Origin of the sequence: Pseudomonas monsensis (assembly GCF_014268495.2) — a bacterium.
GTDB classification, from domain to species: Bacteria; Pseudomonadota; Gammaproteobacteria; order Pseudomonadales; family Pseudomonadaceae; genus Aquipseudomonas; species Aquipseudomonas monsensis.
Genome location: NZ_CP077087.1, coordinates 4323228 through 4380126, shown reverse-complemented (window position 1 = coordinate 4380126; position 56899 = coordinate 4323228). Strand labels below are relative to the sequence as shown.

General features: G+C 61.0%; 51 protein-coding genes (1 of these 51 running past the window's edge). 24 read left to right on the top strand and 27 right to left on the bottom strand.

The annotated features are described in order from the left end of the window. The 3 genes from HV782_RS19250 to mnmH all read left to right on the top strand — a co-directional run. On the top strand, nucleotides 1-6229 hold the 3' portion of the coding sequence (locus HV782_RS19250) for an autotransporter-associated beta strand repeat-containing protein (RefSeq protein ID WP_186748140.1). Its footprint begins 4298 nt before the window's first position; 6229 of the gene's 10527 nt are visible here — the last part of the coding sequence; its start codon lies beyond the left edge, outside the window; it ends in the stop codon at nucleotides 6227-6229. Nucleotides 6230-6446: 217 nt separating this feature from the next. Then, nucleotides 6447-7481, top strand: a complete 1035-nt coding sequence (selD, locus tag HV782_RS19245) for a selenide, water dikinase SelD (RefSeq protein WP_123462230.1) — start codon at nucleotides 6447-6449, stop codon at nucleotides 7479-7481. Then, the gene (gene mnmH / locus HV782_RS19240) at nucleotides 7481-8587 is read left to right on the top strand and encodes a tRNA 2-selenouridine(34) synthase MnmH (protein ID WP_186748139.1); all 1107 of its coding nucleotides are present in this window, start codon (nucleotides 7481-7483) and stop codon (nucleotides 8585-8587) included. The genes selD and mnmH overlap by 1 nt, the downstream gene beginning before the upstream one ends. 131 nt (nucleotides 8588-8718) lie before the next feature. Here mnmH and HV782_RS19235 read toward each other — a convergent pair whose 3' ends face one another. Then, nucleotides 8719-9393 (bottom strand): histidine phosphatase family protein, encoded by a 675-nt coding sequence (locus HV782_RS19235; protein ID WP_123462233.1) that lies wholly within the window; start codon nucleotides 9391-9393, stop codon nucleotides 8719-8721. Nucleotides 9394-9688: 295 nt separating this feature from the next. Between HV782_RS19235 and HV782_RS19230 the strand changes: the two genes are divergently transcribed. Both HV782_RS19230 and hemB read left to right on the top strand, forming a co-directional pair. Next, entirely contained in the window at nucleotides 9689-10387 is a 699-nt protein-coding gene (locus HV782_RS19230; RefSeq protein ID WP_123462235.1) for a glutathione binding-like protein, read from the top strand. A gap of 184 nt (nucleotides 10388-10571) precedes the next feature. Then, nucleotides 10572-11546: a porphobilinogen synthase gene (gene hemB, locus HV782_RS19225; protein ID WP_186748138.1), complete on the top strand. Its 975-nt coding sequence runs from the start codon at nucleotides 10572-10574 to the stop codon at nucleotides 11544-11546. A gap of 128 nt (nucleotides 11547-11674) precedes the next feature. Here the strand turns inward: hemB and HV782_RS19220 are convergent, their stop codons facing one another. Next, on the bottom strand, nucleotides 11675-13210 hold the full coding sequence (locus HV782_RS19220) for an FAD-dependent oxidoreductase (protein ID WP_186748137.1): 1536 nt from the start codon (nucleotides 13208-13210) through the stop codon (nucleotides 11675-11677). A gap of 321 nt (nucleotides 13211-13531) precedes the next feature. Between HV782_RS19220 and HV782_RS19215 the strand changes: the two genes are divergently transcribed. Then, entirely contained in the window at nucleotides 13532-14623 is a 1092-nt protein-coding gene (locus HV782_RS19215) for a DUF1615 domain-containing protein (protein ID WP_186748136.1), read from the top strand. A gap of 7 nt (nucleotides 14624-14630) precedes the next feature. Here HV782_RS19215 and HV782_RS19210 read toward each other — a convergent pair whose 3' ends face one another. From HV782_RS19210 to HV782_RS19160, 11 genes are all read right to left on the bottom strand, one after another. Next, a complete protein-coding gene (locus HV782_RS19210; protein ID WP_186748135.1) occupies nucleotides 14631-15332 on the bottom strand; it encodes an anti-sigma factor in 702 nt (233 codons plus the stop codon). After that, a complete protein-coding gene (locus HV782_RS19205) occupies nucleotides 15329-15862 on the bottom strand; it encodes a sigma-70 family RNA polymerase sigma factor (RefSeq protein WP_123462244.1) in 534 nt (177 codons plus the stop codon). Before HV782_RS19205 ends, HV782_RS19210 begins: the two co-directional genes overlap by 4 nt. Nucleotides 15863-16027: 165 nt before the next feature. Continuing rightward, nucleotides 16028-16549: a DUF3455 domain-containing protein gene (locus HV782_RS19200; protein ID WP_123462246.1), complete on the bottom strand. Its 522-nt coding sequence runs from the start codon at nucleotides 16547-16549 to the stop codon at nucleotides 16028-16030. Between the two features lie 116 nt (nucleotides 16550-16665). Continuing rightward, the gene (locus HV782_RS19195) at nucleotides 16666-18351 is read right to left on the bottom strand and encodes an ABC transporter ATP-binding protein (RefSeq protein WP_186748134.1); all 1686 of its coding nucleotides are present in this window, start codon (nucleotides 18349-18351) and stop codon (nucleotides 16666-16668) included. Between the two features lies 1 nt (nucleotide 18352). Then, complete coding sequence (locus tag HV782_RS19190; protein ID WP_186748133.1) at nucleotides 18353-19375, bottom strand: ABC transporter permease; 1023 nt, start codon at nucleotides 19373-19375, stop codon at nucleotides 18353-18355. After that, nucleotides 19375-20439, bottom strand: a complete 1065-nt coding sequence (locus tag HV782_RS19185) for a microcin C ABC transporter permease YejB (RefSeq protein ID WP_123462253.1) — start codon at nucleotides 20437-20439, stop codon at nucleotides 19375-19377. Before HV782_RS19185 ends, HV782_RS19190 begins: the two co-directional genes overlap by 1 nt. Nucleotide 20440: 1 nt before the next feature. Then, a complete protein-coding gene (locus tag HV782_RS19180) occupies nucleotides 20441-22306 on the bottom strand; it encodes an extracellular solute-binding protein (RefSeq protein ID WP_186748132.1) in 1866 nt (621 codons plus the stop codon). Nucleotides 22307-22456: 150 nt separating this feature from the next. Next, nucleotides 22457-25168 (bottom strand): TonB-dependent receptor, encoded by a 2712-nt coding sequence (locus tag HV782_RS19175; protein ID WP_186748131.1) that lies wholly within the window; start codon nucleotides 25166-25168, stop codon nucleotides 22457-22459. A 207-nt stretch (nucleotides 25169-25375) separates the two neighbouring features. Then, nucleotides 25376-25777 (bottom strand): ExbD/TolR family protein, encoded by a 402-nt coding sequence (locus HV782_RS19170; protein WP_093433931.1) that lies wholly within the window; start codon nucleotides 25775-25777, stop codon nucleotides 25376-25378. After that, nucleotides 25777-26484, bottom strand: coding sequence for a MotA/TolQ/ExbB proton channel family protein (locus tag HV782_RS19165; protein WP_123462257.1), 708 nt, complete (start codon nucleotides 26482-26484; stop codon nucleotides 25777-25779). The genes HV782_RS19170 and HV782_RS19165 overlap by 1 nt, the downstream gene beginning before the upstream one ends. Before the next feature lie 51 nt (nucleotides 26485-26535). After that, nucleotides 26536-27354 (bottom strand): energy transducer TonB, encoded by an 819-nt coding sequence (locus HV782_RS19160; protein ID WP_186748130.1) that lies wholly within the window; start codon nucleotides 27352-27354, stop codon nucleotides 26536-26538. Nucleotides 27355-28477: 1123 nt separating this feature from the next. Between HV782_RS19160 and HV782_RS19155 the strand changes: the two genes are divergently transcribed. Further along, entirely contained in the window at nucleotides 28478-29101 is a 624-nt protein-coding gene (locus HV782_RS19155; protein WP_186748129.1) for a glutathione S-transferase N-terminal domain-containing protein, read from the top strand. A 60-nt stretch (nucleotides 29102-29161) separates the two neighbouring features. Here the strand turns inward: HV782_RS19155 and HV782_RS19150 are convergent, their stop codons facing one another. Then, complete coding sequence (locus HV782_RS19150; protein WP_123462262.1) at nucleotides 29162-29602, bottom strand: CBS domain-containing protein; 441 nt, start codon at nucleotides 29600-29602, stop codon at nucleotides 29162-29164. 178 nt (nucleotides 29603-29780) lie between these two features. Here HV782_RS19150 and HV782_RS19145 point away from each other — a divergent pair, with 178 nt between their 5' ends. After that, complete coding sequence (locus tag HV782_RS19145) at nucleotides 29781-32141, top strand: DNA polymerase II (RefSeq protein ID WP_186748128.1); 2361 nt, start codon at nucleotides 29781-29783, stop codon at nucleotides 32139-32141. On the opposite strand, the gene HV782_RS19140 is transcribed toward HV782_RS19145, so the two are convergent. After that, nucleotides 32106-32576, bottom strand: a complete 471-nt coding sequence (locus HV782_RS19140) for a DUF1810 domain-containing protein (protein ID WP_186748127.1) — start codon at nucleotides 32574-32576, stop codon at nucleotides 32106-32108. The genes HV782_RS19145 and HV782_RS19140 overlap by 36 nt on opposite strands. Nucleotides 32577-32604: 28 nt before the next feature. Further along, nucleotides 32605-33426, bottom strand: a complete 822-nt coding sequence (locus tag HV782_RS19135; protein WP_186748126.1) for an aldo/keto reductase — start codon at nucleotides 33424-33426, stop codon at nucleotides 32605-32607. A gap of 218 nt (nucleotides 33427-33644) precedes the next feature. Between HV782_RS19135 and HV782_RS28825 the strand changes: the two genes are divergently transcribed. The 4 genes from HV782_RS28825 to HV782_RS19115 all read left to right on the top strand — a co-directional run bounded on the left by HV782_RS28825 (nucleotide 33645) and on the right by HV782_RS19115 (nucleotide 35552). After that, nucleotides 33645-33983 carry an AHH domain-containing protein gene (locus HV782_RS28825; RefSeq protein ID WP_186748125.1) on the top strand — a complete coding sequence of 113 codons (339 nt, stop codon included), beginning with the start codon at nucleotides 33645-33647 and terminating at the stop codon, nucleotides 33981-33983. 16 nt (nucleotides 33984-33999) lie between these two features. Further along, complete coding sequence (locus HV782_RS19125) at nucleotides 34000-34614, top strand: Imm43 family immunity protein (protein WP_186748124.1); 615 nt, start codon at nucleotides 34000-34002, stop codon at nucleotides 34612-34614. A 198-nt stretch (nucleotides 34615-34812) separates the two neighbouring features. After that, nucleotides 34813-35076, top strand: a complete 264-nt coding sequence (locus HV782_RS19120) for a PAAR domain-containing protein (protein ID WP_128615138.1) — start codon at nucleotides 34813-34815, stop codon at nucleotides 35074-35076. A gap of 80 nt (nucleotides 35077-35156) precedes the next feature. Then, nucleotides 35157-35552, top strand: coding sequence for a hypothetical protein (locus HV782_RS19115; RefSeq protein ID WP_123462278.1), 396 nt, complete (start codon nucleotides 35157-35159; stop codon nucleotides 35550-35552). 48 nt (nucleotides 35553-35600) lie between these two features. On the opposite strand, the gene HV782_RS19110 is transcribed toward HV782_RS19115, so the two are convergent. Continuing rightward, the gene (locus tag HV782_RS19110) at nucleotides 35601-36749 is read right to left on the bottom strand and encodes an aldose epimerase family protein (protein WP_186748123.1); all 1149 of its coding nucleotides are present in this window, start codon (nucleotides 36747-36749) and stop codon (nucleotides 35601-35603) included. Nucleotides 36750-37020: 271 nt separating this feature from the next. On the opposite strand from HV782_RS19110, the gene HV782_RS19105 reads away from it, so the two are divergent. The 4 genes from HV782_RS19105 (at nucleotide 37021) to HV782_RS19090 (ending at nucleotide 40548) form a co-directional block, all read left to right on the top strand. Further along, nucleotides 37021-37770, top strand: a complete 750-nt coding sequence (locus HV782_RS19105) for a hypothetical protein (RefSeq protein WP_123462282.1) — start codon at nucleotides 37021-37023, stop codon at nucleotides 37768-37770. 215 nt (nucleotides 37771-37985) lie between these two features. Continuing rightward, the gene (locus HV782_RS19100) at nucleotides 37986-39200 is read left to right on the top strand and encodes an MFS transporter (protein ID WP_186748122.1); all 1215 of its coding nucleotides are present in this window, start codon (nucleotides 37986-37988) and stop codon (nucleotides 39198-39200) included. Between the two features lie 228 nt (nucleotides 39201-39428). Next, nucleotides 39429-40214 carry a sulfite exporter TauE/SafE family protein gene (locus HV782_RS19095; RefSeq protein WP_186748121.1) on the top strand — a complete coding sequence of 262 codons (786 nt, stop codon included), beginning with the start codon at nucleotides 39429-39431 and terminating at the stop codon, nucleotides 40212-40214. A 7-nt stretch (nucleotides 40215-40221) separates the two neighbouring features. Then, the gene (locus HV782_RS19090) at nucleotides 40222-40548 is read left to right on the top strand and encodes a hypothetical protein (protein WP_186748120.1); all 327 of its coding nucleotides are present in this window, start codon (nucleotides 40222-40224) and stop codon (nucleotides 40546-40548) included. A gap of 32 nt (nucleotides 40549-40580) precedes the next feature. Here HV782_RS19090 and HV782_RS19085 read toward each other — a convergent pair whose 3' ends face one another. Continuing rightward, complete coding sequence (locus HV782_RS19085; RefSeq protein WP_186748119.1) at nucleotides 40581-41045, bottom strand: GNAT family N-acetyltransferase; 465 nt, start codon at nucleotides 41043-41045, stop codon at nucleotides 40581-40583. A gap of 206 nt (nucleotides 41046-41251) precedes the next feature. Between HV782_RS19085 and HV782_RS19080 the strand changes: the two genes are divergently transcribed. Continuing rightward, nucleotides 41252-41812 carry a DUF4174 domain-containing protein gene (locus HV782_RS19080; RefSeq protein ID WP_123462288.1) on the top strand — a complete coding sequence of 187 codons (561 nt, stop codon included), beginning with the start codon at nucleotides 41252-41254 and terminating at the stop codon, nucleotides 41810-41812. A gap of 155 nt (nucleotides 41813-41967) precedes the next feature. On the opposite strand, the gene ampC is transcribed toward HV782_RS19080, so the two are convergent. Next, a complete protein-coding gene (gene ampC / locus HV782_RS19075) occupies nucleotides 41968-43062 on the bottom strand; it encodes a class C beta-lactamase (protein WP_437180134.1) in 1095 nt (364 codons plus the stop codon). 232 nt (nucleotides 43063-43294) lie between these two features. On the opposite strand from ampC, the gene HV782_RS19070 reads away from it, so the two are divergent. Further along, entirely contained in the window at nucleotides 43295-44167 is an 873-nt protein-coding gene (locus tag HV782_RS19070) for a LysR family transcriptional regulator (protein WP_186748117.1), read from the top strand. Nucleotides 44168-44230: 63 nt separating this feature from the next. On the opposite strand, the gene gudD is transcribed toward HV782_RS19070, so the two are convergent. Further along, a complete protein-coding gene (gudD, locus tag HV782_RS19065) occupies nucleotides 44231-45574 on the bottom strand; it encodes a glucarate dehydratase (RefSeq protein WP_186748116.1) in 1344 nt (447 codons plus the stop codon). 24 nt (nucleotides 45575-45598) lie between these two features. Continuing rightward, nucleotides 45599-46945 (bottom strand): MFS transporter, encoded by a 1347-nt coding sequence (locus tag HV782_RS19060; protein ID WP_186748115.1) that lies wholly within the window; start codon nucleotides 46943-46945, stop codon nucleotides 45599-45601. 366 nt (nucleotides 46946-47311) lie between these two features. Between HV782_RS19060 and HV782_RS19055 the strand changes: the two genes are divergently transcribed. Both HV782_RS19055 and HV782_RS19050 read left to right on the top strand, forming a co-directional pair. Next, entirely contained in the window at nucleotides 47312-48025 is a 714-nt protein-coding gene (locus HV782_RS19055; protein ID WP_123462293.1) for a FadR/GntR family transcriptional regulator, read from the top strand. Nucleotides 48026-48117: 92 nt separating this feature from the next. Beyond that, on the top strand, nucleotides 48118-48348 hold the full coding sequence (locus tag HV782_RS19050; RefSeq protein ID WP_128615629.1) for a hypothetical protein: 231 nt from the start codon (nucleotides 48118-48120) through the stop codon (nucleotides 48346-48348). A gap of 210 nt (nucleotides 48349-48558) precedes the next feature. Here the strand turns inward: HV782_RS19050 and trhP are convergent, their stop codons facing one another. Continuing rightward, complete coding sequence (gene trhP, locus HV782_RS19045; protein ID WP_186748114.1) at nucleotides 48559-49902, bottom strand: prephenate-dependent tRNA uridine(34) hydroxylase TrhP; 1344 nt, start codon at nucleotides 49900-49902, stop codon at nucleotides 48559-48561. Nucleotides 49903-50093: 191 nt separating this feature from the next. Between trhP and HV782_RS19040 the strand changes: the two genes are divergently transcribed. After that, on the top strand, nucleotides 50094-50780 hold the full coding sequence (locus HV782_RS19040; RefSeq protein ID WP_186748113.1) for a cysteine hydrolase family protein: 687 nt from the start codon (nucleotides 50094-50096) through the stop codon (nucleotides 50778-50780). A 112-nt stretch (nucleotides 50781-50892) separates the two neighbouring features. Beyond that, entirely contained in the window at nucleotides 50893-51954 is a 1062-nt protein-coding gene (locus HV782_RS19035; protein ID WP_123462297.1) for an AI-2E family transporter, read from the top strand. Here the strand turns inward: HV782_RS19035 and HV782_RS19030 are convergent. The 3 genes from HV782_RS19030 to HV782_RS19020 form a co-directional block, all read right to left on the bottom strand. Beyond that, the gene (locus tag HV782_RS19030; RefSeq protein ID WP_123462298.1) at nucleotides 51951-52133 is read right to left on the bottom strand and encodes a hypothetical protein; all 183 of its coding nucleotides are present in this window, start codon (nucleotides 52131-52133) and stop codon (nucleotides 51951-51953) included. The genes HV782_RS19035 and HV782_RS19030 overlap by 4 nt on opposite strands. A 101-nt stretch (nucleotides 52134-52234) precedes the next feature. Next, entirely contained in the window at nucleotides 52235-52429 is a 195-nt protein-coding gene (locus HV782_RS19025) for a hypothetical protein (protein ID WP_123462299.1), read from the bottom strand. Between the two features lie 233 nt (nucleotides 52430-52662). Continuing rightward, nucleotides 52663-53013 (bottom strand): hypothetical protein, encoded by a 351-nt coding sequence (locus tag HV782_RS19020; RefSeq protein ID WP_093434008.1) that lies wholly within the window; start codon nucleotides 53011-53013, stop codon nucleotides 52663-52665. Nucleotides 53014-53269: 256 nt separating this feature from the next. On the opposite strand from HV782_RS19020, the gene HV782_RS19015 reads away from it, so the two are divergent. After that, on the top strand, nucleotides 53270-54088 hold the full coding sequence (locus HV782_RS19015; protein WP_186748112.1) for a shikimate 5-dehydrogenase: 819 nt from the start codon (nucleotides 53270-53272) through the stop codon (nucleotides 54086-54088). A 77-nt stretch (nucleotides 54089-54165) separates the two neighbouring features. Here HV782_RS19015 and HV782_RS19010 read toward each other — a convergent pair whose 3' ends face one another. Continuing rightward, nucleotides 54166-54810 (bottom strand): YceH family protein, encoded by a 645-nt coding sequence (locus tag HV782_RS19010; RefSeq protein WP_123462301.1) that lies wholly within the window; start codon nucleotides 54808-54810, stop codon nucleotides 54166-54168. A 125-nt stretch (nucleotides 54811-54935) separates the two neighbouring features. Between HV782_RS19010 and HV782_RS19005 the strand changes: the two genes are divergently transcribed. Then, entirely contained in the window at nucleotides 54936-55445 is a 510-nt protein-coding gene (locus tag HV782_RS19005) for a DUF1993 domain-containing protein (protein ID WP_123462302.1), read from the top strand. A gap of 99 nt (nucleotides 55446-55544) precedes the next feature. On the opposite strand, the gene sstT is transcribed toward HV782_RS19005, so the two are convergent. Continuing rightward, nucleotides 55545-56777, bottom strand: coding sequence for a serine/threonine transporter SstT (sstT, locus tag HV782_RS19000; protein ID WP_186748111.1), 1233 nt, complete (start codon nucleotides 56775-56777; stop codon nucleotides 55545-55547). Nucleotides 56778-56899 lie beyond the last annotated feature (122 nt).

The following is a 56899-nucleotide window of genomic DNA, read 5'->3' as shown; positions in this document are numbered from 1 at the left end:
CAACACCTTGTCGGCGAGTGCGCTGACCCTCGGGGCCGGCAGCAACGTCGATGTGGCGCTGGGTACACCGTCGACCGCCTCGCTGATGAACATCGGTGGCAACCTGACCCTCGACGGCAATCTCAACGTCACCGATGCCGGTGGGTTCGGCGTCGGCGTGTATCGCCTGTTCAACTACACCGGCAGCCTGAGCAACCTCGGTCTGGACGTGGCCAGCGTGCCGGTCGGTTATGCGCTGGGCGATCTGGTGGTGCAAACCGGGGTGGCCAATCAGATCAACATTCAGGTGTCGGCACCCAACAGCAACATCCGTTACTGGGACGGCAGCCAGACCATCGCCAACGGCCTGGTCGACGGTGGCAGCGGCACCTGGAACGCGGTCGGCACCAACTGGACCGATGCCAACGGGCTGGTCAACCAACCGTGGGCCAGTGACTTCGCGGTATTCCAGGGCACCGCCGGTACGGTGACGGTGAATGGCACGCAATCGTTCACCGGCCTGCAGTTCATCACGGATGGCTACAGCCTGGTCAACGGTGCGGCAGGGCAGCTGACCGCCGTCAACGGCACCGGCGGGACTACGGCGGTGCGCGTCGATCCGGGCGTGACCGCCACTGTCGGCGTCAATATTGATGGCAGCGGCATCCTCAATAAACTCGATGCCGGCACCCTGGTACTCAATGGCGCCAACACTTACAGCGGTGGCACGCAACTGGACGGCGGCAAGATCATCGTCGGCAGCAACACCGCGCTGGGCAGCGGTACGCTGACCGCCAACGCCGGTACCCAACTGGACAGCAACACCGCCGTGACCCTCGGCAATGCCGCGACGCTCAATGGCAATCTGACCGTGGTCGGCAGCAATGCACTGGCGCTCAACGGGGTGATTGGCGGCACTGGCGGATTGATCAAAAACGGCGCGGCCAACCTGACCCTCGGCGGCAACAACGCCTTTCTCGGCCCGGTAGCGTTGAACGCCGGCGGGTTGATTCTGGCGTCGAACTCGGCACTGGGCTCTGGCACGCTGAACGCCGCGGCGGGCACCAGCGTCGATGCGAGCACTGCGGTTTCGCTGAACAACGCGGTCAACCTCGCCGGCAACCTGGGCATCGGCGGCACGGCGGACCTGACGCTGGCGGGTACGGTCAACGGCGCCGGCAGCCTGACCAAGAACGGTGCGGCCAACCTGACCCTGAGTGGCAATAACAACTTCCTTGGCGGCATCGCGCTGAACGCCGGTACCCTGACTGCCGGCAGCAACTCGGCGCTGGGGCTGGGCAACCTGAGCGTGGCGGGCGCCTCGGCGCTCGACAGCAGCAGCGCCGTGAGTCTGGGCAACAACGTGGTGCTCAACGCCAACCTGAGCAACACCGGCAGCAACAACTTGAGCCTCGCTGGCGTGGTCAGCGGTGCGGGCGGGCTGATCAAGAACGGCGCGTCGAACCTGACGCTCAACGGCATCAACACTTACACCGGTGGCACCACGCTGAACGCCGGTACGCTGACCCTCGGCACAGGTGCTGCGCTCGGCAGCGGCGCACTGACCGTGGCCGGCGCCTCGAGCCTCGACAGCAGCGCGCCGCTGGTGCTGGCGAACAACGTCAACCTCAATGCCAACCTGAGCCTGGCCGGCAACAACAACCTGACCCTCGGCGGCGTGATTGCCGGGGCGGGCACCCTGACCAAGAACGGTCTGGCCGACGTGACCCTGTCCGGCAACAACACCTTCAGCGGCATTTTCGATGTGCTGTCCGGCAGCCTCACCACCCTCAGCGCCAATGCCTTGGGCAACAACGCTTCGGTCAATCTGGCTGGCGGCGCGGCGCTCAACCTCGGCGCTTCGGGCGGTCTCGCCAGCCTCACCGGCAGCGGCACGGCGCTGGTCGGCACCGGCAACACCTTGAGCCTTGGCGGCAACAACGTCAGCAGCACCTTCTCCGGTGTCCTCAGCGGCGACGGCGGGCTGAGCAAACTTGGCACTGGCACGCTGACCCTCAGCGGCATCAGCGACCTGACCGGCGACACCAACGTCAACGCCGGCACCTTGCAGGTCAACGGCTCACTGGCCAGCGGCAACGTGCTGGTCAACAACGGTGGCACCCTCGGCGGCAGCGGCACCTTGACCGGTGCGGTGACGGTAGCCGATGGCGGGCATCTGGCGGGCGCGACCGGCAGCACCTTGTCGGTGGATTCGCTGGTGTTCAGCGGCAACTCGAACTTCGACGTCGGCCTCGGCGCTCCGGTCGTCGGTGGCGGCAGCGCGCTGGTCAACGTCGGCGGCAACCTGACCCTGGACGGCACCCTCAACGTCAGCGACATCGGCGGTTTTGGCAGCGGCGTGTATCGCCTGATCAACTACACCGGTGGCCTGACCGACAACGGCCTGCTGATCGGCACGGTGCCGGGCAGCGTCACCCCCGGTGACCTGACTCTGCAGACCGCGCTGGCCAACCAGATCAACCTGCTGGTCACTGCGCCGGGCGTCACCGTGCAGCTCTGGGACGGCAACCAACTGGTGGCCAACGGCTCGGTGGAGGGCGGCAGCGGCACCTGGGGTTCCGGCACCACCAACTGGACTGACGTCAACGGCACCACCAATCAGGCCTGGACCAATAACTTCGCGGTATTCCAGGGCACGGCGGGCACGGTGACGGTCAACGGCGCGCAAACCATCACCGGCATGCAGTTCGTCACCGACGGCTACAGCCTGCAGAACGGCACGGCGGGTTCGCTGAACCTGGTCAACGGCTCGATGGGCAATGCTTCGGTGCGGGTCGATCCGAACGCCACCGCAACCCTCGGCGTGGCGCTCAACGGCACCGGCACCCTCGGCAAATACGACAGCGGCACGCTGGTGCTCAACGCCGCCAACGGGTACACCGGCGGTACTGCGCTGAATGGCGGCAAGATCGTTGTCGGCAACAACGCCGCGCTCGGCACGGGTGTGCTGACCGCAGCGGACGGCACCGCACTGGACAGCAATGCAGCGATCAGCCTCGCCAACAACGTGCTGCTCAATGGCGGCCTGACCGTCGCCGGCAGCAACGCCTTGACCCTCGACGGTGTCGTCAGCGGTGCCGGCAGCCTGATCAAGTCCGGCGCGTCGAGCCTGACCATCAACGGCAGCAACACCTACAGCGGCGGCACGCAACTGGCTGGCGGCACGCTGGTGCTGGGCAACAACAGCGCAATCAGCAGCGGCGCCCTGAGCGTGACCGGCAACGGCACCCTCGACAGCACCTCGGCGCTGCAACTGGCCAACGCGGTCAACCTCGGTGCGCAACTGACCCTGGCCGGCAACCAGAACACCACGCTGCTCGGCGCCATCACCGGCACCGGCAGCCTGGTGAAAAACGGCAGCGGCGACTTGCTGCTCAGCGGTGCCAACACCTACAGCGGCGGCACCACGCTGAACGGCGGCAGCACCACTGGCGACACCAGCAGCCTGCAAGGCGCGATCGTCAACAACGCGGCGCTGACCTTCGCGCAGAACGCCGACGGCAGCTACACCGGCAACCTCACCGGCAGCGGTACGCTGAACAAAACCGGCACTGGCCAGTTGCTGCTCAGCGGCAACAACACCTTCACCGGCGACACCTCGGTGCAGGCCGGCAACCTGATCGTCAACGGTGTGCTCAACAGCGCCAACGTCAACGTCGCCAGCGGCGCGAAAGTCGGCGGCAGCGGGCAACTGGGCGGTAACGTGCAACTGGCCAGCGGCGCAACGCTGACCGGTGGTGGTACCGCCACGCCGTTGTCGGTCGGCGCGCTGGCGTTGTCCTCGGGCAGCAATCTGGACTTCAGCCTTGGCTCGGCCAGCAGTTCGACCACCGTGGTCAACGTCGCCGGCAACCTGACCCTCGACGGCACGCTGAACATCAGCAACGCCGGCGGTTTCGGCACCGGGGTCTACCAACTCTTCAGCTACGGCGGCAGCCTGACCGACAACGGTCTGATCTACGGCAGCCTGCCGGTGTCGGCGGCCAACCTGACCCTGCAAACGGCGATTGCCAATCAGGTCAACCTGCTGGTGCAGGGCACGCCGGGTGAAGTGCAGTTCTGGAACGGCGGCACCACCAACCCTGACGGCAGCATCGGCGGCGGCAGTGGCGTGTGGGGCCCGGCGACCAACTGGACTGATCCGAGCGGCACGCAAGCGTTGGCTGCCAACGGTCAGTTCGCCGTATTCGGCGGGCAGGGCGGCACGGTCACGGTGCAGGGCAATCAGAACTTCACCGGCCTGCAGTTCCTCGTCGGTGGCTACAGCCTGGTTCCGGATGCCGGCGATACACTGACTCCGGTCAACGGCCCCGGTGGCACGCCAGCGCCGATCCGGGTAAATGCCGGCGGCAGTGCCGAAATCGACGTGCCGCTGATCGGCACCGGCGGCATCGAAAAACTCGACGCCGGCACATTGCTGCTGAGCGCTGCCAACACCTACAGCGGTGGTACCACGGTCAGTGGCGGTACGCTGGTCGGTAACACCACCAGCTTGCAAGGCAACATCACCAACAACGCCTCACTGGTGTTCCTGCAGAACACCGATGGCCGGTTCAATGGCGCCATCAAGGGCGCCGGAGCGCTGGCCAAACGTGGCGCCGGTACCTTGTTGTTGACCGGTGATCAACCGTTCACTGGCACGGTTGCGGTCGATCAGGGCGTGCTGCAAGTCGGCAACCGTGCGGCCCGGGCCTCGCTGGGCGGGCAGGTCACTGTCGCCAACGGTGCGGGCTTGAGCGGCAACGGCAGCGTTGGCTCGGTGGTCAACCACGGTGTAGTGGCTTCCGGTGGCGCCGACGGCACCTTGAGTGTGGCCGGTAACCTGAGCAACGCGGCGGATGGTGTCTTGGCGTTGACGGTCAGTTCGCCGACCGCCACGCCGCTGGCAGTAGGGGGCACGGCCACCCTCGGTGGCGGGCTGGTGGTCAACAGCCTCGCGCCGTTCACCGGTAACACCAGATACTCACTGATCACCGCAGGTGGCGGCGTGACCGGCACCTTCAGTACAGCCGATCTGCCGCAGTATGCGTTCCTCGACAGCTCGCTGATCTATGGTGCCGACTCGGTCACCCTGGCCGTCAGCCGCAACGGCAACTCGTTCGCCGACGTCGCCGCCACGGGTAACCAGCGCGCCACCGCCACGGCACTCACCCTTAACGGCCCGGCGGGGGCGGCCCTGCAGAATCAGATCGTCAACCTCAGCGTGGCCGGTGCGCGTAACGCGTTCGACAGTCTGTCCGGGGAAATCCACGCCAGCACGGCCAGCGCCATGCTCGAGGATTCGCGCTTCATCCGTGAGGCGGTCAATGACCGCATGCGCCAGCCGTCGTGCAGCGCCTCGGACGATCCACGCCGGACGCTGGCACCGAGCGACACCCAACTGAGCAGCAACGGCTGTCACGGGGAAATGGTCGGCTGGATCCGGGCCATCGGTGCCTGGGGTGACATGGGCGGCGACAGCAACACGGCGAAAGTCGATCGCAACCTTGGCGGTTTCATGCTCGGCACCGACAAGGCGCTGGACGACACCTGGCGTGCCGGGATGGCCGCCGGTTACACCCGCAGCAACCTCAATGCACATGATCGCAACTCCGATGCCAAGGTCGACAGCTACCACCTGGCCGGTTACCTGAACTCGCAATTCGATGCACTGGCCGTGCGCCTCGGCGCGGCATACAGCTGGCACAGCATCGAGAGCAAACGCGATGTCAGCGTCGGCAGCTACAACGACCGCCTGAAGGCGGATTACGACGCGCGCAGCGCGCAGGTGTTCGGTGAAGTGGGGTACGCGATCAGCGCGGCGGGAGTGGCCATCGAGCCGTTCGCCGGGCTGGCCTACGTCAACTACGACAGCGATACCGCCAAGGAAAAAGGCGGAGTGGGGCGCCTGAAGGCTGACGCCGATCAGGACATCACCTACTCGACCCTCGGGGTGCGCGTCGGCAAGCTGGTGACCCTGGCCAACGGCAGCCAGTTGACGCCCCGCGCAGCCATCGGCTGGCGCCATGCGTACGGCGACACCAAGTCTGACGCCGACCTGAGCTTCATCGACGGCGGCGCCTCGTTCAGCACCCAGGGCGTGCCGATTGCCAAGGACAGCGCGCTGCTCGAAGCCGGCATCGACTTCCAGGTCACCCCGACCGGCAAGCTGGGCATCGGCTACTCGGGCCAGGTGTCGAGCGACAACAACGACAGCGCCTTCAACATCAGCTTCAGTCAAAGCTTCTGATTCAGGTTTAGGGTCGAAGCACTTTCAGCCGCCCGCGAGGGCGGTTTTTTTTTGCTGGGCACAATGGCGAGGTTGTTTGCGTCCGGCCTTGAGTCGGCGGGGAGCGGTCGATAGCTGTTGCGAGCGAACTTGCGAAGAGGCCCTGTCATCCAGCGCAAAAATCTGCCCGCCCGCGCTCTGCTAGAATCCGCCCCATCCATTGCCAGAGACTCCCCTGATGAGCGAGCCGATTCGTCTGACCCAATACAGCCACGGCGCCGGTTGCGGCTGCAAGATTTCCCCGCAGGTGCTGGAGGTGATTCTGGCCGGCAGCGGGGCGCAGAACCTCGATCCGAAACTGTGGGTGGGCAATGCCTCGCGCGATGATGCGGCCGTGTACGAGATTGATGCCGAGCGCGGTGTGGTGTCGACCACTGACTTCTTTATGCCGATCGTCGACGACCCGTTCGATTTCGGCCGCATCGCGGCGACCAATGCAATCAGCGACATCTACGCGATGGGCGGTGATCCGTTGATGGCGATTGCGATCCTCGGCTGGCCGGTCAATGTGCTGGCCCCGGAAGTGGCGCGTGAAGTGATTCGTGGCGGCCGTGCGGTGTGCGACGCAGCGGGCATTCCACTGGCGGGCGGGCATTCGATTGATGCGCCGGAGCCGATCTTCGGCCTCGCCGTCACCGGTCTGGTGGAAAAGCGTCATATGAAACGCAACGACACCGCCACCGCCGGTTGCCTGCTGTACCTGACCAAACCCCTGGGCATCGGCATCCTTACCACCGCCGAGAAAAAGGGCAAGTTGCGTCCTGGCGATGTTGGCGTGGCCCGCGACTGGATGTGCACGCTGAACAAACCCGGCAGCCGCTTCGGCAAACTCGCCGGCGTGACGGCGATGACCGATGTCACCGGTTTCGGCCTGCTCGGCCACCTGGTGGAAATGGCCGACGGTAGCCAGCTTACCGCACGCATCGCCTACGACCGCGTGCCGCGTCTGGACAGCGTTGAGTATTACCTCGATCAGGGCTGCGTCCCCGGCGGTACGTTGCGCAACTTCGACAGCTATTCAAGCAAGGTCGGCCGCGTGCAAGAACTGCACAAACGGCTGTTGTGCGACCCGCAAACCAGCGGCGGTCTGTTGATTGCCGTCACGCCTGAGGGCAATAACGAGTTCCTCGCCGTCGCCGCCGAACTGGGCCTGAACCTTGAGCCAATCGGCGAACTGGTTGAGCGACAGACGAACGCAGTCGAGGTGATTTGATGCACCGCGATTGCACCGACTACCGTGACATTTTCCTCAACGACCGGCCGCTGATGGACGCCCGCGCGCCAGTCGAGTTTCACAAGGGCGCGTTCCCCGGCGTGATCAATCTGCCGCTGATGAATGACATCGAGCGGCAGAAGATCGGCACCTGTTACAAGCAGCATGGGCAACAGGCTGCTATCGAACTGGGCCATCAACTGGTGTCCGGTGCGGTCAAGGCCGAGCGTATTCAAGCCTGGGCCGATTTTGCCCGGGCCCACCCCGATGGTCTTATCTATTGTTTTCGAGGCGGTTTGCGTTCGCAGATCACCCAACAGTGGCTGCACGACGAGGCCGGCATTGACTATCCGCGTGTCGGCGGTGGCTACAAGGCGATGCGCACCTTCCTGATCGACACCCTGGAGCAGGCCATCGACCAATGTGATTTCGTTTTGCTCGGCGGCATGACCGGCACCGGCAAGACCGAAGTGCTGGTGCAACTGCGCAATGGTCTGGACCTTGAGGGGCACGCCAACCATCGCGGTTCAAGCTTTGGCAAACGGGCCACCGGGCAGCCGTCGAACATTGATTTCGAGAACCGTCTGGCCATCGACATCCTCAAGAAACGCGACGCCGGGATCGAGCAGTTCGTGCTCGAGGACGAGAGCCGGGTGGTCGGCAGTTGCGCCTTGCCGCTGCCGCTGTATCAGGGCATGCAGCAGTACCCGATGGTCTGGCTCGAGGACCGTTTTGAACATCGCGTAGAGCGGATCCTGCGCGATTACGTGGTGGACCTGTCTGCGGAGTTTGCCACGGTGCATGGCGAGGACGGTTTTTTGCTGTTTTCCGAGCGGCTGCTCGAAAGCCTGAACAATGTGCAGAAGCGCCTGGGTGGCGAGCGGCATCGGCGGATGTTGATGCTGATGGAAGACGCGCTGGCCGAGCAGGGGCGTAGCGGGGCGGTGGATTTGCATCGCGGCTGGATCGAAGGCTTGCTGCGTGAGTATTACGACCCGATGTATGTATTTCAGCGCGAGAAGAAGGGCGGGCGGATCGAGTTTGCGGGGGAGCGCGGGGCGGTGCTTGAGTATCTTCGCGAGCGCTTGAATCAGAAAGATTCATAGTGTTTTTGCCGGCCGCATCGCTGGCAAGCCAGCGCCCACAGGTATCGCGGATGTACATGAAATTTGTATACGTCCTGGAACCCTGTGGGAGCCGGCTTGCCAGCGATGAGGCCCGCATGAATCAGCAAGATTCAGGTCGGACAGGTTTGCTTGCCATGATCCAGCCCCTGCTTGTAGCTGTGGCTCTGCAGACTGGCTTTGCCGTTGTGCCAGGTCAGGGTCAGCACATACAGCGAGTCGAAATCGTTGGCCGCCCAGTCGTCGGTGATGTTCTGTTTCTCGCCCAGCGCTTTCCCGGCGACCTTGTTGATCAGCTCTGGCAGATAGCCGTGGGACCACGCGGTGTAGATCGTCGAGTTGTGGTACTTGTCCTCCAGCAGTTCGCGGGCCAGGTCGCTGGTGTCGTTGGCCGAAAACTCGATGTTCACTGGCAGGCCGAGTTTGATGGCGGCGGGGCTGATGGTCATCAGAGGCCGAATGTAGCTGTAGGAGTTGTCCAGCTCGCCTTCCTCGACATTGCGCGTCGGGTCGGCGGCGAACACGTAATCGGCCTTGCCGAACTTTTCCGGCAGCAGCGTCGACAGCTCGATCGCACGGTTCAGGCCCTGGCAATTAAGCTGGCCGAGCCCGCCATCGGGCTTCTCCGCGTGGCGCAGAAACACCAGCGTCTGGGTGCCGTCCACCGGTTGCGCGCGAATCTGGCTCGATTCCAGCGACAGGAACAACGCACTGACCGCCAGCAGGGAGGGCAGGGCCATGTACGCGCGATGGTTGAAGCGTTTGGCGAATCTCATGAGGTTCGTCATTGGATAAAGGATTCTTCAGCAATGTCGGTTGAGGCTGACAAACCGTTCCACCGCGGGCTCCCAGCTCCGGGTGTTTTCCCTGTCGTGTCGTGCTTCCTTTGCGAATGGCATAGCTCAGAGTCCCTGAGGCCGGTTTGGTTCATGCACCGTAGACGAGGGATGTTACGGTTCGTGCAGAATCGGCTGGCGGCGGCGAATTTTTGATTTTGTTTTGCAAAAGCCCGATCAAAAACATCGCAGCCCGTGGCCGCGCCTACATTATGATCAGGCTTTAAATTGTGACTGGATGCTTCCCATGACCGATCTGTCCGCGTTCCCGATCACCCGGAAATGGCCCGCGCAGTACCCTGACTGGATTCAGCTCTATTCCCTGCCAACGCCCAACGGCGTCAAAGTCTCGATCATGCTCGAAGAGATCGGCCTGCCGTACGAACCGCACCGCGTCGGCTTTGACACCCAGGACCAGTTGTCTGCCGAGTTCCTGTCGTTGAACCCGAACAACAAGATTCCGGCGATCCTCGACCCTCACGGTCCCGGCGACCAGCCGCTGCCGTTGTTTGAATCCGGGGCGATCCTGATTTACCTGGCCGACAAAAGTGGCCAGTTACTGGCTCAGGAAGGCGCACTGCGTTACGAAACCATTCAGTGGCTGATGTTCCAGATGGGCGGCATCGGCCCGATGTTCGGCCAGCTCGGTTTCTTCAACAAATTCGCCGGCAAGGACTACGAGGACAAGCGTCCCCGGGATCGCTACGTCGACGAAAGCACACGCCTGCTCAAGGTGCTCGACGGTCGGCTGGAAGGCCGCGACTGGATCATGGGCGAGCGCTACACCATTGCCGACATCGCAACGTTCCCGTGGGTGCGCAACTTGATCGGGTTCTATGAGGCCGGGGATCTGGTCGGCATCCAGAACTTCCCGAACGTCACCCGCGTGCTCGAGCGCTTCCTGGCCCGGCCGGCGGTGATTCGAGGCCTGACCATTCCGTCGTAATCGACACACGACCCTGTGGGAGCTGGCTTGCCAGCTCCCACAGGGTTTCAGGGTGAAGCTGAAGGATTATTACGCCCCCGGTAATGCACTCTTGATTGATCCAGGTTTGTACCCCGCCCGCCGCAAGGCATAAGCTTCGCCCCCTACGACTTTCGTCTCATCTTCCGATTTCAGGAAAGGCCCCATGTCCAGTCAGTTCCCCGAAGCACGTCCCCGCCGTCTGCGCCGCAATGCGAGCCTGCGCAGTCTGTTCCAGGAAACCGAATTCAGCCTGAACGATCTGGTGCTGCCGATTTTCGTCGAAGAAGACATCGACGATTTCGTGCCGATCAAGAGTATGCCTGGGGTGATGCGCATTCCCGAGCGCAAACTGGCCAGCGAGATCGAGCGCTATGCCCGTGCCGGGATCAAGTCGGTGATGACCTTCGGCGTGTCGCACCATCTGGACAGCAACGGCAGCGACACCTGGCGCGAAGACGGCCTGGTCTCGCGCATGTCGCGCATTGCCAAGGACGCCGTGCCGGACATGATCGTGATGTCCGACACCTGCTTCTGCGAATACACCGATCACGGCCACTGTGGCGTGCTGCACAACCATGAAGTGGACAACGATCAGACCTTGATCAACCTCGGCAAACAAGCGGTGGCGGCCGCGCGCGCCGGTGCTGACGTGATCGCGCCGTCGGCGGCGATGGACGGTCAGGTGCGGGCGATTCGTCAGGCCCTCGACGCGGCCGGCTTCACGCAGATCCCGATCATGGCCTATTCGACCAAATTCGCCTCGGCCCTCTACGGCCCGTTCCGCGAGGCCGGTGGCAGCGCGCTGAAGGGCGATCGCAAAAGCTACCAGATGAACCCGATGAACCGCCGCGAAGCCCTGCGCGAATCGCTGCTCGACGAGCAGGAAGGCGCCGATGCACTGATGGTCAAACCGGCCGGTGCGTACCTGGACATCATCCGCGACATCCGTCAGGCCTCGAACCTGCCGCTGGCGGCGTATCAGGTCAGCGGCGAGTACGCGATGATCAAGTTCGGCGCGAAGGCCGGGGCGATTGACGAGGACCGCGTGGTGCGTGAAAGCCTCGGCGCCATCAAGCGAGCGGGTGCGGATCTGATCTTCACCTACTTTGCGATGGATCTGGCGCTGGCCGGGATCTGACAAACACCGAAGTGCCCTTGTGGGAGCTGGCTTGCCAGCGATTGCGGTAGCTCAGTCAACGTTGATTTTGACTGTGCCGGCCTCATCGCTGGCAAGCCAGCTCCCACAGGTTTTTGGGTGTTTTTGGGTCAGGGGCAGGCGAAATACGGCCGGATCCCGTGATCGCGAAAATAGCGTTCGATCACCTTCGGATCGGCGCTGTTGTCCGCTATCGCCACATAGGTGTCGGGGCGCAACAGATAAAATCCGTTACGCCCCAACCCCGCTGTTTCAAACGCCGGACGCCAGTCGAACACATGCAGCGGCAGATGGTGTGCGTGGCACCAGGCGATCATCTCGTCGCTGGTGTCGCCGTACACGTGCACCTGCCAGCACGGCTGCCGTAGTGGCTCGTAATTATCGCCTTCACCGTCATGCGCCCACGGCAGGCGATCGCCGCCGTGCACGTGGCCGGCCACGCCCTGGCTGAGCGGCATGCCGCGGTAGTTGAGGGTGACTTGCGACACAGTGCGAAAGAGAAATTCGCGGCTGGCCTCGAACGCCGCCAGTTTCGGGATCAGAAACGGTGCCACCCGCATGCGCAGCAGATCGGCCATGCGCCCCTCGGCGGTGACGAAGCTGAACACTTTGTCGGTGGTCGACACCAGTCGACGGGCGAAGGCAATGCGTTCGGTTTCGTAGCTGTCGAGCAGGCCCGGTTCGGCGCCGCCGCCGAGCACCGCCGCGAGTTTCCACGCCAGATTGATCGCATCGCCGATGCCGGTGTTCATGCCCTGACCAACGGCCGGACTGTGCACGTGCGCGGCATCGCCGAGCAGGAACGCGCGAGCGCTGCGAAAGTGTTCGGCCACCCGGTGATGCACGCGGTAGGTGGAAAACCAGTGCACGTCCTCGATATGGACTTTCAGGTGTTCGATGGCGCGGCTGCTGACATCGGAAAACGCCAGGGTGTCGGCGCGATCCGCACGCTCGTCGCGCACCGTGCCGATCAGCCGCGCGCGGCCTTCGCCAGCCAACGGGAACACCGCGAGAAAGTCCGCCTCATCCAGGTCCAGGTGCAGCTCGCCATTCATCGCCGGGCCGCTGGCCTTGACGTCTGCCACATAGAAGATCTGTTGATACGTGCCGCCAGGAAAACCGGCGTCGAGGGATTTGCGCACCACCGAACGGGCGCCGTCGCAGCCCGCCAGATAGCAGGCCTGACAGATTTCCTGCTCGCCATCGGGCAAGCGCAAATGCGCGGTGAGGCCGTCGCTGGTTTCCTCGAAGCTCTCCAGCGTGGTGTTGCGTTCGACACTGACGCCGTAATCTTCCAGGCGCTCGATCAGCAGCCGTTCATGTTCATCCTGGGGGAAGATTTCGACGAACGCGTAGGGTGTCAGCCCTTCGCCAATACGGTTCAGTGGCAATTGCGCGACCGGTTTGCCGTTGACCCAGAAGTTCGCCGCCGCCACCCGATGGCCCTTGCGTACCACGGTGTCGGCCAGATCCAGCTGACGATACAACTCCAGGGTTCGCGCCTGTACCGCCAGCGCCCGGGACGTGGTGCCAGGGGCGGAGGTCTTGTCGAGGATGCGCACGCGCACACCGAGTTTGCTCAGCCACAGGGCCAGCACCAGGCCGGTCGGGCCGGCGCCGATGATCAGTACGTCGCTGCGGTTCATGGCCTGTCCTCCTTCAGCTGTGCAGCAAGTATGGATCAGCAGGGCGGCGCGGCCAGTTTCTCAGCCAGACGGAGAAGGCCCCGCAGCGGTGGCGCTGCCGGGCCTTTGCATTTTTGCCGGGATTGTGTGGCGAGGGCGCTGGACTGCGCGGCAGTGCGCTTCTATCAGAGAAGCAGGGCCGCTTCGCGACCCGACGGCGGCAAGCGCCCTCGCTACAAAGATCGCGATATTCACGGGAACAGTGTTTCGTTGCGGCAGTCCTAGCCTGCGCCACACCTTTGATCGTATGGTGAACCGGCTCAACGCACGCCAAGGAGCACTATGTACAGCCCTCGATTACTGATCTCTCTCACTGCACTGCTGGTGCTCGCCGGTTGCGCGGGCCAGCGCAGCAGTGAACCTGCCCCGCGTGCGCCCGCCGAAGTGAAGGCCGAAATCGTGCGGCTGATGCCGGCAAAAGTGCCTGACCGCCAGGGCTGGGCCACCGATATTTATGCCGCGTTCGCCGCGCAGAACATCAGTCCGACCACGCAAAACCTGTGTTCGGTGCTGGCAGTGGCCGAGCAGGAATCGACCTTTCAGGTTGACCCGACGGTGCCGGGCCTGGGCAAGATCGCCCGTGACGAGATCGACCGCCGCGCCGGCAAGGCGCACATCCCCGGAATGCTGGTCAGCGCCGCGCTGGCGGTGCGTTCGCCCACCGGCAAGACCTACAGCGAACGCCTGAACGCGGCGCGCAGCGAGAAAGACTTGAGTGCGGTGTTCGACGACTTCATCGGCATGGTACCGATGGGGCGCACCTTGTTCGGTGGCTTCAACCCGGTGCACACCGCCGGGCCGATGCAGGTCAGCATCGAATTCGCCGAGCAGCATGCCAGGGACTACCCGTACCCGGTCAGCGGCACGATCCGCCACGAAGTGTTCACCCGCCGTGGCGGCATGTACTTCGGCATCGCGCATTTGCTCGGCTATCCGGTGAGTTACCGCGAGCCGTTGTACCGCTTTGCCGACTTCAATGCCGGGTGGTACGCCAGCCGTAATGCGGCGTTCCAGAACGCGGTCAGCCGTGCCTCGGGCATTCCCTTGGCGCTGGATGGCGACCTGATCCGCTATGACTCGATCCTGCCCGGCAGCACCGAGCTGGCGGTGCGCAGCCTCGGCAAGTCGCTGGGCATGCGCAATCCGACGATTCGCGATCAACTGGAGAAAGGCAAGACCCTGGAATTCGAGGAGACGAAGCTCTATCAACGGGTGTTTGAGCTGGCGGACAAGGCCGAGGGCAAAACCCTGCCGCGCGCCGTGCTGCCGGGGATCGTGCTGCAGAGCCCGAAAATCACCCGCAAACTGACCACCGCGTGGTTCGCCAAACGTGTGGATGAGCGCTACAAACGCTGCATGGCCAAGGCCGGTTGATGCGTGCTCAAAGCACTTTGACGGCTCTGCCGATGGCCTGAATCGGTCCGGTCGGTTTGCCGATCGGCGAGCCGTTGGCGCCTTCGAGGGTGAGTTCGAACAGCTGGTTCGGTTGCAGCGGCGGCAGTTTGTCCAGCGGCACCTTCAATGCCTGCCCCGGTTTGACCAGTCCCAGCGACACCGGCCCTTGCCAGCCGTCAGCTTTGGTCCAGAACTCCAGCGCCTTGTCCGCCGGCACTTCGACCACTCCCAGCGGAATCAACTGGATCTCCCGTGCATTGTTCGCCTGGATCACCCAGCCTGGCGCCTTGTCCTGCGGGGCCACCAGTACCACCAGATAGCTTGGTTTCGGCGCGGTCTGGGTCACCAACAACGTCCCCAGGATCAGCGTCGCGGCCAGCCCGGCGGCGCTCAGACTCCGCCACAACGGCAGCAGATTCCACCACGAAGGACGCGCAGGCTCAGGTGCCTTGCGCGAGAGTCGCTCGACACTGCGTTCGATGCGTGGCCACAATTGCGGCGAGGGCGGATGCGTTCCGGCCAGGTCCGTCAGGTCCAGCAATCGCCGCTCCCAGGCATCCACCGCGGCTTGCAGTTCGGGCTCGTTGCGCAAGCGCTGTTGCACCGCTTCGCGCTCCGGCGCTGACAGGGTGCCGAGCACGTATTCGCTGGCCAGTTCATCAAGTTGCCGCGCCGATTCAGTGGTCATCCCATGCACTCCCGCAACGCATTGAGGCTGCGTTTGATCCAGGCTTTGACGGTGCCCAGTGGCGTGTCGAGACGGGTGGCGATCTGCGCGTGGCTGTAGCCGTCGACGTAGGCATGCAGGATGCAACTGCGCCGTTGTGGTTCCAGTTGTTCCAGACAGCGGTGGATGCGCGCCGAATGCGCGTGGGCGTCAAAACCGTCCTCATCCACAGCCACTTCGTGAGCTTCGTCAAAGGGCGTTTCCCGGCCCTGATCACGTAACAGATTCAGCGCCAGATGCCGGGTCACGCTGAACATCCAGCCACGTGCCGAACCACGCGCCGGATCAAATCCCGCCGCGCCGTTCCAGATCTTGATGAATGCCTCATGAACAATGTCCTCCGCCAGCGCCGTGTCGCGCACCAGCCGTTTGGCCACACCGAGCAGGCGTGGGCCTTCCTGCACATACAAATCGTGCAGGGCCAGGCGCTCGCCTCGGGCACAGGCAGCGAGGCGGGCTTCGTAATCGAAAACGGATTCGGCTAAAGGCATGTCGTGCAATCTAGCTCACATTCCGCAAACATCCACACAACTCCATTCCCTTTGCAGGAGAGAGCCTGCTCGCGACAGCGGTGCGTCAGTGAAGCCTGTGTTGGCTGACACTCCGCTGTCGCGAGCAAGCTCACTCCTACAGGGGATTTGCGATGAGTCAGGAAATCAGTTCGCCGCCCAGAAGATGTAATCCGCCTGATATTTCACCACTTCCTGCTTGCCCTTGTTCGCCGCCGTGCATTCACTGCCCGGCGCCACGCCACCCTTGAGCGCGACCCGCTGGATGTAGCTGACGCCGCTCATCGCGCCTTTGCCCTCGGCCGGATTGGCCTTGACCAGTTGATAAGGCAGGTTGCCCGGACTCGACGGCGCCACGGCCAATTGCGTGCCGGTGACTTTCGAACCGTCCTTGGCCTGCCAGGTGGCGGGTGGGCCGAAGTAGGTGCCGACTTGCTTGCCGCTGCGATCATTGAGCACCGCTTTGGGGCCGACAAAGGTCCACTCGGTCTGCCCGGCGGCATTGGGCTTGTCACGGCATTCGTAGGTGATCTCGCCGACGCCGGTGGTTTCCAGCGCGACTTTGTGGCCATCCGGGACTTTGATGCTGTCTGGCAGGCCGCTTTGGGCGAAAGCGCCGGCGGAGGCTGCGAGCAAACCGGTGAAGCAAATCAGCTGCGTGGTGTTCATCAGTGTGTTCTCCGAAAAGGGTAGATCGCTGGCAGCCATCAGTGGCTGTTACAGGGACTACCCGTGGCGGAGACGTTTGGATGCAGTGGCTGAAAAAATATTTTTCTGGATCACCTCTATGCCTGTGGGAGCTGGCTTGCCAGCGATGGTGTCGTGTCAGCCAACATCGTTTTCTCTGATACACCGCAATCGCTGGCAAGCCAGCCCCCACAGGGTTCCTTATTGGGTTTGAGGCCGGAGGCGTTCAGCAACTCCTGGGTGTAAGGATGTTGTGGCGCGGCGAAGATCTCCCGCGACGATCCTTGCTCGACCACCTTGCCGTCCTTGATCACGATCAAGTCATGGGCCAGTGCGTGCACCACTGCCAGGTCATGGCTGATGAACAGATAGGTCAGACCATGCCTGATCTGCAATTGCCGCAATAATTCCACCACCTGCTTCTGCACCGTGCGATCCAGTGCCGAGGTCGGTTCATCGAGCAGAATCAGCGCCGGCTCCAGCACCAAGGCGCGCGCGATGGAAATGCGCTGGCGCTGGCCACCGGAAAACTCGTGGGGGTAACGATGGCGGCTTTGCGGGTCGAGGCCGACCTCCTCGAGCACGCGAATCACCGCCGCTTCGCGCTCGGCCGCAGTGCCGATACCGTGGGTCAGCAGGCCTTCGGCAATGATCTGCTGCACCGACATCCGAGGGCTGAGGCTGCCGAACGGATCCTGGAACACCACTTGAATCTGCCGCCGCAACGGTCGCATCAAGCGTTGATTGAGCAGGCTCAGCTGTTTGTTGCCGAAACGGATACTGCCCTCCGATTCCACCAGGCGCAGGATCGCCTGACCCAGCGTTGACTTGCCGGAACCCGACTCACCGACAATGCCCAGGGTCTTGCCGCGTTGCAGGGTGAAACTCACACCATCCACGGCTTTGATGTAATCCTGCTGGCGACTGAAAAACCCTTTGGGCAACGGGAACCAGACCTTCAGATCGTCGACCTCAAGCAAGTTGTGATCGTACTCACTCGGCACCGGCGCACCGCTGGGTTCAGCCTCGATCAACAAACGACTGTAAGGATGCTGCGGCGCCCGAAACAGCGCTGCGCAATCGGCCTGTTCGACGATCTCGCCATGGCGCATCACGCACACCCGCTGAGCGATGCGCCGCACCAGATTGAGGTCGTGGCTGATCAGCAACAGCGACATGCCAAGGCGCTGCTGCAGCTCGATCAGCAATTCGAGAATCTTCTGCTGCACGGTCACGTCGAGCGCCGTGGTCGGTTCATCGGCGATCAACAACTGCGGCTCGTTGGCCAGCGCCATGGCGATCATCACCCGTTGCCGCTGGCCGCCGGAGAGCTGATGCGGATAGGCTTTCAAGCGCTGCAGGGGCTGGCGAATACCGACCAGTTCCAGCAGCTCCAGCGTTCGTGCGCGAGCGGCGCGGCCCTTGAGGCCTTTGTGAATTTCCAACACTTCGCTGACCTGCTTTTCCACGGTGTGCAGCGGGTTCAGCGAAGTCATCGGCTCCTGGAAAATCATCGCGATCCGGTTGCCGCGCAAACCGCGCATCTGTTGCTCGCTGGCCTGCAACAAGTCCATGCCGTGGTAGCGGATCGAGCCGCTGCTGCTGACGCTTTTGCCCGGCAACAAGCGCAGGATCGAATGCGCCGTCACCGACTTGCCCGAGCCGGATTCGCCGACCAGTGCCAGGCATTCGCCACGGCGAATATCGAGGTTCACACCATGCACCACTTGCTGCCCGGCGAAGGCGACGCGCAGGTCGCGGATTTCAATCAGGTTGTCGTTCATGTCAGCTCCGGGGATCGAATGCGTCACGGCAGGCCTCACCGATAAACACCAGCAACGAAAGAATCAGCGCCAGCGCGAAAAACGCCGTCAGCCCCAGCCATGGCGCTTGCAGATTGCGCTTGGCCTGGCCGATCAGTTCGCCCAGCGATGCGCTGCCCGCCGGCATGCCGAAGCCGAGAAAATCCAGTGCGGTCAGGGTGGCGATGGCGCCGGTGAGAATGAACGGCAGGTAGGTGAGGGTGGAGGTCATCGCGTTGGGCAGAATGTGCCGGCACATCAGTGCGGTGTCAGTCAGGCCCAAGGCCCGCGCGGCTTTGACGTATTCCAGATTGCGCCCGCGAAGGAATTCGGCCCGCACTACATCCACCAGTGCCAGCCAGGAAAACAGCGCCATGATCCCCAGCAACCACCAGAAACTCGGCGAGACGAAACCGGACAGGATGATCAACAGATACAGCACCGGTAGCCCCGACCATATCTCCAATAGCCGCTGCCCGAGCAAGTCGACCCAACCGCCGTAATAACCCTGCAATGCCCCGGCGACGATGCCCACCAGCGCACTGATGCCGGTGAGGATCAGCGCAAACAGAATCGAAATCCGTGTGCCGAAAATCACCCGCGCCAGGACGTCCCGTGCCTGATCGTCGGTGCCCAGCCAGTTGCTCGCCGAGGGCGGGCTCGGTGCCGGCTCGTCGAGGTCGTAGTTGACCGTGTCGTAGCTGAACGGAATCGGCGGGAACAGCATCCAGCCGCCCTGATCCTCGATCAGCCGGTGTACGTAGGCGCTGGCGTAATCCGGCTGGAACGGCAGTTCGCCGCCGAAATCGGTTTCCAGGTAATCGCTGAGAATAGGGAAATAGAAGGCGTCGTGATAGCGGATCACCAAGGGTTTGTCATTGGCAATCAGCTCACCGCCGAGGCAGACCAGGCACAGGCCGATAAACAGCCACAGCGACCAGCGTCCACGCCGGTTGGCCTTGAATTGCGCAATGCGGCGCTGGCCCAGAGGGGAAAGTGTGAACATCAGGCAGTCCTCGCCGAGAAGTCGATGCGCGGGTCGAGCAGGGTGTAGCAGAGGTCGCCGATCAGCTTGATCAGCAGACCGAACAGGGTGAACAGAAACAGCGCGCCGAACACCACCGGATAATCACGCGACACCGCCGCTTCGTAGCTCATGCGCCCGAGGCCATCGAGGTTGAAAATGGTTTCGATCAGCAAGGAGCCGGCGAAAAACACCTCGATCAACGCCGACGGCACACCGGCCACCACCAGCAGCATCGCGTTGCGAAACACATGGCCGTAAAGCACGCGGCGCTCGGTCAAACCCTTGGCCCGCGCAGTGATCACGTACTGGCGGCTGATTTCGTTGAGGAAGCTGTTTTTGGTCAGGATGGTCAGCGTGGCGAAGCCGCCGATCACCAGCGCCGTCACCGGCAATACCAGATGCCAGAGGTAATCGCCGACTTTGCCGAGGGGGCTGAGGCTGTCGAAGTTGTCCGAGACCAGGCCCTGCACCGGAAACCAGTTGACGTAACTGCCACCGGCAAACACCACGATCAACAGAATCGCGAACAGAAACGCCGGCATCGCGTAGCCGATGATGATCGCCGTGCTGCTCCAGACATCGAAGGCGCTGCCGTTGGTGATTGCTTTGCGAATGCCCAGCGGGATCGAAATCAGGTAGGTGATCAACGTTGCCCACAAGCCCAGCGACAGCGACACCGGCAACTTCTGCGCGATCAGGTCGGTGACCTTGGCGCCACGAAAGAAACTGCTGCCCAGATCCAGTTGCGCGTAGTTTTTCAGCATCAGCCACAGGCGTTCGTGCATCGGTTTGTCGAAGCCGTAGTGGTGTTTGATTTCTTCGATCAGCGCCGGGTCGAGGCCACGGCTGCTGCGTCCGGCACCGCCCGTCGCGGCCACTTCGCCTCCGCCGCCCATGCTGTGTCCGCCGAAGCCTTGCAGGCGCGCAATGGCTTGTTCCACCGGGCCACCCGGTGCGGCCTGCACGATGAGGAAATTGACCACCAGAATGCACAGCAGCGTGGGGATGATCAGCAGCAAACGCCTACTCAGATAACGCAGCATGTCACTGACCCCCCGCGAGCCGGGTGTGCATCTGTTGCGTGGTCAACGGCTTGGCCGAGACCTCCCACCAGGTGTTGAGGCCTTCGTCGTATGCCGGTTGCACAGACGGCATGCCGAAACGGTTCTGATACACCGTCGGCGTGCCTTTGGAGTAGTAGTTGGGAATCATGTAGTAACCCCATTGCAGCACCCGGTCGAGGGCGCGGGCGTAATGCACCATGGCTTCGCGAGTGTTGGCCTGGACCAGCCCGTCGATCAGTTGATCGACCGCCGGGTTGGCCAGCACCATTGAGTTGGAACTGCCGACCTGTGTGGCACTTTGCGAGGCGTACAGGTTGTACAACTCACGGCCGGGAGAGACGATCGGATCGCCGCTGCGCGGGAAAGCGGCGACGATCATGTCGTAGTCCCGGGCGTTGAGGCGGTTGATGTATTGCGCTGAGTCGATCCGGCGCAAATTCAGGGAGATGCCGATCTGCGCGAGGGTGCGCTTGAACGGCAGCAGCATGCGGTCGAAGCCACCCTGACCGTCGAGAAACGTGAATTCCAAAGGCTCGCCGGCAGCGTTGACCAGCCGATTGTGTTGCGGTGTCCAGCCGGCCTCGGCGAGCAGTTTCAACGCTTGCAGTTGCTTGTCGCGGATGTAGCCGCTGCCATCGGTTTTCGGTGCCTGATACACCGCGGTGAAGACCTCGTCGGGGATTTGCCCGCGCAGCGGTTCGAGGATCTTCAACTCGTCGGCATCAGGTAGCGCGGTGGCGGCCATTTCACTCTTTGGCCAGAAGCTGTTCTGGCGCACGTAGAAGCCGCGCATCATCTGCTTGTTAGTCCACTCGAAATCCCACAGCAGGCTGATGGCCTGACGCACGCGACGATCCTGGAAAATCGGGTTTTGCAGGTTGAACACGAAGCCCTGCGCCGCCGTCGGTTTGTCCGGGGCAAGGATCGACTGCTGCAAGCGACCGTCACGCAATGCCGGGCTGTCATAGCCGACCACATAACCGGACGAGGAGAATTCGCGGTTGTAGTCGAAGGCGCCGGCCTGCAACAACTGACGGGCGACGTCAGTGTCGCCGTAAAAATTCACCGTCAGGGTGTCGAAGTTGTACATGCCGCGACTGACCGGCAGGTCTTTGCCCCACCAGTCCGGATCGCGTTCGAAACTGATGCTGCGCCCGGCATCGACCTTGCTCACGCGGTACGGGCCGCTGCCCAGCGGCGGCTCGAAACCGCCGCCATTGGCAAAGTCGCGGGTTTGCCACCAGTGTTCGGGCAGCACGCGCATCGTCGCCAGGTCCAGTGCCAACGTGCGGTTGAGATTGTTCTTGAAAGTGAAGCGCACCTGCCGCGGGCCTTCGATCAGCACGTCCTGCACGTCGGCGTATTGCTGGCGATAGCTGAGGCTGCCCTTGGTCATCAGCAGGTTGAAGGTGTAGCGCACGTCCTCGGCGGTGATCGGCGTGCCGTCGGCGAAGCGTGCCTTTGGATTGAGGGTGAAGCGTACCCAGAGTCCCTCGGGATCGCGTTCCATTTGTTGCGCGACCAGTCCGTAAACGGTGTAGGGCTCGTCCAGCGAACGGAACGCCAGCGGCGCATACACCCAGTCGTTGACCTGCACCACGGAAATGCCCTGATCGGCATACGGGGTGATGTAGTTGTATTGACCGATTTCCATCGACGCCCGGCTCAGCGAACCGCCCTTGGGCGCCTTGGGATCGACGAAGTCGAAATGCTCGAAATTCGCCGGATACTTCGGCGCTTCGCCGTAAACCGTCAGCGCATAACTGCCGCCGGCCAGCGCCGAAGTGCCGGTGCATAGCAGCGCACTGCCGAGCAGCAGGCCAGCCATGTTGCGCATGAGTCTCATGAAGTCACTCCCCAAAATCACTGAATGGTCACGGAGCCCTTGTGGGAGCTGGCTTGCCAGCGATGGCGTCGTGTCAGTCGCCATCTACTTCACTGACACACCGCCATCGCTGGCAAGCCAGCTCCCACAGGGTTTTATGGTGCTCGTTCTTTAGAAGTGGTAAGTCATGCGCGCAAACAAGGTACGGCCCAGCGGATCGGTGTAGCGCGGGTCATAGCCGCTCTGGAAGTTGTAGGCCTGGTTGGTGAACGGCGGGTTGCGGTCGAACATGTTCTTCAGCCCGGCATCGACGTCCAGCACCTTGTCGAAGGTGTAGCCGGCCGACAGGTCCCACACCGAATACGACGCCACGCGTGCATGGGTTTCACGGTCGTAGTCGTTGTAGCCGGTGGTGAAGCGGTTGGTCAGCGACGCCCGCGCCGCGCCGAAGGTCCAGCTGCCGGTGAGGTTGTGTTTCCAGCGGGCAATCACGCCGTCACCCTGGAAGTCGCCGACCTTGTCGGTGAACGGGCCTTTGATGGTGCTCTGGAAGTCGTACTCGTCAACATAGGTGCCTTGCAGGCCCAGGCCGAACTGGCCGTACGGCGTGTTCGGGAAGCGATAGTCCAGCGACACGTCGACCCCGTTGGTTTCGACGATGCCGAGGTTGGCGTTGCCAGTGACGATGTAGTTGAGCGTGCCGTCGGCATTGCGCACGAAGCGGTCCTGATAGGCACCGGCCTGATCAAACACGGTGGATTCCGGGAACGGCTGGATCTGGTTGGAAATGTGAATCCACCAGAAATCCAGGCCCACCGACAGGTTGTTCACCGGTTGATAAACGAAGCCCAGGGTGACGTTGCGGGCTTTCTCCGGCGCCAGATCCTCATTGCCGCCGATCTGGTTGAGGAACTGCTGACCGCAATCGCGCCCGCCGTTGCCGCCTGGTTGCACTACGCCGCCGGTACACAGCACCGGGTCGTTGTAGTAGCCCTGGGTGAAGGTGATGCTGCGCGGTGAATAGAGCTCGTACAGCGACGGCGCACGGAAACCTTCGCTGTAGGCACCACGTACCACCAGCTCTTTCAACGGCTGGTAACGGAACGAGTATTTCGGGTTGGTGGTGCTGCCGAAGTCGCTGTATTTGTCGTGACGCACGGCGGCGGACAGTTCGAGGCTATCGAGCACCGGCACGTTGATTTCGGCGTACGCGGCTTTCACGCTGCGGTCGCCTTCGACGCTGCCGTTCGGGTCGATGCCAAGGCTCTGGATATCGCCGGCAAACTGCTCGAAGTCCTGGTGGAATTTCTCTTTGCGGTACTCGCCACCCAGCGCCAGGCCGGAAGGACCGGCGCCGAACCAGTCACCGATTTCGCGGCTGATCCGGCCGTCGAACCCGGCCACGCGGCCGACAGCCGTGGTGTAGGCGCCGTGGTACGCCGCCGCGTCGATGTACTGCTGGCCGGCAGCGGATTGCGGGCCGAACGGGTTGAGCAGGCCGCTGGCCAGACCATTGATCATCGCCTGGTCGCTGACATAACCGCTGGTGACGCTGGAGACGATTTTGTTCTGGTTGTACGAGGCGCCGACATTGTAATCCCAGCCGCCGACCAGACCGTCGAAGCTGAGCAAGAAGCGCTGGCTGGTGTTCTGGTCTTTCGATTCGCGGGGACCGGCGGCGGTTTCGCGCCAGTTGACGTCCACCGGTTGCGTCGGGTCGAGGGCGAAACCGGTGGGCGCCGGGGTGATGCCGTTGCCGGGGTAGTAGGGCGATGAGGCATCCAGGCTCAGGCCGGTGAGCGGAGCCGGGCCGACCGCCGTGGCGTTGTTGTTGCGCGACCAGAAGTATTCGAGGTTGACGTTGTGGTCGTCCGCCAGCTTGCCGGTGGTCTTGCCGAAGAACGAAGTCTTTTCAGTTTGCGGAATCAGGTCGATGTATTCGCGGGTGCTGAAGCGGCACAAACCGTCGCGGGCCACCAGGTTGGGACCGTTGCAATTGCTGTTGGCCAGTGGGTTGGTGGCGTTGCCGTTCTGGCTGTAGTTGCCGGGGAATGCGGTGCCGGAGGTCTGGTCCAGGCCGCGGCCGGGCACGTAGTCGCGGGCAAAGGAGCGGTCGTTGGCGTCGAGGTTCTGCTGCTTGTTGTAGTTGAACACGCCGAGCACGTTGAAGCGGTCCTGCTCCAGATCGCCGTAACCCCAACTGGCGCTCATGTCTTTGGTAGCGCCACCGCCGCTGTGGGTCGGGGTTTCGCCGCCGAGGGTCAACTGGCCGTCGGTCATGGATTTCTTGGTGATGAAGTTGATCACGCCGCCGATGGCGTCGGTGCCGTACAGGGCTGACGCGCCGTCGCGCAGGACTTCCACGCGTTCGATGGCGGCAAACGGGATCATGTTCAGATCCACCGCGCCGCCGGCCGAGTTGGTGCCGGACAAGGCGTTGTTGGCCAGGCGTCGACCGTTGAGCAGCACCAGCGTCTTGTTCGCGCCGATGCCGCGCATGTCGGCAAACGACGCGCCGCCGGTGGCCGCGCCCACCGAGCCGGCGCTGTTGTTGATCGACTGGCTGCCGGTGATGCGCTGCACCAGTTCGGCGGTGGTGGTCACGCCTTGTTTGCGCAGTTCATCGGCCTTGAGAATGGTGATCGGCACCGCCGTCTCGGCATCGACCCGGCGAATCGCCGAACCGGTCACTTCCACCCGTTGCAGTTGCGTGGTCGGCGCAGCCACCGTCGCCGCAGCCGGTACGGCAGCATTGTCGTCCTCGGCGGCTTGCACGGTGCCGGCGCCCATCCCCATGGCCACCAGGTACAACGGAACAAAACGGTGACGAGAAATCGTTGCCACCAAAGGTTTGAGCGTGAAGCGTGGAGTGTTCATCAGCATGGTTGTTTCCGACTTTGTTAGACGTTATCGAATTGGCCTTGTGAGCCCCTCATTGCTCCGCTTTCGGTGATACCGCGTGCGGAAAACCACTTTCTTCAAGCAAGCCGATCCCCTCCGAAGACGCTTTGCGTTTTTCGGTCGGCTGATTGCGACGGGAGGCGGTCCGCGGTGTCGGGCGCGTTTTTTGACGCGCGCCCGACACCGCACTCAGTGGGTGGTCATCACCGATATTTTGGTAATGCCCGAGCGTTCGATCGACGCCATGGCCTTGGCCACCTGGCCGTAATTGACGGCGGAGTCGGCCTGCAGCTGCACGCGGACTTCGCTGTCCTTGGCCTTGACCTCCTTGAGGCTGGCCTCCAGTGATTCCGGAGCCAGTTCAGTCTTGGCCAGATAGAACTTGCCGTCCTGATCGACGCTGACCACTACCGGATCCTTCTTTTCGGCGGGGGCGACGGCGTCGGTTTTCGGCAAGTTGACTTTGATCGCGTTGGTCATCAGCGGTGCGGTGACGATGAACACCACCAGCAGCACGAGCATCACGTCCACCAGCGGCGTGACGTTCATTTCGCTGAGCACTTCATCGCTGTCTTGAGTGGAAAAGGACATCAGCTGGCCTCCCGCACGGCGGCTGTGGTTTTGCTGGCGATGGCCTGGCGGCTGATGGAAAACGCGCTGCGCGAGGCGAGGGCGTCGAAGTCGTGGGCGAAGTCGTCCATGTCCGCCGAGGCGAGCTTGAGGCGACGCAGGAAGAAGTTGTAAATCAGCACCGCCGGCACCGCGACGGCGATGCCGACGCCGGTGGCGATCAGTGCGTGACCGATCGGGCCGGCGACCGCTTCAAGGCTGGCCGAACCGGTTTCGCCGATGCTTTGCAGGGCTTCCATGATGCCCCACACGGTGCCGAACAACCCAATGAACGGCGCGGTGCTGCCGATACTGGCGAGGATCGCCTGACCGTTTTCCAGCGAGCGGCGTTCCTTCTGGATCTGCTGGCGCAGGTTGCGTTCCAGGCGATCCGAGCGATTGATGGTGTGCGCCAATTGCTGGGTGGTGCGCGGCGAATCCTCCACCAGCAGGGCTTCGAAACCGCTGCTGGCGATGCGCGCCAGCGAGCCCGGGTACTGGCTGGCGTGCTCGGCGGCGGTGAGCAGGTCCGGCGCGCCCCAGAAGGCTTTGCTGAACTGTTTGTTCTGGGCTTTCTGGCGCAGGTATTGCGCCGACTTGACCAGCAGGATCGCCCAGCTGACCACGGAAAACAGCACCAGCCCCCAGAGCACACCGGGGACAATCATCGAAGACAGAGAAGGGTTCATGGCTACACCTCGCTTGCATTAAGTCGGTTGTGAGTTCGTCGGGTTGTGCCGTTATTGCGGCAATTTGAAATCAATGGTCTGGGTGGCGAAGCCGTCGATCGGCGTGTCACCGCGTTTGGCCGGAATAAACTTCCAGTTCTTCACCGCCGCGACGGCCGCGTCATCCAGTTGCGGCTTGCCGCTGGACTTGGTCACCGTCACCGAGCCGGCGCGTCCATTGGCCAGTACCTGAATGCGCAACACCACGCTGCCCTCCCAATTGCGCCGCAGCGCCAGCGACGGGTATTCCGGCGGCGGGTTGCCGAGGCTGGCGAGGCCGGAAATCGCCGCCGACTCTTTCACCGGCGCGAGCGCGGCGGCAGGTGCTGGTGGCGCGCTCGGGGTCGCCGGTGCTGCGGGAGCGGCCGGTTGTGCCGGGGCGGGGGGCGCTTTCGGCGGCTCGACTTTTTTCAGCGGTTTCGGCTTCTCGACCGGTTTCGGTTTTTCGATCGGCTTGGGTTTCTCCACCGGTTTCGGCGGTGGCTTGACCGCGTCTTCGTCTTCCACCGGTTGTTCAGGTTCCGGCGGTGGTGGAGGAGGCGGTGGTGGTTCCGGGGTGGGCGGTGCCGGTGGTGTCGGGCTGGTCAGCTCGACAGTCATTTCCGGAATCTGCGGCGGTGTCGGCAGTGGCTCGGGCCGGGTCTGCTGGAGAAACCACCAGGCGCCGCCGTGTATCAGTGCCGATACCGCCACCAGCAACAGCATCTGCTGTTTATTCAACCCGCCGGGTTGCGAGGTGTTGGCTTTAAAGGCTGGCCCGCCCAACGCCGGCGGGAGTGGCGCTTCCCGTAATGGCCCCGGCAGGGTTTTGTGCTTTACCGCATCGTTCATTAAAGCTCCCTCGGGTTGATGAAGGGCAATAAGGTGCCGTCCGAACATATGGGTGATGTTCGAGTGGGTGGGTGTAACTTTCTTCTAGGTGTGCGCAGGCCGATAGTTGAACTATCTATTAATAGGCTTGTGCAGGCTTACTGGCTTAGTGTCATCGACTTTTTATGTTCATTAGCCGTTCCCTGGTGTTGTTTTATCTAGGGCCTGCCGAGCCTTCGGCAGCTCCTGCAGATGTTGCGTTCGAAGTTCTTTTTGCAACCGCTGTGCCAAATATTGCTGAAATGTAGAGCGGTTATTTCACCACTGTTACCCATGTCGCATTTATATAAGTTTTATCGGTTGCCCCGTTTTTCTTTAGTGCAGGGTTGTCCACGGCCCCGAATGCCGGGGCTTTTTTACAGGCGAGTCAGACCGCGCGCAGTATCAGGCCGATTAGCGAGATAGAGCAGCTGAACTCGGGTCCGCCAGGGCGCTTGATGGTGCGCGGCGGACTGATTTGGTGCGGGTCAATGTATTAGCGGGTCACAGGCCGTATTCCTTGTTCTTGTTGATTTGAAATGTATGCTTCAATTATTTGTTAGTTATGGTTGCGAGCGCATTTTTGGTGCAATTAAAAATATTCAAGTTATTGTTCGACAATCCTGCTGTCGAGCATTCATGTAGCGCTTGCGCAATAACTTCATGGGTTATATTTAAAAAATAAATAGTGCCGTGGCGCAGGCGCAATCAATGCCGCCAACGCAGTGCGTGACGCTTGGGTTCAGGTAATAAGGTAAACGTGTGGATGGCCGGAGCTGTTCCGGCTAACTCGGCTTTGCGCCAATGGATACCAACGGGACGTGATGCGGCAATACGTTTGAAGATTCACGCGGTGAACTCCTTGTTGCCAGCTCGGATACACGAACTTTTGGTTCGGTATCGCACCTTACAAGAACGCGGATAGCGTTCGATGATTGCTCTTGGTGCGGGATGGGCACCGCCAGCGCTGTTTTGCGAGGTTTGAATTCGCAAGTCGCGAATGCATGGGAAAACCGTGCCAAAACCGATACACAGACAGATTTTTTCTACACCCACGCTACAGCCATCTACCCTGTGGCAATGGTCTTTTCGGGGGGGATTGGATATGTACCAGCTCTACGGGCACAGAAACTCAGGCGCAGCCGCCATCGAAGCGGCGCTGGAACTGTGCCAGATCGCTTACCGTTTCATTGATATCGAAGCCAGCACCGAAGCCGCCGAGGCGTTGGCCCAGCTCAATCCACTCAAGCAGATACCGACCTTGAAACTGCCTGACGGCAGTGTCATCACCGAGAGCGCGGCGATCCTGATTCATCTGGGCCTGACGTTTCCCAAGTCCGGTTTGCTGCCGCCCCAGGCAGAGGATCGTGATCAGGCGATTCGCGGCCTGGTCTACATCGTCAGCAATTGCTACGCGGCGATCGGTGTCATCGACTACCCCGAGCGCTGGCTGCTGATGCCCGACGAAGCCTCGCGGCAGAACCTGGTGGCTGGCACGCGTGAGCGTTTGCATTGGAGTTGGGAGGTGTTTGCCGACCAGTTTTCCGCCGAGTTGTACCTGGATGACGAAACGCCCGGCGCGCTGGATGTACTGGCGGCGGTGGTCACACGCTGGGCCGGCAGCCGTGAGCATTTGCGTCAGACGCGACCGGGGTTTTATGCGTGGTTGCAGCGGATTGACCGGCATCCGGTGCTGGCGCCGGTATTCGCCCGGCATTGGCCTTCTTGATCACACCGCAAAACCAAATGCAGGAGTGAGCAGGCTCACTCCTACAGGGGGCTTCGGGGATTATTCCCCGCGAATGTACTGCTCCAGCTGCCTGATCAGCTCGGCCTGTTCGGCAATGGCTTCCTTGACCAGGTCACCGATCGACAGCAAGCCGATCAGCTTGCCGTTCTCCACCACCGGCAAATGGCGCAGGCGTTTGTCGGACATGATGCCCAGGCAGGTGTCGACGGTTTGATGGGTGTCCACGGTGATCACGTTCGCCACCATGATGTCGCGCACCGGTGTGCCCACCGACGAGCGTCCATGCAGCACCAGTTTGCGCGCGTAATCGCGTTCACTGATGATGCCGACCACTTTGTCGTCTTCGACCACCAGCAGGGCGCCGACGTTTTTCTCGGCCATCTTCATCAGCGCTTCGAGCACCATGTGATCAGGCTTGATCTGATGCACTTCCTGATTTTTCTGATCTTTGAGCTTGAGCAGTTGGGCGACGGTCTTCATGGCGGTTACTCAGGTGTTGTCGTTGTTATTCAAGCATCGTAGACGCAAGCGCGCAGGGCAAGGTGGCAAAGCGGCAGATAGCACGCAAAAAACGTCATATGCGGAAAAAATCCCCATTCAGTGTTGTGAAGTGCGGAGCGTAGAATGCGGCTCTGTTTCAATTCCTGAGGTCGCAGTGGTGGATTTACAGCAGGGTTTCGTCCTGACCCGGCATTGGCGCGATACCCCGGCGGGCACCGAAGTCGAATTCTGGCTGGCAACCGACGCCGGGCCGCGTCGCGTGCGGTTGGCGCCGCAGACATCGGTGGCGTTTATCCCTGCCGCACAGCGCGAAGCGGCCGAGCGCCTGCTGCACGACGAAAAGCACGTGGAACTGCGCCCGCTGGCTCTGCAGGATTTCGAACATCGCCCGGTCCTCGGCCTGTATTGCCAGCAACACGGCCAGTTGATGCGTCTGGAAAGCGCGCTCAGCCGCGCCGGCGTCGACGTGTTCGAGGCTGACGTGCGCCCGCCGGAACGCTACCTGATGGAGCGTTTCATCACGGCGCCGGTGCTGTTCAGTGGCACGCCCGATGCTGACGGCGTCTTGCTCGACGCTCACCTCAAACCCGACCCGACATACCGGCCGAACCTGCGCCTGGTCTCGCTGGACATCGAAACCACGGAAACCGGCGAGCTGTATTCCATCGCCCTCGAAGGCTGCGGCCAGCGGCAGGTGTACATGCTCGGCGCGCCCAACGGTGATGCGAGCAGCGTCGATTTCGACCTTGAATACTGCGACTCACGCACCGTCATCCTGAAAAAACTCAACGACTGGTTTGCCCGCCACGACCCTGACGCAATCATCGGCTGGAACGTCGTGCAGTTCGATCTGCGCATTCTCCACGAGCACGCGCGGCGTCTTGGCGTGCCGCTGAAAATCGGCCGTGGCGGTGAAGAGATGCAATGGCGCGAACACGGCAGCCGCAACCATTATTTCGCTGCGGCGGCGGGGCGGCTGATCATCGATGGCATCGAATCCCTGCGCTCGGCGACCTGGAGTTTCCCCTCGTTCAGCCTGGAAAACGTCGCGCAAACCCTGCTCGGCGAAGGCAAGTCGATCGACAATCCGTACCAGCGCATGGACGAAATCAACCGCATGTTCGCCGAGGACAAACCGGCGCTGGCCAAATACAACCTCAAGGACTGCGAACTGGTCACACGGATCTTTGCCAAGACCGAGCTGCTGACGTTTTTGCTCGAACGCGCCAGTGTTACCGGGTTGCCGGCGGATCGCAGCGGCGGCTCGGTGGCGGCGTTCACCCATTTGTATATGCCGCTGATGCACCGCCAGGGTTTCGTCGCGCCCAATCTGGGCACCAACCCGCCGCAGGCCAGCCCCGGCGGTTTCGTCATGGATTCGCAACCGGGGCTGTACGAGTCGGTGCTGGTGCTCGACTACAAGAGCCTGTACCCGTCGATCATCCGTACTTTTCTGATCGACCCGGTGGGGCTGATCGAAGGCCTGCAGCACCCGGACGATACCGATTCGGTGCCGGGTTTCCGTGGCGCCCGCTTCTCGCGTACCCGGCATTGTCTGCCGTCCATCGTTGCGCGCGTGGCCGAAGGGCGCGAGACCGCCAAGCGAGAGCACAATGCGCCGCTGTCGCAGGCGCTGAAGATCATCATGAACGCCTTCTACGGCGTGCTCGGTTCCAGCGGTTGCCGGTTTTTCGATACGCGGCTGGCGTCGTCGATCACCCTGCGCGGCCACGAAATCATGCTGCGCACCCGCCAGCTGATTGAAGCGCAGGGCCACGCGGTGATCTACGGCGACACCGATTCGACCTTTGTCTGGCTGCGTCGCCCGCATGGCCAGGAAGAAGCGGCGAACATCGGCCACGCGCTGGTCAAGCACGTCAACGACTGGTGGCGTGCCCATGTGCGTGATGAATACGGCTTGGAAAGTGCTCTCGAACTGCAATACGAAATTCATTACAAGCGCTTCCTGATGCCGACGATTCGGGGCGCGGAGGAGGGCAGCAAGAAGCGCTACGCCGGCCTGGTGAGCCGCGCCGACGGCAGTGAGGAAATGGTCTACAAAGGCCTGGAAACCGTGCGCACCGACTGGTCGCTGCTGGCCCGGCAGTTCCAGCAGGAACTGTACGAGCGCATCTTCCAGCGCAAGCCCTATCAGGATTACGTGCGCGACTACGTGCGCAAAACCCTTGCCGGAGCGTTCGATGATCGGCTGGTCTACCGCAAGCGCCTGCGGCGTACCCTCGATGACTACGAGCGCAACGTGCCACCGCATGTGCGCGCCGCCCGGCTGGCCGATGAATACAACGCCGGGCACGGTCGCCCACGGCAGTATCAAAACGGCGGCTGGATCAGTTACGTGATCACCCTGGCCGGGCCGGAGCCGTTGGAAGTGCGTCGTGCCGCGATCGACTACGACCACTACATCACCCGCCAGCTGCAACCGGTGGCGGACGCGATCCTGCCGTTTGTCGACGACGATTTCTCAACCCTGATCGGGGGGCAACTGGGCCTGTTTTGAGTCCAGCAGTTGCAGGGTCCATTCGTCGAGGATGCCGTGGAAGTAGCGTTCGAGTGCCTGATTGAACGGACAGTCCTCGGCGCTGAACTGCGCAAACAGAGTCATCGAGGAGTGAAATTTCAGGTCATCGGGGTGGCCGAAAATTTCGGCAATCGAGCGCTGATGCACCTTCAGTACCAACTGCGTACAGGTTCGCAGCCGCGCGCCGAGCAGGTCGTGGGCCAGATAGGCCCGTGCTTCCTCGGCGGACTGAATGGCGAAGCGTCGGGACATCTCGCTGCCTCCCAGGCCGGCGAGCTGCGGGAACACAAACCACATCCAGTGGCTGCGTTTGCGGCCCTCGTCGAGTTCGCGTTGGACCCGTTCGAACACCGGGTCCTGGGCCTGGACGAAACGTTGCAGGTGGAACGGGTCGTACTGATCAGTGCTTCTCATGACGAAGCCCTCGCCAGCGGCCAGCGACTCAGACCATCGCCAGCCGCTGCTTGCGTTGTGGCGCCTTGAATACCTCGTCCAGCGCCGCCAGATCCCCGGCCTCCAGTTGCAGCTGCGCCGCTTGTGCATTGAGTTGCACGTGTTCCGGGCGGACAGCCTTGGGAATCGCAATCACACCATCCTGACGCAGAATCCACGCCAGCGAAACCTGTGCCGGGGTCACGCCGTGACGAGCGGCAATCGTGTTCAGTACCGGCTCGGCGAGCATCGCACCAGCCTGACCGATCGGGCAGTAGGCCATCAGCGGCATGCGCTGTTGCTGTGACCACGGCAGCAGGTCGAATTCGATGCCGCGTTCTTCGAGGTTGTACAGCACCTGATTGGTGGCGCAGGCCGAACTGGACAGTTCTTCGAGGTCGTCGACATCGAAATTCGACACGCCCCAACGGCCGATCTTGCCGTCCGCGCGCAGACGTTCGAAGGCTTCGACGGTTTCTTCCAGTGGGTACTGGCCGCGCCAATGCAGCAGATAGAGGTCGATGTAATCGGTGCCGAGCCGCCGCAGGCTGCGCTCGCACGCCTGGGGGATGCCTGTGCGACTGGCGTTGTGCGGGTAGACCTTGCTGACCAGAAATACCCGGTCGCGCAGGCCGGCGATGGCTTGGCCGACGACTGCTTCGGCACCGCCCTCGGCGTACATTTCTGCGGTGTCGATCAGGGTCATGCCCAGTTCGATACCTTGGCGCAACGCAGCCACTTCACGCGTGTGCGCTGCACGGTCTTCGCCCATGTGCCAGGTGCCCTGGCCAATCACTGGAACCTGCACGCCTGCGAGTTCGAGGGTACGCATGCCAACCTCCTGTGCTGATGGTCGATACCTTAGTGGGCAGCAGGATAGCGCAGGGGTTCCATGGGGTTCAAAAGCAAGAGATCGCAGCCTGTATTTTGCATTTCGCTCTCTTTCTTTATTCCTCTACCCGTACAAGTGCGCAAGAAGTTGCGCAGTGCTTTGCCTGTTTTCCAGCCGGTAAGTCTCTGCAGGCCACGTAGATCGTTACTCATGACAAAATGCAGGCGCATCACCTCATCCCCGAGGAAGTATGGGGACGGCAAGCCAGTTTCTTCTTGGATATAGGGATGGGTGGAGAGCGGGATAAGAAAGAAAACGGTTTGTTGATGCCCGACAGTGCGGATCAGGCTAAGAAAACCAAGCGCGTTTTTTACCATTGCGGATCGCAGGGTAAGGTCTATAGCCCGATGGTTAACAACATGGTAACGACCGTCAAAAGCAAATATGAGGCTGGTGTCATCGACGAAGCACAGGCGCGAACTCAGATATCCGCGATACAGACAAGATTAAGAGCAAGCCTTTCGGTGCCTGGCACAAAACAACGCCGACTTAGATAAGCAAGGAGAAGGGTTTATGGAATATTACGTGCTTTCTCAAAAGGAAGAGCCTGGTTGCCCGGCTGGCTTCTTACAGGCAGATCTCTACGATAAATTTTACTCAGATACCAAAGGTGTCGAGCATGGCTTTTTTCCTTGGTATGCGGAGAAAATCCATTACAAAACACACACGCCCTATCCAGAAGGTATGGTGCTTATTTCTAAAGATAAGTTCTATGATTTCGATATACGCAGTGTGGCGCGTTTCTACATAGTCAGTGATGATTTCATGTCTGTTTGTAGCGAACTGGACGTAGGTGTTACTGACGCTGTGCCTATTCAAGTGGTTTCCAAAGGTGGGGAAACTATTTCATCAAAAAGCTACAATGCCGTACTTTTTGAAGAGTTGGATGCGCGCTCGGAGACTGATCCTGCTTCTACTTTCATAGAAGAGGATGGGTTGATTTTCAGGTTCAAAAAATTGGTATTACCTCCCGACTTCAAGCGTGATCTGTTCAAATTCAAGGGGTTGATTTCAGGAAGTAATACACCTATTTGCTCGCGCATATTCAAAGAGCTTGCAAAAGATATTAAAGGAGTAAATTTTACGCCTTTGGAAAGCGTTCTTTGGTCGGCTATCAAGCCAATTTGAATGTGAAAGGTTGACGCAGTTGCAATCACCAGTGAATTCCGCGCGGCTTGCTTACGGATTGCGAGCCTTCGTGAAGGTCAAGCAGTTTGTCATTGCGATCAACCAGCGTGATTCTCAACGGGCGAAAAATTCATCATCGATACCCAAGGGTCAGAAGACATTTGGATGCCTGAGTAACTTGGTCAAAGGAGTGACAACATGAAAGACGCCATTCGCTTGGGCGACTCCACAACCCATGGTGGCAAGGTGCTCGAAGCCTTCTCCCGAACCGACCTCAACGGCAAGCCCATCGCCGGGCTTGGTCACAAAGTCAGCTGTCCTCTGTGCAAAGGCATTTTTCCGATAACCGAAGGTAGCAGCACCTACACCGTCGATGGCACGCCCATCGCGCTGGACGGCATGAAGACCGCCTGCGGGGCCGCGCTGATTGCCAGTGGCCCGAAAGGAGCGGTGGTCAGTTGAATTCGCGAGGGTGAGCTCTTCGTTCGCTCTCATGAATACCGCAAGTAAACAACCTGGCTTCATCCATTAAAGGAATAAACATGAAGAACACCGCTTTGATCCTCGCACTGATCGCCGCTATCGGCACTGTCAATGTCGCTCACGCAGAAGAGCTGGATGCCGCTACGTTGAAAGGGATGTACGACACTGGGCGCAACATGTCCGGGCTGATTAACCATTGCGTGGACAAGGGCTTCCTGAAAGCTGAAAGCACAGTGAACGCCAATAAAATGGTGGCGTATGTTGCCGGTGTTCCAGGTCAGATGGACAAAAGCGATGGCGACAAGAATGAGGCCCATGGTCGTAAGGGTGAGGTGTTTGCCGATGGTGAATACAAAAGCCTGGAGGCCAATCTGCCGCCGAGTCTGACGCTCAAGCAATGGTGCGCGCAGGCGGATCAAGGCATGCGCCAGGGATTGGAGCGTGTGGGGCTGTAATCCATCGAGCGTTCCCACGCTCTGCGTGGGAACGATCAGCGTTGGAGGTTATTTAGCGGAGAACTTCAGCACCACGCTCTGCTTATAAGCCTGCCCCGGATCAAGCCGAGTACTCGGGAAATTCGGCTGATTCGGCGAATCCGGATAGTGCTGTGTCTCCAGGGTAAACGCGCCCCAGTGCGGATAGACCTTGCCACCCTTGCCCTTGACCGTGCCGTCGAGGAAGTTACTGGTGTAGAACTGCAAGCCAGGTTCCGTGGTGAACAGCTGCAGAACGCGACCGGACTGCGGGTCACTCACCTCAGTGGCAACCTTACTGATATCGCCCTTGGTATCCAGCGCCCAGTTGAAATCAAACCCACCCTGTTTTGGCTCGGCAAATTTCAGCTGCGGATGATCAGCCTTGATGTGCGTACCGATCGCGGTTGGTTTGCTGAAATCCATTGGCGTGCCCGCCACGGGGGCCAGTTCGCCGGTCGGGATCAGCTTGGCGGTGACCGGGGTGTAATGACTGGCGTGCAAGGTCGCGACCTGTTTGAGAATGTCGCCATTGCCGGCGCCGGCGAGATTGAAGTAGCTGTGGTTGGTCAGGTTGAGCACGGTCGGCTTGTCGGTGCTGGCCTTGTAGTCGATGCGCAGTTCGTTGTTGTCGGTGAGGCGATAGGTCACCTCGGTGGTGAGGTTGCCGGGGAAACCCATTTCACCGTCCGCCGACAGATAAGTCAGGGTCACGCCCACTGAATCCTTGTCCCGGGTTTCCTGCGCCTGCCAGACCTTCTTGTCAAAGCCCAGCGGGCCACCGTGCAGCGCGTTGGTCTTGTCGTTTTGCGGCACTTGATAGCGTTTGCCGTCGAGTTCGAACGCGCCGTCAGCCAGGCGATTGCCGAAGCGCCCGATGGTCGCGCCGAAGTACGCGGTGCCTTTCTGATAGCCCTGCACATCGTCGAAACCAAGCACCACATCGTCGAACTTGCCGTGCTTGTCGGCGACTTTCAGCGATTGCAGGGTCGCGCCGTAGGTGATGACGGTGGCTTGCATACCGTGGCTGTTGCGCAAGATGTATTGCTCGACGGGCGTGCCGTCATTGGTTTTACCGAAAGCCTTGTGTTCAGCGCTGAGGCCGGCTGCGTTAGCGGAAAGGGTGGCGATCATCAGGGACAGTCCGAGGCCGGATAACAGGTGACGGGATTGAAGCATGGTAGACCTTCCTTTTTTGTTGTTGTTTTCAAATGGCGGATGACCCTGTGCAGGTGTCATCGCAATTAGTCATTCTAATTGAGGTTAAACAGAAGGTTTATAGTTGATTAGTCGGTTATTTCAATAATAAAGACAGACTAATTGTTGGGAGGGGCAGCGCCGAAGGTCGGCTGGTGACGCACGTTACTGCACTTTTGCGCAATCAGCGGCTCTATCCATGGCCAGGATGCGGCGACGCCCGCCGCTCAGGAATGTGTCTGTTCGAGTATTCATGCCGAGAGTTTTTCATCCGATCACTGCGTTTTTTCGTCGCCCATGCCTGCTGCTGGTCTGCCTGTCGTCGCTGATGTTCAGCGGTTGCAGTCATCAGGACGGCAACGGTTTCTTCCATCAGATGCGTGAAGGTCAGCCGCAGGAATTTCTGCAGACCAGTGTCGACCGCATGGCGACCCTGGCAATGCGCGACAACCTCAACAGCCTTTATCGCCTGATGGGCAAGTTGTACCTGCGCAACCCGGAAGAGCTGCGCAAGTCCGGGTTTCTCGACATCAACACCGCCGTCAAACAGGTGCGGCTGGCCATCGAGCAGCAGCAACCGTTGCCGGTGCTCGGCAATCGCAAGGATCTGGCGGCGCTGAGCTATGCGATGAGCCCGGAGTTTCTCGGCGACCGGGTCGGCGCGTTCATCTATGCGATCGGCAGCATGCTGGTCACCGCCCATGGCAATCGCACTGAGTTCTACATGACCGACGCGATCAATCCGACGTTCGTTCACAATGCTGCGCGCAATATCGAAAAAGCTACGTGGATTTTGTCTCAGCGGCAGAACAAGGAAGGTCAGCCGCTGCTGTTTTCCAATGAGATCTCGGAGGAGGGCACCAATCTGAGTTTCGCCACCGAATTCAGCAAGATCGTTGCGCGCCTGGATTTGCTCACGCAGATGCTCGATGAGCGGTATCGGCGGATCGGACTTAATTACGCGCAGAGTTTGCTGTTCCTGAATTTCCTGCCGGTGCAGTGAGTTCGGCGCGGTGATGGCAATCAATGCGGCACAACACCTGTGGGAGCTGGCTTGCCAGCGATGGCGGTGGGTCAGGTAAAACAATGTTGCCTGTCCTGGCCTCATCGCTGGCAAGCCAGCTCCCACAAGTGTTGCGCTGCACATTGACTCAATAGCGAATGCGGTTTTTGTATACAATCTGGCGCCGCTATTGACCAAAATGGAGCCTTACCGTCATGACCGACCCCGCAAGCGCCGATTTCAGCCGCGTCGACCGCACTGCCAGGGCGGACAGACTGCCCTATGCCGCCTTGTTGGCGTTCGCCATGACCGGTTTCATCGCCATCCTCACTGAAACCCTGCCGGCCGGGCTGCTGCCGCAAATCGGCGCCGGGCTCGACGTCAGCGAAGTGCTCGCCGGGCAACTGGTGACCTTGTACGCGCTGGGTTCGATTGTCGCGGCGATTCCGCTGACCGTTGCCACGCGCCGCTGGCCTCGACGGCGGGTATTGTTGCTGACCGTCGGCGGCTTTTTGCTGTTCAACACCATCACCACGTTCTCCAGCCATTACGGTTTGACCCTGGCTTCACGCTTTCTCGCTGGCATGGCGGCGGGGCTGTCGTGGGGGATCATGGCCGGTTACGCCCGCGGCATCGTGCCGGTGCATCAACAGGGCCGGGCACTGGCGATCGCCATGCTCGGTACGCCGGTGGCGTTGTCACTGGGCACGCCGGCGGGAACCTGGCTGGGTAATCTGATCGGCTGGCGCGCTTCGTTCGGGATCATGTCAGCGCTGGCGCTGGTCCTGGCGGCGTGGATTGTCATCGCGGTGCCGGACCGTCCGGGTCAGGCCCGTGCCGAACGTCTGCCGCTGATGCACTCGTTGCGGCTCCCCGGTGTGCGCCCGGTGCTGTTCGTGGTGCTGACATGGATGCTCGGGCACAACATTCTCTACACCTACATTGCGCCGTTTCTGCAGCAGGCCGGTCTGGCCGAGCGCGTTGATCTGGTGCTGCTGGTGTTCGGCCTGTGCTCGCTGCTGGGGATCTGGATCATTGGCCTGCTGGTGGATCGCTGGCTGCGCTGGCTGACGTTGATCAGCCTCGCGGTGTTTGCGTTGATGGCACTGGTGCTGGCACTGGCTGCGCCGTCGCCGCTGATCATTTACGCCTGTATGGCCGTGTGGGGCCTGTCGTTCGGCGGCTCGGCGACGCTGTTGCTGACGGCGGCAGCGGATTCGGCGGGCGAACATGTCGATGTGGTGCAGGCGATGCTCACCACCTCCTGGAACGTGGCGATTGCCGGCGGCGGCTTGTTTGGCGGCTTGTTGCTGGATCGGGCAGGGGTGATGTCGTTTCCGTGGGCACTGCTGATTTTGTCGCTGATTGCCCTGGCCACGGTGTGGATCAACAAAACCCACAGCTTCAAACCGGGCCGGAGGGTGCACTGAGTCTTGTGCATCACCCATTCCCTGCGGGAGCTGGCTTGCCAGCGATTGTGGCGTGTCAGGCAACGGAACAGCTAACTGATACGACCTCATCGCGAGCAAGCCCGCTGCCACAGGTTCCTGCGTCGAGGTCGATATGGCATAACCATAGACCGCATTGATATATGTGGTTATAAGAAAAATCGCTATGCTGCGGGCCAGATTTTTCCTGTCGTTTTTCTGGACGTCTTAATGGAATTGGCAAATTTCGGCCTGGTGATTGCCGGGCTGGTGGTGGGTTTTATTGTCGGCATGACCGGTGTCGGCGGTGGTTCGTTGATGACGCCGATCCTGCTGTGGTTCGGCATCAACCCGGCAACGGCGGTGGGCACTGACCTGTTGTACGCGGCCATTACCAAATCCAGCGGCGTCCTCGTTCACCGCAAGAACAAAAACATCGACTGGGCCATCACCGGCTGGCTGACCCTCGGCAGCGTGCCGGCGGTGGCCATGACCTTGTGGTTTCTCAGCACCCTGCACACCGCCCCTGAGGCGATGAACGCGATCATCAAGCAAGCCCTGGGCTACGTGCTGTTCGCCACGGCATTGGCGATTCTGTTCAAGAAACGCTTGCTGGCATTCGCCCACAAACGCGCGGGCGGCAACTACAATCCGAACGGTGTGCGCCTGAACGTGATGACGGTGATCACCGGTCTGATCCTCGGCACCATGGTCGCCCTGACCTCGATCGGCGCTGGAGCCCTCGGCACGGTCGCGTTGTTCATTCTCTATCCGCTGCTGCCGACCCGACGTCTGGTCGGCACCGAAATCGCCCACGCCGTACCGCTGACCCTGGTCGCCGGCCTTGGCCACGCGAGCATGGGCAACATGGATTGGGGCGTGCTGGGCTTCCTGCTGATGGGCTCGCTGCCGGGCATCTGGCTCGGCAGCCACCTGACCGGGCGCATTTCCGATGAAGTGCTGCGCCCGTGCCTGGCGACCATGCTGTTGTTGATCGGCTACAAGCTGGCGTTCTGAACCGGCCATGCCTGAAACCACCGTCTATTGCGAAGGTCGTCTCGCCATCACCGTTGAACCGCGTGAGATGCGCATGAGCCATTGGCTGTATGCGCCGCGGGTAGTCGATGTGCAGCGTCAGCGAGTGCTGCTGGATCTGAGTGAGAGCCTGTGGGATTTGCTCGGTACCGTCGATGAGGCTGCCGATAGCATCGGGCTGGTGCTGCGCAAGTACCCGGGCGATCGGGCGTCGGTGATGCTGAGCGTTGAACTCGACAGTGGTGAACTCAAGCTCGGCGGACAACCCGTCGCCCCTTCGCAATTACTCTCGGCGCTCGATTCAATCCTCGCCTGATGCTGCACTAACCTTGCTCCCTCACCACAAGGTTAGTGTTTGATCACATACTTCATGACCGTCACCGGCAGGTCGTCGTACACCAGTTCCTCTATCACCTCCCAACCCAGCTGCGCATACAGCGATTGCGCCGCGTCGGTGTACAGATACAACTGCGACACGCCGAGCGCCGCCGCTTCATCGACGATCCTGCTGACCAATTGCGATGCGACCCCGCGTCCCCGATCCTCAGCCTTCACATAAACCCCTGCCAGCCACGGCGTCAGTTGCGGGCGGATCTTCATGTCGCTGTCGATCAGCAGCGCACCACCGAGCAATCTGCCATCCTCGATGGCCACCACCACGCTGGGAATCGCGCCCTTGCCGCAGGCTGCGCGCATCCGTTCGGTGCGGGCCTCAAGGGTATCGCCGGGGCGGAACTCGCCCCATTCCTTGAAATTGAGTTCGGCCAGTTCTTCAATCAGATGCGGGTGATCGCACAGGTAGTCGATGTACATACGCAGAACTCCTTTTCGTCGGTGAACAGCCACCCTAATGCGGTCATCAAAGGTAATCAAATCCACGTCACGATTGCGTGCAGCTGGTTGCGCAATGTCGTGGCTGTCCTAAGCTTCTGACAAGGCGAAACATATTTGCCGGGCGTGCCCGGAACAATCGCCACGATGCGCAATCATTAGAGCGTGGATATCAAAAGGAGATGCGCATGCTCATCAGGTCACTGACCCTGACACTCTTGCTGGCGATTGCCGGCCCCTTGTTCGCCGCAGATAACGATTCGCCCATCGCCGGGGATATGGGCAGATCCCGACCATTGATCGTGATTGCCTCCAGTACCGTCGATCCGGTATGGGTAGGCCTGAAAAAATCGCTGGAAGATCCCGCGAACAAGAAGGGCATCGCCGACCGCAATATCAAGGTCTACACCATCCTCAATATGGCCGGTCAACTCGACGGCAAGGACCTCGGCCAGCAGGACACCATGGCCTTGTTGCGCTCGCTGAAGCTGGGCGCCGGGGCTTATCCGAAGGTGTTCCTGTTGGGCAAGGACGGCGAGACCAAGCTCTCGGCCTCGGGCGATGAAGCAAAATCGGTGGACCTGAAGAAAATCTTCGACACGGTCGATGCACTGCCAGCCACCGAGAAGGACATCGCCCCACCGTCTGTGGCGACGCCCCCCGCGACTACCGAACCGGCCACGACGAAAGGCGCCAAAAACGCCAAGCCGACCAAACCGGCCAAGCCACCTGAAATGCCGGATGATTGATGAGTAGCACCCTGTGTGTGGGGCTAGCCCGCGAAGAGGTCAGTACAGTCGACATCAGCTTTGACTGACAAGTCGCCTTTGCGGGAACTGGAAAATGGGCGACCTGTGCAGGTCGCCCATTTTTTATTGCCTGGTACAAAGCCCGTGGCTCGCGGTCAGTGAGTGACCGCGCTGAGGATTTTGTGGGCGATCTTCACCCGCTCAGGAATCGGGAAGTTCTTGTTGGCCATGATCACGATGCCAACATCCCTGGCTGGCACAAACGCCACGTAAGTCCCGAATCCACCGGTCGAGCCGGTCTTGTTGATCAGCACGTCAGCCGGTTGCGGTCGCGGTGGATTCAGCCACTGCACCTTGTGCGCTTCCATGGCCATTTCCGTCGAATTGCCCGCGAGCAAGCGATCGAGGCTGATCGGGTAGCGATACATTTCCCAACCCAGGCCCTGGGTCATATCGCCGACGGTGTAATAACCGGTGTGGGTGTTGGCGATGGTTTTTTGCAGGGACGCTTCAAGCGTTTCAGGTTTCAGGTTGGCCTGAACGTAACGCAGCATGTCCACCGCACTGGTTTTAACGCCATAGGCTTGCGAGTCCAGCGCACCGGACGTGACGCGAACCGGTTTGTCGTGCTTGTCATAGCCCTGCGCATACAGGTCCATTTGGCTGGCGGGAACGCTGAGGTAGGTGTGTTGCAGGCCCAGTTTCGGCAGCAGGGTTTGCGTCATCGCCTGATCAAAAGGCTGGCCGAGGGTTTTCGCCGCCAGATAGCCGAACAGGCCCAGGCTCGGGTTGGAGTACTGGCGATGGCTGCCGGCAGGATAGACCGGTTTCCATTGCTGGAAATAGCCGAGCATCTGCTCAGGGGAATCCGCTTCGCTCGGGAATTGCAGAGGCAAGCCGCCGGCGCTGTAGGTGCCCAGTTGCAACACACTGATGTTGTCGAAGGCACTGCCTTGGAGCGCGGGCCAGAGCGTGCTGGCCTTGGTCGCCAGGTCGAGTTTGCCGTTGGCCTGGGCGTAACCGGCGAGGGTGGCGGTGAAGGTTTTGCTCACCGAGCCGATTTCGAACAGGGTGTTTTCGCTGACTTTTTGTCCGGTATCTTTGGTGGCGACGCCGTAGTTAAAGTAATGCGCTTGGCCGTTGACCGTCAGCGCCACGGTGAGGCCGGGGATGTTCTGTTGTTGCATCACCGGTGTCACCGCCGCGTTGACCAGCGCTTGCAGTTGCGCATCGGAAGGCGGTGCGGCCATGCAGGTCGTCGCGCCAAAAAATAGTCCGAAAGTACTGTAGGAAAAGAGTTTGCCAGGGTTGATGAATGACATGAATGAACCACTCTCCATGAGTGTTGATGATGGTATCCCGCTACACTGCGGGCGATTTCCCCGTCGGGCGACTGATCAGCGCCGCCAATTTAGTCAGCACGGCGCCAATCGACAAACGACGAAAACTCGCAGCAGCCATTAGAAAAATTTGGGACTGAGCATGATTCGACCACAATTGCCGCTCAACGCGCTGCGCGCCTTTGAAGCGTCCGCACGCCATTTGAGCTTCACCCGTGCGGCCGTCGAGTTGTGCGTGACCCAGGCGGCAGTCAGTCATCAGGTGAAAAGCCTCGAAGCGCAGCTCAACGTCACCCTGTTCAAACGCCTGCCCCGCGGGCTGATGCTGACCAGCGAAGGCGAAACCCTGTTGCCGGTGCTGAACAGTTCATTCGATCGAATTGCGCAGATTCTCGAACGTCTTGCCGGTGGGCAATACCGCGAAATGCTGACGGTCGGCGCCGTCGGTACGTTCGCGGTGGGGTGGCTGTTGCCGAGGTTGGCGGACTTCCGGGCGAAACATCCGCTCATAGATTTACGGCTGTCGACCCACAACAATCGCGTGGACGTCGCTGCTGAAGGGCTGGATTACGCGATTCGCTTTGGTGCGGGGGCGTGGCATGGCATTGAAGCGACGCGGTTGCTTGATGCGCCGCTGTCGGTGTTGTGCGTGCCGGAGATCGCCCGGCAACTGCGCACGCCGGGCGATCTGTTGCAGCACACGTTGCTGCGCTCCTATCGCACCGATGAATGGCCGCAATGGTTTCACGCGGCAGGCCTGGCGACCCACGCGGCGCCACCGCAGAGCATTGTCTTTGACTCGTCGCTGGCGATGATGGAGGTGGCATTGCAGGGTAGCGGGGTGGCGCTGGCGCCGCCGCTGATGTTTGCCCGGCAACTGGCGGCCGAGACGATCTGTCAGCCGTTTGCAATCGAGATCACCACCGGGAGTTACTGGTTGACGCGGTTGCAGTCGCGGCCGGAAACGGCGGCGATGTTCGCCTTTAAAAACTGGCTGCTGCAAATCTCTGGTTAATGCAAAACCCCTGTAGGAGTGAGCAGGCTCACTCCTACAGGGCGGCTGGGCGACTCAAAAGCGTCAGCGCACCAGACACGGCCGCTTGTTATCGAATCTCCAGCCCGGAATCAGAAACTGCATCGCCACGCTGTCATCCCGCGCGCCGAGGCCCATGCCTTTATACAGCTCGTGGGCCTTGGCCACCTGATCCATATCCAGCTCCACGCCGAGCCCCGGCTTGTTCGGCACCTGGACACAGCCGTCGACGATTTGCAGCGGTGCCTTGGTCAGGCGCTGACCGTCCTGCCAGATCCAGTGGGTGTCGATGGCCGTGATCTCGCCGGGCGCGGCAGCGGCGACGTGGGTGAACATCGCCAGAGAGATATCGAAGTGATTGTTGGAGTGCGAACCCCAGGTCAGGCCCCACTCATGGCACATCTGCGCCACGCGCACCGAACCTTGCATGGTCCAGAAGTGCGGGTCGGCCAAGGGAATGTCCACTGACTGCAGCTGGATGGCGTGGCCCATTTCGCGCCAGTCGGTGGCAATCATGTTGGTCGCGGTTTTCAGCCCGGTGGCGCGGCGGAATTCAGCCATGACTTCGCGCCCCGAATAACCGTTTTCCGCACCGCACGGGTCTTCGGCGTAAGCCAGCACGTGGTGTTGATCGCGGCACAGGCGGATCGCTTCTTTCAAGGACCAGGCGCCATTCGGATCGAGGGTGATGCGTGCATCCGGGAAGCGTTCGGCGAGGGCGGTGACCGCTTCGATTTCCGCATCGCCGCTGAGCACGCCACCCTTGAGTTTGAAGTCCTTGAAACCGTATTTCGCATGGGCCGCTTCGGCGAGGCGCACCACCGCTTCGGCGGTCATGGCGTGCTCGTGTCGCACGCGAAACCAGTCATTATCGGCATCCGGTTCGCTGCGGTAGGCGAGGTCGGTTTCGCGCTGATCACCGACATAGAACAGGTAACCGAGCATCTTCACTTCATCACGTTGCTGGCCTTCGCCAAGCAGCGCCGCAACCGGTACGTCGAGGTGCTGGCCGAGCAGATCGAGCAGGGCCGCTTCAAGACCGGTGACGGCGTGAATGGTGATGCGCAGGTCAAAAGTCTGCAGGCCGCGGCCACCGGCATCGCGGTCGGCGAAGGTCTGGCGCACTTGATTGAGGATCTTCTGATAGGTGCCGATCGGGCTGCCGACCACCAGGCTGCGCGCATCTTCCAGGGTCTGGCGAATGCGTTCGCCGCCGGGCACCTCGCCGACGCCGGTATGGCCGGCGTTGTCTTTGAGAATGACGAGGTTGCGGGTAAAGAACGGCCCGTGGGCGCCGCTCAGGTTGAGCAGCATGCCGTCGTGGCCGGCCACCGGGATGACGTGCATGTCGGTGATGATCGGGGCTTTGGCAGTGTCGTGTGCGGTCATGTTTTTATCCTTCTGATACAGCGTTCAGGCGTGCTTTGGCGCGGGCTCGGCCACGGGGAGGTCAGCAGCGGGTTTGGGCGTGGTGCGCGCAGCGAAGACGATGATCGCGGCAATGATCGAGGTCGCGGCCAAACCGTAGAGGCCGCCCTGAATCGAGCCGGTGTGTTCTTCGAGCAGGCCGAAGGTGGTCGGCGCGACGAAACCGCCGAGGTTGCCCACCGAGTTGATCAGCGCAATCACCGCTGCGGCGATGCGAGCGTCCAGATACGCCTGGGGAATCGGCCAGAACAGCGACGAGGCGGATTTGAACCCGAGTGCCGCAAAGCAGATGGCGACGAAGGCGAAAATCGGCCCGCCGGTAGTGGACATGAACATTCCTGCGGCGGCGATCAGCAGCGCGGTGGCGACCCACGCCTGCTGGTGTTTCCACTTGGCCGAGAACGCAGCGAAGGTGTACATGCCGATGATCGACAGCAGCCACGGAATCGAGTTGAACAGGCCGACCTGGAAGTCGCTCATCTCGCCCATTTTCTTGATGATGCTTGGCAGCCAGAAGGTCGCCGCATAAATGGTCAGCTGGATGAAGAAGTAGATCAGGCAGAACAGCAGGATCTGCCGGTCCTTGAGCAGTTTGCCCAGTGAAGGACGGATGGGCGTTGCGGCTTCGCGGGCCTTTTGTTCATCGTCGATGGCATTGACCAGCGCATCCTGTTCGGCGCGGGTGAGCCATTTGGCGTCGTGGGGTTTGGCGTCGAGCCAGAACCAGACAAATACACAGAGCCCGACCGAAAACATCCCCTCAATGAAGTACATCCATTGCCAACCGTGCATGCCCAGGCCGTTGATTTGCAGGAGCAGGCCGGACAGCGGACCGGAGATCAGCGAGGCCACGGCGGAGCCGCTGAGGAAGATCGCAATCGCCTTGCCGCGCTCGACGCCGGGCAGCCAGCGGGTGAAGTAGTAGATCACCCCAGGGAAGAACCCGGCTTCGGCCACGCCGAGTAAAAAGCGCAACACATAGAAGTGGGTTTCGTTCTGGATGAACGCCATGCCGGCTGCGACCAGGCCCCAGGTGAGCATGATGCGGGTCAGCCAGATGCGTGCGCCGACTTTCTGCAGAAGCATGTTGGAAGGCACTTCGAACAGCGCGTAGCCGATGAAGAACAGACCGGCGCCGAAGCCGTAGGCGGCGGCACCAATGCCCAGATCGTGTTCCATGTGAGTGCGGACGAAACCGATGTTCACCCGGTCAATGTAATTGACGATGAACATGATCACGAAGAGCGGCAGGACGTGGCGTTTCACTTTCGAGATGGCGGACGCGAGCGTCGAATCGACGCCCTCGTGCATCCCGGAGACGGAGGTTTTCACTTGGTTTTCTCCCACTGATTATTTTTATGCGGGGTAGGGCTGGTGCTGCTTTGTTGATAGACATCATACAACCTGAAATTTTTGTCCTACAAGTGGGGCGATGCAATTAAATTTGTCTGGAGCCGGTTCTTTTTATGCTTTTTTGCTTTTATATGGCGTATCTATTGGGATTTTTCGCAGTGAGTGGAGCGCTGAAGCTGCACGCTATCGTCTTTTGCTGATGTGAGCGCGCTGGTTTTTTGGCAACTTCCATAAAGATATTTGAGTGTTGTCATACAAGTGGTTCAGGATTTTTAGCGCTAAAATCAACCTCGTCCCGCACTGCGCGATGCTACGATCCGCTGGCCCCGATCATCGGAACCGACCATGCAAGAAGACCTCGACGCCCCCGCCCGTAAACGCGCCCATAACCTGGCGCATGACCTGGTGGAGAAACTCACCCAGAGCATCCTGCTCGGCCAGTTGTCGCCCGGCGACAAGCTGCCGTCGGAGAACGCCATCGTTCAGGAACACGGCGTCAGTCGCACGGTGGTGCGCGAAGCGATTTCCAAATTGCAGGCGTCGGGGCTGGTGGAGACGCGGCACGGCATCGGCACCTTCGTCATCGAGCGCGCTGCCGAGCAGGGTTTGCGCCTGAATGTCGATACCGCGCTCGGTGTGCGCAGCATTCTTGAGTTGCGCATGGGCCTGGAGACGCAGGCCGCCGCGTTGGCAGCGCAACGGCGCAGTGAGCAGCAACTGCTACAGATGCGTCAGGCGCTGGATGACTATCAGCGTCTGCTGGACAGCAACGACAGTTGCGTTGAGGCTGATCGGCGTTTTCATCTGTTGATCGCCGAGGCCACTGGCAACGTCTGCTTCAGCGAAATCATGCAGCACCTGGGCAACGCAATGATTCCGCGCAACCGGCTCAATGCTGCCGAACGCGGAGCGGCAGATCTAAGCAAGCTGGGGCAGTTGGCCAACCTCGAACACGAGGCGATCCTGAATGCGATCAAGCGTCAGGACCCCGATGCGGCACGCGCAGCGATGTGGCTGCACCTGACCAACAGTCGCGACCGCTTCAGTGCGCAGGGTTGATCGCCGTTGGTCCGTTCAATAGCACGCCGCCTGCCGGCACGCTTCCAATCAGTACGGCCCGGATGTTCCGGACCTCCTGTGTGAGGTGTGTCATGGCGAATGATTTGCTGTTTCAGGGTGGTGTGTTGCCGACTGATCCGACCCGGCCGGTGCCCGGCACGGAGGAGCCGACATTGGCTGATCATGATGCGCCGCCGGGTATGAGCCCGGGGCGCGATCCATTGAGCGACGCCGATCGGCCGGAAGACTGGAAGGACCCGGCGGCGGACGATGATGTGCCACCGGCGGATGTTCCGACGCCGCTGTCGGATGATCGCAGGTAATAAAACCCCGGGTTTTGGTGCCGGGCTTTTTTGTCGGTGGTCAGTTGCACTGTGTGTTGTTCATGCCGGCCTCATCGCGGGCAAGCCCGCTCTCACAGTGGTGTCATGGGATTTGGTGTTCGACATCTGCCCTGTGGGAGCTGGCTTGCCAGCGATGGCGGCGGCAATGCGGCTGAAGATCAGTGGCCCCCTACAGGGTAGTGCATGCCCTCATACGGGATTCGTAGCTACATCCCGCATCAGCAACCCAAAGCGCAAATCCACCGCATCCGGAATCGGCAGGTACACCGTGTGCCCGTCCCCCGGTGCAACTTCGATCGCTTCCCCCTTGGCACTCTGCAACTGGTGCAGATCAAAGTGGAAATTGCCCTTGGGCGTCATCAATTCCAGATGGTCGCCCAGTGCAAAGCGGTTCTTCACCTTGACCTCGGCCAGCCGGTCGCGGCGTTCGCCGGTCAGTTCGCCAACGAATTGCTGACGTTCCGACACCGAACTGCCGTGCTGATAGTTCTGGTATTCGTCGTGCACATGCCGGCGCAGGAAGCCCTCGGTGTAGCCGCGCTGCGCCAGTGATTCCAGATCGCTCATCAGGCTGCGATCGAATTCGCGCCCGGCGACTGCATCGTCGATCGCCCGGCGATAGACCTGCGTGGTGCGTGCGCAATAGAAGTGCGACTTGGTGCGACCTTCGATCTTCAGCGAGTGCACGCCCATGCGGGTCAGGCGCTCGACGTGCTGGACGGCGCGCAGGTCCTTGGCGTTCATGATGTAGGTGCCGTGCTCGTCTTCAAACGCGGGCATCAACTCATCTGGGCGATTGGCTTCCTGCAGCAGGAACACCTGATCGGTCGGCGCGCCGATGCCCAGGGTCGGCTCGGGCTGGAAGGTTTGGACGATGTCGCCGAGCTGGTTTTCCGTGGCTTCCTGCGCCGAGTATTTCCAGCGGCAGGCGTTGGTGCAGGTGCCCTGATTGGCGTCGCGCTTGTTCATGTAGCCCGACAGCAGGCAGCGCCCGGAGTAGGCCATGCACAGTGCGCCGTGGACGAACACCTCCAGTTCCATGCCCGGCACCTGCTCGCGGATTTCGCCGATTTCCTCCAGCGACAGTTCCCGCGAGAGGATGATCCGGCTCAGCCCTTGTTGCTGCCAGAACTCGACGCTCGCCCAGTTCACGGTGTTGGCCTGCACCGACAGATGAATCGGCATCTGCGGAAAATGGCGGCGTACCAGCATGATCAGGCCCGGGTCGGACATGATCAGTGCATCCGGCGCCATCTCGATCACGGGCGCTAGGTCCTTGAGGAAAGTCTTCAGCTTGGCGTTGTGCGGCGCGATGTTGACCACCACATAGAAGCGCTTGCCTTGTGCCTGTGCCTCGCGAATCCCCAACGCCAGGTTGGCGTGGTCGAATTCGTTGTTGCGCACCCGCAGGCTGTAACGCGGCTGACCGGCATACACCGCATCGGCTCCGTAGGCGAAGGCGTAACGCATGTTTTTCAGGGTGCCGGCGGGGGCGAGCAATTCCGGGGCGGTGAGGGCTTGGGTGAGAGTCATGGCGGCGTCGATGGCAAAAGCGCGGCAGCGTAAGGCGGATGTCCGCGCGGGTTATTGATCTGGATCTATGTTTCGGCGCGTCGCGCCGATCTGTGCAAAAGCAGCACAGATGATGTGCTGCTTGTCGTGTTTTCTGCCCGGCGGCGAGTTCTTAACCTTTGCCCATCATTCAACCGAGCAAGGACATTCCCATGCAGCGCTTCACCCGCCGTTTCCTCAGTGCCTGTGCATTTTCCGGGGTGCTGGCCAGCACTGGCGCAGTTGCCGACAGTCAGCCGACCCTTCGGGCGATGTCCGGCGCGACTCCGCTCAGCCAATTGCCCGCCGGCAAAACCGCCTTGCTGGTGATCGATTTCCAGAACGAATACTTCAGCGGCAGGCTGCCGATCCCGGACGGTGCTGCTGCACTGGCGAAAACCCGTGAACTGATCACTTTCGCCGACCGCCACCACATTCCGGTGTACCACGTGCAGCACGTTGCGCCGGCCGGTTCGCCGGTGTTTGCCAGCAATGGCGATACGGTGAAGTTTCACCGGGACATGCAGCCACGGGCGCAAGACGTCGTGCTGCAAAAGAACACCGTCAGCGTATTTGCCAGCACCGATCTGAACCAGCGCCTGAAAACCTCCGGCATCGACACGCTGATCGTCTCGGGCCTGATGACTCACGCCTGTGTGGCTGGAGCCGCGCGGGATGCAGTGCCGCTCGGTTACAGCGTGATTGTCGCCGCCGATGCCTCGGCAACCCGCGCCATTACCCGTGCCAATGGCACGGCCATCGACAAGGACTCCCTGCACAAGGCTGCGCTGGCGGAAATCGAGGACACGTTCGGCGATGTCTTGAGCACCGGACAAATCGTCCGTTTGCCGGTTCAATAAGCGGGCTCAGGCTGATCCGCAACTATGCTCCATGAATAAAGATGGCACTCGTGCAGGCCCCGATTGACTAAGGTTCGGGGCGTGCATGACGCCTGACTGACATGGATCGGACATGAACCAAAAAAATCTTCAATTCAAATCCCTCACCGTGCTGCTGTTGCTGGTCACGGTGGCGTTTATCTGGATCCTGCTGCCGTTTTATGGCGCGGTGTTCTGGGCGGTGATCCTCGGCATCCTGTTTGCGCCGATGCAACGCCGGTTACAGCAGAAATTCGGCTGGCAACGCAACCTGACTGCTTTGTGCACCCTGGGCATTTGCCTGATCATTGCGATTCTGCCGGTCATCATCCTCAGCGTGTTATTGGTCCAGGAAGGCGCGACGCTGTACAACAACATCGAAAGCGGTCAACTGGACATCGGCGCCTATCTGGCGCAGTTCAAACACAGTCTGCCGCCTTACTTTCAGCATTTGCTTGATCGCTTCGGCATGGGCGAACTCAACGGTCTGCGCGAGAAAATCGTCAAGGCGTCGATGCAGGGCAGTCAGGTACTGGCCACTCAGGCCTTCAGTTTCGGTCAGGGCACGTTCGAGTTCGTGGTCAGCTTTGGCATCATGCTGTACCTGCTGTTTTTCTTTCTGCGCGATGGCGCCGAGCTGGTGCGCAAGGTGCGTACGGCCGTACCGCTGGAAGAGAGTCACAAACGGCGTTTGCAGTTGAAGTTCAACCGGGTAGTGCGCGCAACGGTGAAGGGCAACCTGGTGGTAGCGGTCACTCAGGGCGCATTGGGCGGGGCGATTTTCTGGTTTCTCGACATCCCCAGCGCACTGCTGTGGGCCGTGCTGATGGGCTTTCTGTCGCTGTTGCCGGCGGTGGGGGCGGGGATTGTCTGGGCGCCGGTGGCGGTGTATTTCCTGCTCAGCGGGATGATTTGGCAAGGCGTGGTGTTGGCGTTGTTCGGGGTGTTTGTGATCGGCTTGGTCGACAACGTGCTGCGCCCGATTCTGGTGGGCAAGGACACGCGTATGCCCGATTACTTGATCCTGATCTCGACCCTTGGTGGCCTCGCGGTGTTCGGTCTCAACGGCTTTGTCATTGGCCCGTTGATCGCGGCCCTGTTCATGTCCAGTTGGGCGCTGTTCATCGAGACCAAACCGAAAGTCCAGTTGCCTTAGGCTTGAAACGGCTCGCCAACGATTTTCTGCGACAAGGCCTGCGCCGCCGGCAGCGAGGTGAGCGGGCCGCTGATCGGCTCGCCATCGCGCACCAGATACCAGCAGGCGAGCAGGCCCGACGCTCTGAGCGCGGCGGGAACGGCGCTGCCGATAACGGACATGATTTGAACCTGAGCCATGACAAGGACCTCCATCAAACGATGGGGCTACCTTAGGGATTCAACGGTTGCAGGGACAATCAACGCTTTCGATAGTAGTCATTGATGCCGTTGAGGGCTGATCAATCGACCACTTGATCGAGCATGTGCATGACCTCGCGCTCGTTGAGCAAGCCCTTGTGCACGAGGTTCTCCGTCAGTAGCGAGAGAAACTTGGCACAACGGTGACCTTCAAGGTGCTTGAGCTCGGTCAGGGCGCTGTACACCTTGCTGGAGGTGCAGAGGCCGACAATGCGGTGCGGGTTTTGTGTAGGCATGTAATCGTCCTTGTTCTTATCAACCTGTTGTTTGCGGACGGATTCAGATTGCGGTTCCGTCATGACAAAAAGATGACCGTTGTGTGCAAAAGACCATAACGCTCGCAACCATCATGCCGACTTTAGCGGGTGAGACTGTCTCCACAGCGACCTTGGCGAGATTTTTTCAGACCCTGGCCGACCGGCGGTCATAAAAAAGCCCCGCTCTATAAAGCGGGGCTCTTTGTTTTCGGTTACCAGCGTGGGCCACCGTAATAGTGCGGGCGACCGTAATAGCCACGCGGCGGGCCGTAATACACCGGAGCCGGTTGCACGTACACCGGTTGTTGCACATACACCGGCGCTGGCTGGTAGTAGACCGGTGGCGGTGGTTGCTGCACATAGACCGGTGGCGGCGCATACACCGGCGCCTGTTGCACATAAACCGGGCGATCCTGGTTGATAAGCGCCGAACCGATGATGGCCGAGCCGACGATTGCGCCAAACACTGCCGGCCCCTGCCAGCCACCGCCATGGGCTTCTGCTTGCCCTGTGACAGCAAAGGCACCGATCAGCAGGGCGACGATAGGGAGTTTACGAATCATGATAATTCCTCGGTTCTTCAACCCGGCATCGGGGCCTGCACCAGGCCCACAGTTGTCGCGGGGATATCTCTAAGACAGCGAAATTCGGAAAATCAGCACAGCCGCTGGGTAAATTTTGTGTAAGGTCTGTACCGGCTTCTTTACTGGGCCATGCGCTGGCCGCGGCACACGTTTAAAACAGGCCGCTATGATCGTTCAGAACCTGATGGGCTGGCTAATCCCGTCCATCCGAAAGTGCGTTTGAAGGAGAGATTTCATGCAGATGAACCCGAACAAAGACACCCAGCTGTGCATGTCCCTGTCCGGCCGGCCGGGGAATTTCGGTCTGCGTTTTCATAATCATTTGTATGAGCAGTTGGGCCTGAACTTCTACTACAAGGCGTTCAGCAGCCAAGACCTGCCCGGCGCAGTCGGCGGCATTCGCGCCTTGGGCATTCGCGGTTGCGGCGTGTCGATGCCGTTCAAGGAAGCCTGCATCGCATTGGTCGATGAGTTGGACGCGTCGGCGGCGGCGATCCAGTCGATCAACACCATCGTCAACACCCAAGGCCATCTCAAGGCCTACAACACCGATTACATTGCGGTTGCGCAACTGTTGGAAACCCACGCCGTGCCCAAGGATTCGACTTTTGCCTTGCGCGGCAGTGGCGGCATGGGCAAAGCGGTGGCCATTGCCTTGCGCGACGGTGGCTATAAAAACGGCTTGATCGTCGCCCGTAACGAGCGCGCCGGGCGGGCACTGGCCGAATCGCTGGGCTATCGCTGGCAAGCCGAACTGGGCGATGAGCGCCCGCAGATGCTGATCAATGTCACACCGGTGGGGATGGATGGCGGGCCGGAGGCGGGGCAACTGGCGTTCGAACCTGAAGTGATCAACGCGGCGGACACGGTGTTCGATGTGGTGGCGATCCCGTCAGAAACGCCGCTGATCGTGCGTGCTCGCGCTGAAGGCAAGCGGGTGATTACCGGGCTGGAAGTGATTGCGATCCAGGCGCTGGAGCAGTTTGTGCTGTACACCGGGGTGCGGCCGACGGAGGAGCAGTTTGCGGCGGCGGTGAATTTCGCACGGAGCTGATTGTTTCGCTGAGCGGGCGGGCCTGATCGCCAGCAGGCGGTGGGAGCGGGCTCGCTCCCACCGTAAAACTGCTGTGTTTATTCGAGGCGTGCCAGGCGTTCTTCCAGCGCAGCAATTCGCGCTTCCAGCTCTTCGATGCGTTCTACGGAAACGCCTGTGCCCGCACGTTCCTGCGGATTCTGCCGCGCTGCCATGATCGCCTCGATGTCTGCCGGATCGCCCAGCGCATGGGTGTAACGGTCTTCGCGCTGCCCGGCCTGACGCGGGATCAGCACCGCCAGTCCGCGTGCGATCAGGCGCTCGAGCTGGTGCACCACTTGCTCGGCATCTTCAAAGTCATGCATGCGGCCGCTGCGTGTCAGCAGCTCATTGACGGTTTGCGGGCCACGCAGAAACATCAGTCCGCTGAGCACCACCTGGGCTGGCACCAGTTCCAGCGCCTTGTCGACCTTGTGCTCCCAACGGTCGGCACGACTGCCCATCACCAGCTTGGCGAAACCACGGCCCTCAAGGGCACGCAGGCTCTGGCCGACCTGGCCCTGGGTCAGGTTCATCACCGGTTCCCGGCTGGTTTTCTGGTTGCACGCGAGTACCAGTGCATTGAGCGTCAGCGGATAGGTTTCCGGGCTGGTCGCCTGTTTCTCGATCAGCGCACCGAGAATGCGGATTTCCGTGGCGTTGAGCCGTGGCTCGTCGAAGGTTGCTTCAAGTTCTGTGGTCATCGCGCGTTCCCTCTGCAGTCGAAGGCGCCTAGCCTAATCCTTGCCAAACAAAAGGCAAGCCGTGCGGTCATCAAGCATGGCTATAATCGCCTCCACGTTCCACCCAGCCATCACACGAGACTGCCATGACCATTTCCCTGTACGCCGCATCTGTCCCGGTTTTTCAACAAATGCTCAACGCCATGAGCGATGTGCTGAAGAAGGCTGAAGCCCACGCCACCGAGAAAAACATCGACCCGAACGCTTTCCTGCAGGCACGCCTGTACCCGGACATGTTTCCGCTGATCCGTCAGGTCCAGATCGCCGTTGATTTCGCCAAAGGCGTTTCCGCGCGTCTGGCCGAAGTCGAGTTGCCGAAGTACGACGACAGCGAAACCACCTTCGCCGAGCTGCAAGCGCTGATCGCCAAGGTTCTGGCCTTCATCGGCGAGATCAAGCCTGAGCAGATCAATGGCAAGGAAGGCATCGAGATCGTGACCCGTCCGGGCACGCCGAAAGAGAAGCGCTTCAGCGGTCAGGCTTATCTGCTGACCTACGGCCTGCCGCAGTTCTTCTTCCACGTCACCACCACCTACGCACTGCTGCGTCACAACGGTGTTGAAGTGGGTAAACGCGATTACATGGGCGCGTTCTAAAACACCCGGCAACAAAAAAGCCCGCCAAGGTTTACGCCTTGGCGGGCTTTTTGTTTTTCTGGGCAGGAGCGAGCCTGCTCGCTCCCACAAGGTCGGGTGTCAGGCGGTGCGTTGGGCTTTCGCTTCTTCGCCCAGGCACGCTGCTGCGGTAAACAGTACGTCGGTAGACGAATTCAACGCCGTCTCCGCCGAATCCTGCAGCACGCCAATGATGAAGCCCACTGCCACTACCTGCATGGCAATCTCGCTCGGGATACCGAACAGGCTGCACGCCAGGGGGATCAACAGCAGCGAACCGCCGGCCACACCCGAAGCGCCGCACGCGCAGATCGCCGCGACGACGCTGAGCAAGATTGCGGTCGGAATGTCCACGGCAATGCCGAGGGTGTGCACGGCCGCCAGGGACAGCACAGTGATGGTGATCGCCGCACCGGCCATGTTGATGGTCGCGCCCAGCGGGATCGACACCGAATAGGTGTCTTCATGCAGGCCCAGGCGCTTGCTCAGCTCCAGGTTGACCGGAATGTTCGCCGCCGAACTGCGGGTGAAGAACGCGGTGATGCCGCTTTCGCGCAGGCACTTGAGGGTCAGCGGATACGGGTTGCGACGCAGCTTCCAGAACACGATCAGCGGGTTCATCACCAGCGCCACGAACAGCATGCAACCGAGCAGCACCGCCAGCAGGTGCGCATAGCCGATCAGTGCGTCGAAACCGGAGGTGGCCAGGGTCGACGCCACCAGCCCGAAAATACCCAGCGGTGCAAAACGAATCACCACGCGCACGATCAGGGTCACGCCGTTCGACAGGTCGCCGAGCACTTCACGGGTGGTGTCGCCGGCATGGCGAATCGCGACGCCCATGCCGATCGCCCAGGCCAGAATGCCGATGAAGTTGGCGTTGATCAGCGCGTTGACCGGGTTATCCACCACGCTCAGCAACAGGCTTTGCAGCACTTCGCCAATGCCGCCCGGTGCGGTCACCGAAACGTTATCGGTGGACAGCACCAGATGCGAGGGAAAGGTCATGCTGGCAATCACCGCCACAACGGCTGCCGCGAAGGTGCCCAGCAGGTACAGGAACAGAATCGGCCGGATATGGGTTTCCTGGCCGTGCTTGTGGTTGGCGATCGAGGCCATCACCAGCACGAATACCAGAATCGGTGCCACGGCTTTCAGTGCCGAAACAAACACTTTGCCGATAAACGCAGTGCTTTTCGCCGCTTCCGGGGCGAACAGCGCCAGGGCGATACCGGCGATCAGGCCGATCAGGATCTGCGTGACCAGGCTCAGGTTCTTGAGGCGTTGCAGGAGAGAAGGGGATGAAGCGGTCATAACGGCATCTCTGATTTTTTATAGGGGTGCAAGGTGCATGAGGGTAGCGTTAAAGCGGGGGCAGGCCACCGTCATGCCGCGAACGTGCTGATGCGATATCAACGCTAATAAACTCGGCGTTG

What these genes read in the sequence shown, in the direction of transcription:
- selD (WP_123462230.1), top strand. Translation starts at nt 6,447, where the DNA reads ATGAGCGAGCCGATTCGTCTGACCCAATACAGCCACGGCGCCGGTTGC.
- mnmH (WP_186748139.1), top strand. Translation starts at nt 7,481, where the DNA reads ATGCACCGCGATTGCACCGACTACCGTGACATTTTCCTCAACGACCGG.
- HV782_RS19235 (WP_123462233.1), bottom strand. Translation starts at nt 9,393, where the DNA reads ATGACGAACCTCATGAGATTCGCCAAACGCTTCAACCATCGCGCGTAC.
- HV782_RS19230 (WP_123462235.1), top strand. Translation starts at nt 9,689, where the DNA reads ATGACCGATCTGTCCGCGTTCCCGATCACCCGGAAATGGCCCGCGCAG.
- hemB (WP_186748138.1), top strand. Translation starts at nt 10,572, where the DNA reads ATGTCCAGTCAGTTCCCCGAAGCACGTCCCCGCCGTCTGCGCCGCAAT.
- HV782_RS19220 (WP_186748137.1), bottom strand. Translation starts at nt 13,210, where the DNA reads ATGAACCGCAGCGACGTACTGATCATCGGCGCCGGCCCGACCGGCCTG.
- HV782_RS19215 (WP_186748136.1), top strand. Translation starts at nt 13,532, where the DNA reads ATGTACAGCCCTCGATTACTGATCTCTCTCACTGCACTGCTGGTGCTC.
- HV782_RS19210 (WP_186748135.1), bottom strand. Translation starts at nt 15,332, where the DNA reads ATGACCACTGAATCGGCGCGGCAACTTGATGAACTGGCCAGCGAATAC.
- HV782_RS19205 (WP_123462244.1), bottom strand. Translation starts at nt 15,862, where the DNA reads ATGCCTTTAGCCGAATCCGTTTTCGATTACGAAGCCCGCCTCGCTGCC.
- HV782_RS19200 (WP_123462246.1), bottom strand. Translation starts at nt 16,549, where the DNA reads ATGAACACCACGCAGCTGATTTGCTTCACCGGTTTGCTCGCAGCCTCC.
- HV782_RS19195 (WP_186748134.1), bottom strand. Translation starts at nt 18,351, where the DNA reads ATGAACGACAACCTGATTGAAATCCGCGACCTGCGCGTCGCCTTCGCC.
- HV782_RS19190 (WP_186748133.1), bottom strand. Translation starts at nt 19,375, where the DNA reads ATGTTCACACTTTCCCCTCTGGGCCAGCGCCGCATTGCGCAATTCAAG.
- HV782_RS19185 (WP_123462253.1), bottom strand. Translation starts at nt 20,439, where the DNA reads ATGCTGCGTTATCTGAGTAGGCGTTTGCTGCTGATCATCCCCACGCTG.
- HV782_RS19180 (WP_186748132.1), bottom strand. Translation starts at nt 22,306, where the DNA reads ATGAGACTCATGCGCAACATGGCTGGCCTGCTGCTCGGCAGTGCGCTG.
- HV782_RS19175 (WP_186748131.1), bottom strand. Translation starts at nt 25,168, where the DNA reads ATGCTGATGAACACTCCACGCTTCACGCTCAAACCTTTGGTGGCAACG.
- HV782_RS19170 (WP_093433931.1), bottom strand. Translation starts at nt 25,777, where the DNA reads ATGTCCTTTTCCACTCAAGACAGCGATGAAGTGCTCAGCGAAATGAAC.
- HV782_RS19165 (WP_123462257.1), bottom strand. Translation starts at nt 26,484, where the DNA reads ATGAACCCTTCTCTGTCTTCGATGATTGTCCCCGGTGTGCTCTGGGGG.
- HV782_RS19160 (WP_186748130.1), bottom strand. Translation starts at nt 27,354, where the DNA reads ATGAACGATGCGGTAAAGCACAAAACCCTGCCGGGGCCATTACGGGAA.
- HV782_RS19155 (WP_186748129.1), top strand. Translation starts at nt 28,478, where the DNA reads ATGTACCAGCTCTACGGGCACAGAAACTCAGGCGCAGCCGCCATCGAA.
- HV782_RS19150 (WP_123462262.1), bottom strand. Translation starts at nt 29,602, where the DNA reads ATGAAGACCGTCGCCCAACTGCTCAAGCTCAAAGATCAGAAAAATCAG.
- HV782_RS19140 (WP_186748127.1), bottom strand. Translation starts at nt 32,576, where the DNA reads ATGAGAAGCACTGATCAGTACGACCCGTTCCACCTGCAACGTTTCGTC.
- HV782_RS19135 (WP_186748126.1), bottom strand. Translation starts at nt 33,426, where the DNA reads ATGCGTACCCTCGAACTCGCAGGCGTGCAGGTTCCAGTGATTGGCCAG.
- HV782_RS28825 (WP_186748125.1), top strand. Translation starts at nt 33,645, where the DNA reads ATGCAGGCGCATCACCTCATCCCCGAGGAAGTATGGGGACGGCAAGCC.
- HV782_RS19125 (WP_186748124.1), top strand. Translation starts at nt 34,000, where the DNA reads ATGGAATATTACGTGCTTTCTCAAAAGGAAGAGCCTGGTTGCCCGGCT.
- HV782_RS19120 (WP_128615138.1), top strand. Translation starts at nt 34,813, where the DNA reads ATGAAAGACGCCATTCGCTTGGGCGACTCCACAACCCATGGTGGCAAG.
- HV782_RS19115 (WP_123462278.1), top strand. Translation starts at nt 35,157, where the DNA reads ATGAAGAACACCGCTTTGATCCTCGCACTGATCGCCGCTATCGGCACT.
- HV782_RS19110 (WP_186748123.1), bottom strand. Translation starts at nt 36,749, where the DNA reads ATGCTTCAATCCCGTCACCTGTTATCCGGCCTCGGACTGTCCCTGATG.
- HV782_RS19105 (WP_123462282.1), top strand. Translation starts at nt 37,021, where the DNA reads ATGCCGAGAGTTTTTCATCCGATCACTGCGTTTTTTCGTCGCCCATGC.
- HV782_RS19100 (WP_186748122.1), top strand. Translation starts at nt 37,986, where the DNA reads ATGACCGACCCCGCAAGCGCCGATTTCAGCCGCGTCGACCGCACTGCC.
- HV782_RS19095 (WP_186748121.1), top strand. Translation starts at nt 39,429, where the DNA reads ATGGAATTGGCAAATTTCGGCCTGGTGATTGCCGGGCTGGTGGTGGGT.
- HV782_RS19090 (WP_186748120.1), top strand. Translation starts at nt 40,222, where the DNA reads ATGCCTGAAACCACCGTCTATTGCGAAGGTCGTCTCGCCATCACCGTT.
- HV782_RS19085 (WP_186748119.1), bottom strand. Translation starts at nt 41,045, where the DNA reads ATGTACATCGACTACCTGTGCGATCACCCGCATCTGATTGAAGAACTG.
- HV782_RS19080 (WP_123462288.1), top strand. Translation starts at nt 41,252, where the DNA reads ATGCTCATCAGGTCACTGACCCTGACACTCTTGCTGGCGATTGCCGGC.
- ampC (WP_437180134.1), bottom strand. Translation starts at nt 43,062, where the DNA reads ATGGCCGCACCGCCTTCCGATGCGCAACTGCAAGCGCTGGTCAACGCG.
- HV782_RS19070 (WP_186748117.1), top strand. Translation starts at nt 43,295, where the DNA reads ATGATTCGACCACAATTGCCGCTCAACGCGCTGCGCGCCTTTGAAGCG.
- gudD (WP_186748116.1), bottom strand. Translation starts at nt 45,574, where the DNA reads ATGACCGCACACGACACTGCCAAAGCCCCGATCATCACCGACATGCAC.
- HV782_RS19055 (WP_123462293.1), top strand. Translation starts at nt 47,312, where the DNA reads ATGCAAGAAGACCTCGACGCCCCCGCCCGTAAACGCGCCCATAACCTG.
- HV782_RS19050 (WP_128615629.1), top strand. Translation starts at nt 48,118, where the DNA reads ATGGCGAATGATTTGCTGTTTCAGGGTGGTGTGTTGCCGACTGATCCG.
- trhP (WP_186748114.1), bottom strand. Translation starts at nt 49,902, where the DNA reads ATGACTCTCACCCAAGCCCTCACCGCCCCGGAATTGCTCGCCCCCGCC.
- HV782_RS19040 (WP_186748113.1), top strand. Translation starts at nt 50,094, where the DNA reads ATGCAGCGCTTCACCCGCCGTTTCCTCAGTGCCTGTGCATTTTCCGGG.
- HV782_RS19035 (WP_123462297.1), top strand. Translation starts at nt 50,893, where the DNA reads ATGAACCAAAAAAATCTTCAATTCAAATCCCTCACCGTGCTGCTGTTG.
- HV782_RS19030 (WP_123462298.1), bottom strand. Translation starts at nt 52,133, where the DNA reads ATGGCTCAGGTTCAAATCATGTCCGTTATCGGCAGCGCCGTTCCCGCC.
- HV782_RS19025 (WP_123462299.1), bottom strand. Translation starts at nt 52,429, where the DNA reads ATGCCTACACAAAACCCGCACCGCATTGTCGGCCTCTGCACCTCCAGC.
- HV782_RS19020 (WP_093434008.1), bottom strand. Translation starts at nt 53,013, where the DNA reads ATGATTCGTAAACTCCCTATCGTCGCCCTGCTGATCGGTGCCTTTGCT.
- HV782_RS19015 (WP_186748112.1), top strand. Translation starts at nt 53,270, where the DNA reads ATGCAGATGAACCCGAACAAAGACACCCAGCTGTGCATGTCCCTGTCC.
- HV782_RS19010 (WP_123462301.1), bottom strand. Translation starts at nt 54,810, where the DNA reads ATGACCACAGAACTTGAAGCAACCTTCGACGAGCCACGGCTCAACGCC.
- HV782_RS19005 (WP_123462302.1), top strand. Translation starts at nt 54,936, where the DNA reads ATGACCATTTCCCTGTACGCCGCATCTGTCCCGGTTTTTCAACAAATG.
- sstT (WP_186748111.1), bottom strand. Translation starts at nt 56,777, where the DNA reads ATGACCGCTTCATCCCCTTCTCTCCTGCAACGCCTCAAGAACCTGAGC.